This window comes from Mycobacterium sp. 1245111.1, from assembly GCF_001673405.1.
Taxonomy (GTDB): domain Bacteria; phylum Actinomycetota; class Actinomycetes; order Mycobacteriales; family Mycobacteriaceae; genus Mycobacterium.
In genome coordinates, this window is sequence record NZ_LZLV01000022.1 from 1 (window position 1) to 45,765 (window position 45,765).

Genomic DNA, 45,765 nt, shown 5'->3' on the forward strand with positions numbered 1-45,765 from the left:
CGCTGACGGCACAGGAGGGGCAGATCGCTCGGCTGGCCGCGGAAGGACTGACCAACCAGGAGATCGGGGCGCAGCTGTTCATCAGCACGCACACCGTGGAATGGCACCTCAGGAAGGTCTTCGTCAAGCTCGGCATCACGTCGCGTCGCCAGCTGCGCCCCGATCTCCTGGTTGGTCAGTCCTTCCGCGGCCAGCCGAGCGATCTGCCCCTCCTGTGCCGTCAGCGCATCACCGGAGCTGACCGGTTGCTTGCGCACCTTCTCGCCGATAGTCGCCAGTTCTCGCCGCGCCCGCTCCGCGAACGCGTTCGCACCGATGCGGGTGAACACCTCGTGCGCCTCAGTGAGGTGCCGGCGCGCATCGAGGCGCCGGTTGAGCCGTCGTAGCCATTCCCCGTAGCGCAGATGAGCGCGTGCCAAATGCACGACGACGTTGGTGCGTTCCAAGCGCTCGATGGCATCGGTAAATAGGCCTTCAGCGCTGTCATCATCGGCCACTAGGGCTTTGGAGCTTGCCAAAATGCCGAGGCCCCAGTCGGTTCCACTGGCGCCGGCGCGTTCTTCGAGCTGAGCTATGGCCGCCGCGGCCGCAGTGTGTTCGCCCGTGTGTACTGCAGCTTCGATCAGTTCGATGAGACACCAGCCGTAGAAGCCGAGATCCTCGTGTTCACATGCCGTGCGGGCGGCGGCGAATGCCTCTTCGTAACGGCTAAGTCCGTTGTAAAGTAGCGCGGCGACAAACCCGGCCAGGCCGAGCAGCCGCCCCTCGCCTCTGGCGTTTCCTTCCGCGGTCGCCGACTCAATCAGCCTGAGCGCGTCGGCCGAATTCCCGCGCCAGGCAGCCAAATACACCGCATCGTAGGTGGGCGGCGCGGAGCCTGTGGCCGCATTGATCGACGTCGACTCCTCCATTATCGTTGCGGCCATGGCGAATTCGCCTGCCATCACGTGAGCCCGCGCCTGATACGCGAGCGCTCGCGGAATGATGGCCAGCGCGCCGGCGTCACGAGCGTGCCGGACGATGTCGGTGGCGAGTTGACGGTAGATCGCATCGTCCCAGATCTCAGCAGCCAGGGTTTCCTGCACGATCGGGAAGGCCAGCGACATCCCGCGCAACACCTGGCTATTCGTCTCGGCGCAGATCAGTTCGAGCGTCGACCGCAGCCCTGTGTACCCGTCGCCTGCAACGCCTGCGATTCGGTGTGCCATCCCGCTCAACAACAAGTCCATCGGCTGATGCAGCTCGGATTCCGGACCGATGGCCGCGCGGACGGCCTCGGCCGCCTTCGAGAGCGCGCCGGGTTCACCGAGCCGACCCGCATACATGGTTGCGGCCAGTGCCTCGAAGTAGGCCTCCCGGGACAGATCACGGTCGTGCGCCTCCAAATGCATTGCAGCGTCAAGCATTTGGGACGCAGGCTGACGTAGTGGCGGTGCGCTCGGGTCGCCTCCGCGGTTGCGGGCGAAGTCGAGCTGGGCGCGCAACCGAGCGACTCGAGCGCGCTGAGGGTCGGACAGCGTGCCCATCTCGGCAATGGCGAGTAGGTCGTAGGCGGCGTCGGGTGCGGCCGCATCGCCCTTGGCCTGTGCGGCCGCGATCGCCCGGGAGACGCGTCGAGCCGGGTCGACCGTTAAAGCGGTCGCGCGCTCCAAGAATGCGGCTGCCGCCGCGATGCCGCCCCTGACCTGGGCACGTACGGCCGAGGTTTCCAGTTCCGCGGCTACCGCGTCGTCGGGTCCCACGGCGGCGTTGGCCGCGTGCCATGCGCGACGGTCGGGGTCGGCGTCTGGATCCGTCGCCTCGGCCAATGCCCGATGAATGTCCCTGCGATCGGCCAGATCTGCAGCGCGGTAGGCGGCCGAACGAATCAGCGGGTGATGAAAACGCATCCGCGGACCAAACTCGATCACTCCGGCGGCTTCGGCCGGGGCCAGCGCGTCGACCGGGATGCCCAGATGGCCCGCTGCGCGCAAGAACAACGCCGCGTCGCCGACCGGCTCGGCAGCGGCAACAAGCAACAGGCGTTGAGTATCGGCGGGCAGCGACTTGATGCGCTGAACGAAGCGTTCTTCCAGCTGGCCCGCCGACCGGCCCGCCTCCAGATTTCCGAAGCCCCCGGCGAGCTCCACCGCAGAGTGGTTGCGCGGCACCTCGAGCAGTGCCAGCGGTATGCCGCGCGTCTCAGCCACAATGCGGTCTCGCACTCGCTGGTCGATCCGCCCGGGGACGACGGAGGTCAACAGCTCGCGGGCCTCGGCGTCGGAAAGCCCGCGGATCGGGAGTTCCGGTAGTCCCGCTAAGGCCTCGGCGCCGCACTCGCGTGCGGCGAAGACCATCGCGACTGGCTCGGCCAACAGGCGCCGCGCGACGAACGAAAGTGTCTGCACCGAAACCTGATCCAGCCATTGCGCGTCATCGACGACGCAGAGCAGGGGCTGCTCGTTGCTCGCGGCTGCCACCAGGCTCAGTACGGCGAGCCCGACCAGGAAGCGGTCGGGTGTGGGTCCGGCACCGCGGCCAAAGGCGACGTTCAACGCTTCGCGTTGCGGCGGCGGCAGGTCGTCGAATCGGTCCATCAGCGGTGCGCACAGCTGCTGCAGGCCGGCGAATGCCAGCTCCATGTCGGACTGCACGCCCGCGACCTGAATGCAGCGGAACCCGGTCGCCAGCTCCACCGCGTATTCCAACAGGGCGGTTTTACCGATACCCGCTTCACCGCGAAGAACCACAACCTGGTGGCTGCCCTCTCGGACGGTCGAAACCAGCCCGCGCAGCGTCTTGCATTCGGCAGCGCGACCGCGCAGACGTTCGCCCCCGCCTTGGCTCGACATGTGCACCACCGCGTCTGGTTCGGATAGACCGTGACGGCCGGTCCGGACCTGATGCTAATGAGCTGTCATCGGGAGGTCTAACCCTGGATGAAAGTGACGGTCTCCTCGAGCGGTGCCAGGGCTGATGCTTGGAGCCCCACGGGCGCCCATGCGGCAACCTCCAGCACCCGCTCAAGCACCTCTTTCGGGACGGGTTGGTCGGTGAAGCCGCGTACCGCTCGTCGGCTCGTCACCGACTCGTAGACGTCCATCGATGAATGCACTTGCCGCCGAACGGCTTCGGTTACGACTTTGCGGCGGATTCGAGAATCCAGTCCTCGAGTTTGGTGTCGGATAGATTCGCACCGTCGTCGGGAACGAGTGTGCGTTCCTCGATGGCGACACCCCAGTACTTCGCGGCGGGATCGGAGACGACGTCGCGAGGGTCGCCGTGGGCGGTCAACACTGTCCGGATGAGGTCGGGCAGTGGGTACGCCTTGGGTCCGCCCACCTCGATGATGCCGTTCACCGGGTCACCCAGTGCGGCGTTCGCCATGGCTTTGGAGACGTCGACGGCCGCCATGGGCTGGCAGAGCGCCGGTGGCAGGGTGACCGTGTTGCCCTCGGTCGCGGAGTCGGCGATGACGTTGAGGAACTCGAAGAACTGGGTCGCATGCACGATCGTGTAGGGAATCGAGCCTGCGCTGATGAGGTCCTCCTGCGCCTGTTTGGCCAGGAAGTAACCACTCTGCCGGGCGAGAAAATCGGTGCCCACGACCGACAGCGCAACATGGTGACCGACGCCGGCTTCGGTCTCGGCGGCCAGCAGGTTCGTGGTCGACTTGGTGAAGAATTCCATCGACGGGCCGTCGTCGAACGACGGCGAGTTCGACAGGTCGGCGACCACCGATGCGCCGGCGAGCACATCGGCTAAGCCCTCGCCGGTCACGGCGTTCACTCCGGTCGAGGGAGCCGCGGCGACGGCTTCATGACCTTGTTCAGTCAAGATCTGCACCGCTTTTGACCCGATCAGGCCAGTTCCTCCGATGACGACGATTTTCATGACGTGCCTTTCTTTGGGCGATGGGCTCCTGCCCACGAGAACGGATGGTTGGCCGCGGACTCATCCCGAAGGCTGAAACTTTCACGCGCGGTGTCACGGGCACGGCGGTGCGGGCGCTAGGGTTTCTAGGTCGTGCAGAGCACGGACGAAGGGGCGGTAGCTCAGTTGGTTAGAGCCGCGGACTCATAATCCGTTGGTCGCGGGTTCGAGCCCCGCCCGCCCTACTCAAGTGGCCAGCTCTTAGGCCGGGAAATTGTCGCAGCTACCGTCGCCGAACCCGGGAATTCCGTTGTACTCGCACTCATCGCGACTCCCGTCCGGGTAAACGCAGGTGATATGCCCGTGCACGATGCCCAACGTCTGGGGGAACGCCCCACCAGATTCGCTGCATCGGGCCGAGGCGTCGCTGACACAGGCGTAGTACACCCGCAGGTTGCCGGCCATCTGCTCGGAGCATTGTCCCGCCGCGTGGGCAGAAGCACCGGGCATCAGTGCGACAGCCGCGGTCGCGGCCAACCCCGCCACGACGGCGGCTGTCCTCTTCCTCATGCCTGGAGATGATTCGCTGTGAACATCCCGGCCGGCGAGATTTGAGCGACATTTCAAATGACATTCTTTTGTTAGAAACCCAAGGGGGTACCGATGCGGCGGTCCGTAGCGTCCAACCCGCTCGTTCGGCGACAGCGACACTCAGAAGATCTGGGACTTTCGCCGGCCTCGTTCACAACCAATATCCATTGCAACGCTACGGCCCGTAGTGGATCACCCGCTGAAGCCGGTGGAGCTAGACCTTGGTCAACTTGCTGATCGTTTGAATTTCGGTCTCCCGGTAAGGTCGGCCATCGGGTTGCAGCAGATCTGCAAACCAGGGCTTCGGTTCCGACGTGTAGGGGTGATCCCAGGAGTCCCACGGAATGTAGGTCTGCGTCTTTCCGGCAACCAGCCCCCAATTGATCGCACTCACGTTGTGCCGCTTCGCAATTGGCAGGATCCCGTCGACGGTGCTGCCCCGGGACCGAGCCAGGTACTCGGTGCAGAGGATCGGGCGTCCCAACGGGGAGAGTTCGGCGATCCGGGCCTCGAAGGCGGCTGGTTTGTCGTAGCAGTGAAACGTGATCACGTCGGAGTTGTCCAATTGGATGTCAACGATCTCGCTGCGCGCCAGGGGATCTCCCCACACGCCGTCCCACACGCCGCTGGTCAACGGTTGACTCGGTTCAACCGAACGTGCCCAGTCGAACGCCAGCTGCAGCAGGTCGGCGACACGCTCCAGCTTGTCTTTCCTCTCGACCTTGCGATACTCGCGGGCGGGGTTGTCGGGTTCATTCCAGATGTCCCATCCCAAAACGCGTTCATCCGTGCGGAATTGGGTCACCACGCCCATGACGTATTCGAGCAGAGTGTGACGGTAGTCGAGGTCATCGAGGTGTTCAGCGCCCGGGCTTTGCACCCAACCGGAGTTGTGGACTCCAGGCTTCGGTGCGCGCTGCCGGCCCAGGTTGGGGAACGGGTCCCAGCATGAGTCGAACAACACGAAGAGTGGTTTGATCCGGTGGCGGGCCGCGATGCCGACAAACTGCGCGAGACGCCTTTGAAATCCTCGATGGTCTTGGGCCCAGAGCTGATCGTGCAGGAAGACCCGCACGGTGTTGAACCCGTGTGACTGGGCCCAGCCGAGTTCGGTATCGATGCGGCGTGGGTCGAAGGTGTCGGCCTGAAACATCTCGAGCTGGTTGATGGCGTTCGAGGTGATGTAGTTGACGCCGACGCGCCAGCCCTGCGCCCGATACCAGCGATTGGCCCGATCGGGCGACCATGGGGTTTGCTCTGCGGCGGCGCGGGGGACCGGGGTCAGCGTAGCGCCCGCCGCCAGCAGTACCGGGAGTGTTAGGGCCGTTCGACGTCTCACGCAGTGACGATAGTTGTCCTAACGAGATAGGAGGTCGAAAACTTCGCAACCGGCATGACTGCGGACAGCAAGCCAATCTTCCTGTTAGACGCCTGAGCTCAGTCCAGGTCTGCGAGGGCCTTACGGGCGGCGTCTAATTCGGCTTCCAGGGCGGCGACCCGGGCGGCCTGCTGGGAGCGCGCCTCTTCGATGACTTCGTCGATCGGGTTGGACAGGTCTTCATGCAGTTCTTTTGCGGCCCGCGACACCGCGGCGGCCGCGACGGCGAGGTTGCGCGCCAGGTAGCTGGTGCCCTGTTTGAGCTCCGCGCGCCATTCGCCGTCGGCGGTGCCGGTCACGGTCAGAGTCAGCTCGAGGGTCTTGGTCTTCTTGCCCGCTGCCTTCTTGGCCGGGGCTTTCCGCGGCTTCTCGCCCGCTGTTGCTTTCGCGTCCGATCCCTCGGGGGCCGGCTGATTAGCAGGTGCGTTGCGCTCGGCGGAAGAATCCCACGCGTCGGGAATGTCGGTTTCGGCGTGTGAGGCTTCCGATGCCAAGGTGTTTACAGTCATCATTATGGCGTTCTCCTCCTGAAGATCGGCCGCGGTGAATGTGCTGACGGGCAGACCCTATTAGAACATATGTTCGATGACAGGGCCAACTTAGCGTCCGGATAGGGAATCCGCTCAGCGTGAAAGCGGTTGCGCCACAGTATATCTGGGCGGCATCCGCGCCGCGCTGATGCCAGCTCCTGTGAATTTCTTCCGGACCTGAGGGCCGGGAGCCGATGAGTTTGACCACCGCATCGCCTCTGTATAGCTGCACGGATTTATTTGGCTGACAAGGAGAAGCGATGACGCAGACGGGATCCACGCGTTTCCTGATCGTGGGCGCGGCGGGCAGTCACGGGGCCACCGGCAACCACGCGGCACGGCAGTTACTGGCGCGGGGCCTGGAAGTCCGGGCGTTCGTCCGCCAGGTTGACCATCGGGCGGAACAACTCAAAGAACTGGGCACCGAACTCGTCGTCGGCGATCTGCAGGAGTTTCGCGACGTGCGTGCGGCGCTAGAAGGAGTGCAGCGAGCCTACTTCACCTACCCGGTTGCCGATGGCCTCCTCAAGGCGACGACGATCTTCGCCGCTGCGGGAAAGCAGACCGGTTTGCAGTCCATCGTGAACATGTCCCAAATTACGGCGCGGTCGGATCATGCGAGTCCGGCCGCTCGCCAACATTGGTTGTCTGAGCGCGTTCTCGACTGGTCCGGCATCGGCGTCACGCATCTGCGCCCTCCGTTCTTCCTGGAAAATCTGTTCAACGTCGCCGCGCCAACCGTTGGCGCCGACAGCAAGCTCTATCTCCCGTACGGCCAAGGACGGCATGCCCCCGTCGCGGGCGAAGACATCGCCCGGGTCGTCGTCGGTATCTTGACCGATCCTGCTGCACACCAAGGAAAGACGTACGTGCCCACCGGGCCCGCGTCATTGTCGATGACGGACCAGGCGAGCATTTTCAGTCAGGTACTAGGCCGCCCGGTGGAGTATGTGGATATCCCCGTCGAGGACTGGCGGCACGCTCTGTCTCACATCGACGTGATGTCTCCGTATCTGATCGAGCATCTGTCGCGGGTGGCCGTGAGCCATCAAGACGGCGAATTCGATGCGGTGACCGACGTCGTCGAAACGATTGGGGGACAACCGCCTCAGTCGCTCGAGGCGTTCATTCGCCAAAACCAAACGGTGTTCACAGGGCTGCAAGAGGCTCAACGACGTGGCTAGTGAGCTATCGATGCACAGAGCTGCGTTGGTGCAGTACCAGACGGTCGCCGACTCCGCCGAGCAGAACCGCACCTTGATTCAGGACGTGGTCATCGAGCTGGGACTGCGCGATCCGGGTGGACTGGATTACCAGGTGTTCCAACTCGAGAACGGTGTCGGTTTCGTGCACATCGCCGTTTTCGACGGCACCAGCGAGCCGTTCGCGGATTGTGATGCCTACCAGATGTTCCACCGCGACCTTCAGCAGCGGCTGGCGGGACCGCCGACGATTAGCCGTGCCGTGCTGGTCGGCTCCTATTTCGCGACCAAGCGATGAGTTCGGGTGCGCCGGCTCCTCTATATCAGGTGAAAGGACGGGACATCAGATGACGATTTCGCACATCGCAACGCGACAGGATGACATCGACGAGTGGCCGAGGCATGGCATGTACGGGACGTCAGAGCATCATGCGCACAAGCACTGACGATCGCCAGGATTTTGGGCGGCTGGCTGAGCCGTTCCGGCGTGAGCTGATCGCGTACGGCTACCGCATGCTCGGCTCGCTCGACGACGCCGAAGAGATCGTGCAGGACGTGTACTTGGAGGCGTGGCGAGCGTATGACCGTTTCGAGGGACGCTCGTCGCTGCGAACGTGGTTGTATCGCATCGCAACTCGCGCTTTCATCAAAGGTGTCGAGCGTCGCAACCGTCGCCCGCTGCCGTCTGATCTCAGCGGGCCGGCAGTCGACGCTTCGGCGCCGATCCGAAGCGCTGCGGAGGTCGCGTGGCTGCAGCCTGTCCCCGATTCGGTGCTGACCGGGACCGTCGGGGATCCCGCCGAAATCATGGCCCGGCGACACACGATTCGGCTGGCATTCATCGCGGCGCTGCAGGGGCTTGCGCCGCGCCAACGGGCGGTGTTGATTTCGCGTGATGTGCTGGGCATGAGCGCAGCCGAAGTCGGTGCGCTGCTGGATGTCAGTGTGGCAGCGGTGAATAGCGCCCTCCAGCGGGCGCGCTCCCGACTGCCGGCCGAGCACGACGCGATCGTCGAACCGTCGGAGGCCCGGCAACGTGAGCTGCTCGACCGCTATGTTGCGGCATTCGAGAACGCAGACGTCTCCGCGTTGATGGCGGTGCTCAGCGAGGACGGCTCATTTGAGATGCCGCCATTCCTCACCTGGTTTCGCGGCAGGGATGCCATCGGCCGCTTCTTGGCCGGCCGGATGCGGGAGTTGGGAACCATGTCGGTTATTCGAACGTCGGCAAACGGACAGCCCGCGATCGCTCTCTACGCCGGTCGTCATCGAGGGGAGCGCCAGCTGCACTCGCTGCACGTACTAACCATTGCGGCGCAAGGGATCTCGCGGGTGGTGGCATTTCAGGACATCACCGCAGTCCGGCACTTCGATCTGCCGGCCAGTAGCCGCTAACAAAGGAGAACGACGATGAGCGCAACCCCAACCCCCAACCGGGAAACGTTCCGAGGCCGCAGCGCGTTTCAGGTCTTCCTGCGCGTCTACGGCGTGCTGACCCTGGCCATCTTTGTGTCGCTGTTCGTCGGGTTCCTTGCGCAGTCGCCACTGCTGGCCGAACACGGCGGAGTGTTGAACTGGACGATCTGGAACGACGTGCGCTGCGGCGCCGAGCATCTACATGTGCCGCCGATGCTGCTGCTGATCTACATCGTGTGGGGCGTCTTTCTGCTGCTTGCCGCTAGAGACCCGCACGGCTACGAGTCATTTCTGAGTTTCACCATGTGGGCCAATCTTGCGCACGGGCTACTAATGGCAGTGCAAGCGTCAACAGAAATGCATCACTACTGGAGCAAGTTTCTCACCGACATACCGTTCGTGTGGATACTCGCGTTGGGCATATACCTGTGGCGCCGTTCGGACAAACCGCACCTAGACAGCGGTTTGCTCAGCCCTCACTAAATGGGTTTGCCGCGCGCCGTCGTATCGCTGCGATTCGCCGGAGCGGCGAAATATTCAGCCAGTTCACAGCTGATCAAGGGGCAGAGCCTGAGGTTCCGGTTTAGCGTTAAGCAACCGTTTCAGCATCAGGAGGCTCACCGTGAGCAGCTACCTAGTGACTATCGAGTTCGATGACGGTGCGCGTGCGATTACGGAGTATTCGTCACCGGCCGAGGTGCGAACCAAGCTGGCCGAGGTTGTCCGCGACTTGACGGACGAAAACGGCATCGAGCACTTCCGAAGTGTGACTGTCACGCAGAGCATTGCGGTCAAACGAGCTGCCTAGCGGTGCTTCGAAGCGAAGAACTGCCAGATGGTGTCGGTGGCGTTGATCGCGGTCGACGGGGGTGGGATGTTGCCGAGTCGCTGGGCGATCGGGCTCGGGTCGCCGCCGGGCCACTGGTGGCCCGCTCCCTGTACTGAAATCAGCTCGACGGTGCGTCCGTCGGCACACTCAGCGGTCTGAGTCGTCACGTCGCCGCCCGTCGTCCAATTGGGTGGTCCGCATCCATCGATCCCACGCCACGTGGCGTTGACCGACTCCACCGAAGGACCGTCAACGCGCGCCTTACCGTCGGCCCCGAATGCCTTGCCCGGTCCGCCGTTGTAGGGGACTCGCTCATCGGCTGTGCCGTGGATCTGGAGTACCGACGTCGGCCGCGCTCCCGAACAGTCGGTGAGCAAGGTGCCGGCCACTGGGGCGATTGCCGCGAATGTATCTGTCTGACAACCTAACCGAAGCGCCATCATGGCTCCGTTCGACATCCCAGTGGCATAGACGCGCGCCCGATCGATCGGCATCGCCTGCTCGATGGCGCCGACCATGGCGGTGATGAACGCTACGTCGTCGGTGTTGGAGTGCTGCGGCTCGCCGCAGCAGCTTCCGGCGTTCCATGCTCGCATCAGCCCGTCGGGGTAAGCCACCAGGAAATGTCCGGCATCAGCTTCGCTGTCCCAATGGTAGGACCGTTCGGCCTGCGCGCCGTTCCCGAAGCCGCCGTGCATCATCACCACCAGCGGTGCGCCGTCGTTCAGCCCTGCCGGGCGGTATAGGTGAAAGGTTCGGCTGACCCCGCCGACGTCGATCGTGTGCGTCGACTGCCCCTCGCGAATCGGTTGTGCGCCCGGCGTTCCGAGCGCATCACCGCCGCCGAGGCAGCCACCGAGTGCGATGACCAACACTGCGAGGAGGCCCACGACAACTGACCGAAAGTATCGAGATCGCATGCGGCCATCGTGGCAGCGATATCGATTTTTGACAAGTAGCTTGTCAATATTGGGTCGGGTGGCACACTATTTGGTCATGGGATCTGGTGCAGACGCCAAGTTCGAGCCCACGGTGCCGGCCTTGCTGAATCTGGTCGCCGCGTCGGGGGTGCCCGGCTTACGGGCGGCGTTCGCTGACGCCGGGCTCGACGGGATCCGGCCCGCGCAAGCGGTCGCACTGGTGCCGTTGGTGGCCGGGGGCTTGCACGCATCGGATCTAGCCGACCGGCTCAGGGTCAGCCGGCAGGCCGTTGCCCAGGCGGTGGCCGCGTTGGAGCGGCACGACTATGTCGTTCGCGGTCCGCATCCCTCGGATGCCCGGGCGCGGATCATCGAGCTCACGCCGCGGGGCCGCGAAGCATTGCGCGTGATGCGTTCCAATGCCCTCGATGTCGAGAAACGTTGGCGGAAAACCCTGGGGGAGAAGCGGTTTAGAGATTTTCGTGAGGCATTGGTGGAGTTGCTCTCCTCGGGGGCCTAGTCAGCGTCGGTGATCGCGACGATGGGCTTGCCGCGTTTGCGAATCGTGGGGTCGAATGCCGAGGGCGCCTCGGCCAGTGAACATATCCTTCCGACGATCGGGTGTAGCCGGCCATCGCGCAGCCTGCGTTCCAGTGCGACTAGGCCCGCTCGGTCCGGTTCGACGACGAAGAAGACCGCTCGCCCGTCCTCTGGTTGAACTTCCGGTGGTTCGGCGATCGTGACCAGCACGCCGCCGGGCCGCACTAATTGTGCTGAGCGGCTGAGGGTTTCACCGCCAAGCACGTCGAACACCACGTCGACGTGACCGACTTCCTCGAGCCGATCCCGTTGCAGATCCAGGAACGCGTCGGCGCCGAGACCCAGCACGGTGTCTTTGTGTTCGGTACGGCCGCTACCGATCACGCGGGCGTCGGCTTCGCGAGCAAGTTGCACCGCTATGGAACCAACGGCGCCGGCGGCGCCATGAATCAGAACGCTCTGCCCGGCGACAAGCTGCGCGTGGGTGAACAACCCCTGCCACGCGGTTAGTCCAGAGATGGGCAACGCGGCAGCCACGGTGTGGTCGATGTTCGCCGATAGCGGTGCAAGGTTGCGCGCCTCCACCGCGACGTATTCCGCGAGGGTGCCGTTGCGGGCCCAGTCCGTGATCCCGAAAACCCGCTGACCGACCGTTAACCCGGTTGTCCCGTAACCTAAATCGACGACGACACCAGATGCCTCGTGACCTGGGACCGTGGGGGTTCGATCGCGTCCTGAACGGTCGGTCCATGTCGTCGGCCAGTCGAGTTCGCCCGGAGTGAATCCGGCGGCACGGACTTCGACGATGACGTCGTTTTCCGCGGCGTGCGGGTAGGGCAGCTCGGCCAACGAAAGCCCACGGACACCTGCCTCGCGGTCACGCGCGACGATTGCTTGCACCGCGGTCATCACCTCTGTCGCAGTCGTTTCCGGTTCGACTGAGCTCGTCGAAGCGGGCGAGCGCTGCGTCGAGGTCTGTTTCGTCGAACATTTCGAGGCGGTTGATCCGGTTGCCTTCGACGGTGAAGATGTTCGTCATCCGCCACTCGCCGTCGAAACCGTCGTGTGAGGTACCGCTCGCCACGAGGGTAGCGACTGCTCCACGATCACTCAGCCGATGCACGGCCTCGATATAGATGGAATAGTCGCCATCGTTTATCGCCGTATGGACGTATGCCATCAGGTCACCAGACCCAACCGTGGCAACCGACCGATGGTCGATGTCGATAAAGTCTTCAGTTGTGGCAAAAAGTTCGCGCCGGTTGGTCGCTGCACACACCTGCATCATGACCGACCACATGTCCGGGTGGGCGGCCGCTTCGCCGGCGATGTAGCGAGCGTCGAGTTCTGCCATGGCGGAATCGAAGTCTTCGAGGCTGAACACGACGCGCGCCACAATTCGTCCGTCGGTGTCGATCTCGTTGAGCCCGAGCACCTCGGCGGCAAATGCCTCGGACCGCTCGTCGCCGATGTAGAAGCGTTCACGACCCAGGACAAGGCGCTCCCCACGGGTCGCGACGACCGTTGTCGTGTTCGTCGAGAGCCCGAGCGCGGCTGTCGCTCGCATGCTTTCGAGCGTGGCATCTCGACCGAGTCGCACCCCCGCGTTTACCACTCGACGACGATCGTCGTTGAAAATGTCGTCGCCCACCATCTGCGTTACGGCGTCCCAGTCGCGTGCGGCGAAGGACCTTCGGAAGCGTTCGTACACTTGGCTTGCCGCGTTTTCCAATCGCGGTGTCTGCGGGTGCAGTTCGTCGAAGCGAGCGATCGCCTCGTCTAGGTCTGTTTCATCGAAGACTTCGGCGCGGCTGAGTAGGTCACCCTCGACCGTCTGTACTTCGACCACCCGCCACTCAGCTTCAACGCCATCGTGCGAGGTGCCGTGGTGCACTTGCGTGTAGACGGCCCCGAGGTCGTCTAGCCGATGAACTGCCTCGACGTAAACGCGGTAGGCCGAATGGATCTCAAAGATTGCGCGAACTGATGCGGCCAGATCAGCACCCTCGACCGCGACGAGCGGGCGATGATCGACGTAACCCGGATTCGGAGTCATGGCGGGAAGTTCAAGCCGGTTGACCGCTGCTTGGATTTCTGCGATGACCGACCAGGTATGCGCGTGGGCCGCCGCTTCGCCGGCGATGTAGCGAGAGTCGAGCTCGGCGAATGCCGCATCGATGTCTTCGGGATCGAAGCTCACGCTGTAGCCGAGAAAGCCGTCGGTGTCGACCTCGACGATTTGCATCATCTCGACGGTGATTGGTCGCTCGTCGTAATCGGTGTCGCGGTAACAGACGTGCATGAGCGCCAGGCGAGACCCCCTCACGGCAATCGGCTCGGACGTCATCTGCACGCTGCGCGGGACCGCCTCAAACACTGCGAGCACGGCGTTCCGCTGTGCTGTCAGACCCTGGAATTCATCACGCAGGCCGCGTCGTCGGTCTTCATAGCGTACGTTCGAATTGCTAAGGGCCAGATATTCTTCCAAATCGCGGCGGTTGCCGGCCTCAGCCAAGCGTGCCCAAGTCCGCGTCGCAGCGTTGTCGAGCGGTGTCGACTGAGTGAGCTCGTCGAATCTTGCGAGCGCGGCATCGAGGTCGGCCTCGTCGAAGAATTCTCCGCGGCTGACCATGTCCCCCTTGAACGTCATGAGGTGGAGGTATCGCCACTCGCCGTCGAATCCGTCTAACGACGCGCCCCGGCCGACGGCGGTGATGAGCGATCCGACGTCGGTCACCCGATGTACAGCTTCGATGCAGACTTCGACATTCGGGGTGACATTCCATGCAGCCTGGATGTAGGGGATCATTTCGCCAGGTGCAAAGCCTATCCCGCGGCGGTGGTCGATGTTGACCCAGTCTGACGTCAGTGGCGATATCTCGCGCCGGTTGTATGCCGCATACGCCTCTTCGGTGAGTGACCAGGTATGCGCGTGGGCGGCCGCTTCGCCGGCGATGTAGCGAGAGTCGAGTTCGGCCATGGCAGCGCCGAAGTCGTCGAGATCAAACTGGATCGTCGCCGCGAACCGGTTGTCGGCATCGAGCTCGACGACGTTGAGCATCTCGACGCTGAACGCCTCTGGGCGTTGGTCGCCGCCCGATCCGCGGGTACGAATGAGCGCAAGGCGTTCCCCCCGGGTCGCGACGACGACTGACTCGAGGTTCTTGACCCCGACATTAACGATGGCCCGCAAATTCGCAATCTGGGCATCCCGGCCGCGTTGGATACCGTTGCCCACTAGCCGACGACGATCGTCACTGTAAAGGTCGTCGGCGAGCAAGTCCGCAATGGCGTCCATGTCGCGAGCCGCAAGGTAGGTGTTGGAGCGGTCGTACAGCCGGCTTGCCGCGTTTTGGAGCCGTGGCGTCTGCGGGTGCAGCTCGTCAAAGCGGGCGAGCGCTTTGTCGACGTCGGCTTCATCGAAGACTTCGGCGCGGCTGATAAGGTCGCCTTCGACTGTGGCCATTTCAATGATCCGCAATTCGGTTTCCACGCCCTCGTGCGTGGTCGCGTTCACCACCTGGGTGACGACGGCCCCGAGTTCATCCAGCCGGTTCACTGCTTCGATGTAGACGCTGAAGGCCGAAGTGAGGTCGAACATGGCGCGAAGCGATGCGGCGAGATCAACACCCTCGATCGACACGAGCGGTCGATGATCGATGTACACCGAATCAGTAGTCGTCGCGGGAATTTCGCGCCGATTGACCGCGGCGTGGGCACGTGTAACCACCGACCACGTCTGTGCGTAAGGTGCCGCTTCATCCGCGAGGTACCGAGCGTCGAGTTCGGCGATGGCTGCATCGAAGTCCTCGGCGTCGAACCCTACGCGGGCCACTATCCGATTTTCTGCGTTGATCTCGACGACGCTTAATGCGCGGGTACCACCCCAGCCGTCAGAGACGAGATAACTACCGAGCGCTAGCCGATCCCCACGGACCGCAACAACCGTTGGGGTCATGCTCGCGACCCCGACGTCGGCGATCGCTTTGAGGGCTGCGATTTCACGCTGGCGACCCCGACTGACGCCGGAGTTGACGGTGTGGCGCCGATCATCCATGGCAAAGTCGTCAGCAATAAATTCCGCGATGGCGTCCCAGTCACGCGCGGCGAAAGAGTTCATGAAGCGTTGCTCCACTTGGCTTGCCGCGTTAGTCGGACCAACGGCTTTCGGTGGGTGCAGTTCGTTGAAGCGTGCTAGCGCCGCGTCGAAATCTTCCTCATCGAACAGTTCGACACCACTCATCTGATCACCGGCCGACGTCAACACGACCAGCTCGCGCCACTCGGCACGGAAGCCTTCGGGCGTCGTCCCGCGGACCACCTGGGTGACGACAGCTCCAGCGGCGCTCAGCCGGTGCACGGTATCGACGTACATCGACGCATCGGGCATGAGGTCCCATGAGGCGCCGAGCCACACAGCAAGGTGGCCGGGCGCAAAGCCTCGGGCTCGTCGGTGATCGACGTTGCGCGCGTTCGATGTCAACGGCGGCATCTCGTGCCGGTTGAGTGCAGCGTAGCCGCGCGAAAGTGTTGACCACACAGTCGAATACGGCGCCGCTTCGCCGGCAAGGTACCGGGCGTCGAGTTCAGTGATTGCGGCGTCGACGTCGTCAGCGTCGAACGCAACGCGTGCCACAATCCGCTCGTCGGCGTCTATCTCTACGACCGCAATGAACTCCATGCGGAATGCTCTGTCTTGGTACTGGATACAAGTACGACAGAGCTCAAGGCGCTCACCGCGGGTCGCAATGACGCTCAATGAAATGCTCGAAAGTCCCACCTCGGCGGCGCTGCGCATGTCCGCGACAGCGGCCTCTCGACCATATTGAATGCCGGAGTTCACGACCCGACGGCGATCGTCGATTGCAACGTCGTCGGCGAAGAAATCGCTTACCGCGTCCCAGTCACGGGCCACAACGCGCGCCTTGAGGAGCTCGTGTACTCGGCTCGCCGCGTTTTCGAGCTGCCGCGCTTGCGGTTGTAGTTCGTCAAAGCGAGCGAGCGCGGCGTCGAGGTCTTCTTCATCGAAAATCTCGTAGCGACTGACTTTGTCACCGTCGACGATGAAGAAGCTAGTTATGCGCCATTCGGCGTCAAACCCGTCCTGCGTCGTTTCCTTCGCCACATGGGTGGTGACTGCACCCAACTTTGTCAGCCGATGAACGGTCTCGACGTAAATGCCGGCATGCGTCGCATCTTGAGGCTGGGCACCCAGGTATGCCATAAAGTCGCCAGACCCGATCGCGGCGAGCCGACGATGGTCGACATCGGTGAAGTCGGCGCTCGGCGTTGGGAGTTCGCCGCGATTGAGGGCCGAGTACACCTCCGCGATCGCCGACCAGGTCCGCGCGTACGGCGCCGCTTCGCCGGCACTATAGCGCTCATCGAGCTCCGCTATGGCGGCGTCGAAGTCTTCGAGGTCGAACACGACCGCCGCCGAAATCCGCCCGCCAGAGTCGATCTCAGCGAGGTTATAGGCATCGTTCTGAACCACATCGGGATCGTTCCCCGAGGCGCGGACACGGACGAGGGCGAGACGAGAGCCCCGGGTCGCTGTGACGTCCACCATTGTCAGTTCAAAGCCGACGTCAGCCATCACCCGCATATCTGCAAGTGCGGCATCCCGACCGTGTCGGATTCCGGCGTTCACCACCCGCCGGCGGTCTTCGATTCGAAAGTTGTCCGCCGCGATCTCACCCAAGGCGTCCCAGTCGCGGGCCGCGAACCAAGCGTAGATGTGCTCCCACACTTGGCTTGCGGCGTTTTCCAAGCGCCGCGGCGCAGGTCGGCTGAGCTGATCGAACCTCGCGAGGGCGGCATCGAGGTCTGCTTCGTCGAATACCTCCAATCGATTGATCCGATGGTCGTCGAACATCAGAACGTCGATCTCGCGCCATTCGGCTTCGAAGCCGTGTTGCGAGGTGCCGTTAACCGCCCGGCTGACGATTGCTCCCGTGTCGCTCAGTCGGTGCACGGCCTCGATGTAAATGGTGCCAGGTATGGACACCAGTGCGTCCCGGACGTATGCGGCCAGATGACCCGCCTCGACCGACGCGAGTCGTCGTTGGTCGAGGTTGATCCAGTCCGGCGTCGTGGGGGGCAGCTTTTGTTGGTTGAGTGTGGTGTAGGCCTTCGCAACGTCTGACCACGTACTCGCGTAGGGGGCCGCTTCGCCGGCGAGGTAGCGGGCGTCGAGTTCCTCGAGAGCGGCGTCGAGGTCGTCAGGCTCGAATATGAGGGCGGCTGTGATCCGTTCGTCGGCGTCGATCTCGAAGAGGTTGAGGCCAACCATTTGAACCGCACCGGGGTCGGGGCCGGCGGCAGTCGCACGAATGAGGGCGAGCCGCCCACCGCGAGTCGCGATGACCCCCAACGTCGTTAACGTGAAGCCGAGGTCGGCGAACGTCCGCAGATCTTCGATCCCGGCATCTCGACCGCGGTAGGTCCCGGCGTTCACCACCCGCCGGCGATCTTCGAAAGAATAATCCTCGGCAAAGCCCTGCGCCATGGCGTCCCAATCGCGCGCTGCGAACCACGCATAGATGCGCGCAGCCGTTTGGCTTGCCGCGTTGTCCAGTCGCCGCGTTGTGGGACAACACACTTCGTCGAATCGCGCGAGCGCGGAATCGAGATCCGTGTCGTCAAAGACCTCCATGCGACTACACCTGCTGCCTTCGATTCCTGTCAGGGAAACGCCCCGCCATTCGGCGTCGAAGCCCTCATGCGAGCTTCCGTAACCCGCCCATGTGTAGACCGCGCCGAGGTCATTCACCCGGTGCACAGCCTCGATGTAGAGATTGAGGTTCTGTCCGATTTCCCAGCCGGCACGGAGGTAATCGATGAATTCACCGGGTGCAAAAGCGGCCGCTCGGCGGTGATCGATACTGACCATATCTGGTGTCGGCGGGGCGATTTCACGTCGATTGTGCGCGACTACCAGGCTGCTGACTACCGACCACGTATGCGAATAGGCGGCTGCCTCGCCGGCGGCGTAACGCGCATCGAGTTCGGCGATGGCGGAGTCGAAGTCCTCGGCGTCGAACACCACGACCGAGTCGATCCGCTCATCGGCGTTGATCTCCAGCACGATGAGCGCGTCGGTGAGAAAGGCTCCGGCTCCTTCGTCGCGACCGGAGAAGGTGGTTCGCGCGAGGGCAAGGCTCTTCCCGCGGGTCGCTATGACCGTCCGGGTTATGTTCGTTGACCAGAGCTCGGCGATTGCCCGTGTGTTGGCCATGTAGGCGTCTCGGCCTTCCAAGACACCCGAGCTCACTAGACATCGGCGATCGTCAGTGCACATATCGTCGGCCACGAGCTCGGTTACGGCGTCCCAATCGCCCGCCGCGAGGTGGGCCCGGAAGCTGTCGGCCACTTGGCTTGCCGCATTTTCCAGCCGTGGCGTCGGCCGATTGAGTTCGTCAAACCGGCGAAGAGCCTTGTCGAGATCCGCCTCGTCGAAGAATTCGCAGCGATTGAGCATGTCCCCGTCGACCGTTGTGACGTCGACCCCTTGCCACTCGGCGACGAAGCCCTGATCCGAAACACCTTGCGCGGCATAGCTGCACACCGCTCCGAGATCGGTCAGCCGGTGCACCGCCGCGACGTAAGGCCGGATGTGTTCGCCGAGGTCAAACACGGCGTGGATATAGGTCGTTAGGTCCATCGACCCGAACGCTGCTGATCGGCGGTGGTCGACAAACATTGCGTTTGGGCTGAGCGCCGGAACCTCCTGCCGACGAAGCGCGGCGAAGGACTCCGCGACCATCGACCAGGTGTGCGCGTGCGCGGCCGCCTCGCCGGCGAGGTAGCGGCAGTCGAGTTCCGCGATGGCAGAGTCGAAGTCGTCGAGGTCGAACACCGCGATCGATATGATGCGCTCATCGGCATCTATCTCGACGATATTCAGGGCATCCTCTTGTATTGCATCTGTATCGCGGCCCGAGCCTCGCACGCGGGTTAGCGCGAGACGCTCGCCGCGGAGTGCTGTGACACCCACCATCTGCAACGTGAAACCGATGTCGCCAGACACTCGCAGGCTTTCGATGACTAGATCGCGGCCGTGTTGGTTTCCGCCATTCACGACTCGGCGGTGATCGATGCCGGAAAACCCTTCGGCCACAAGCTCGGCCACGCTACCCCATTCGCGGGCTGCGGAACACGACCAGAACCGCGTGAAGATGCGCGTAGCCGCGTTCTCGAGCCTTCGTTCCTGACGGTGTGCCTCCTCGAACTTGGCATGGACGCTATCGAGCTCTGCCATTGCAGCGTCCATGTTGTCGAGGTCGAACCATACTGTTAGCAAGATTCGACCGTCCGAGTCGATACCGTCTAGGGAGAGAAACTCGTCGCGCGGCGCTCCAGGGCTCTCGTCGGTGCTGCCTACCACCAATCGAGCGAGAGACAGGCGTTCGCCCCGCACCGCGATAACGACTCGGTTGAATCGCATGGCGCCCGCCTCGACAGCGCGCCTGATTTGGGGTACCCAGTCGGCGGCCGGGATCTGCGTGAATCCGACGATTTTCCGGCGACTCTCGGTGATGCCGTCGGATGCATAAAGCTCCTCGACCACGTCCCAGGCGCCACTATGAATAGCGGCTATCAGGCGTTGGCACGTGCGCACGCATGCATTCTCGGACTCGGCGGCGGGCGGTTCGTCGGAAGCCGGGACAACGGCCTGGGCCTGCGCGCCGAGAACACCGCGAGCCCTCTCGGCAAGCCCCACAGCGCCTTTGCGCTCGTACAAGTCGGCTGCCTGTTCTGCAGCGGCGCGTGCCCGCACTGCATCGCCGGCAGCGCCCAACACGATTGCCAGCGACAAACACGCATCACCGTGATCCACCAAGGCGTCGGTACGCTCGGCGAGCTCGACCGCGGCCTCGGCGACCAGCCGAGCCTCGTCGTGGTTTTCACTACGCGACAGCAGGTGTGCCCGAAGCACACGCCAGGCGATCGACGGCTTCAGCGCGTTCCCCGCGAGTCGCTGACTCTCCGAACATAATTCGTCTGCCTCGCCAACTCGGTCTAGGACTAGGCATGCCCGGCCCAGCAGCGCGGCGGTCTCGGCGGTGTCGGCGTCGAGACGCATCCGGCGGAAACCGTTGTAGGCCTTGCGTAGATGCGGTTCGGCCGCGCCCGGATCGTCGGCGATCAACTCGACGATGCCGGCGAACTGCTCGACTTCCATGAGGGCATGGCGCAGACCGAGTTCGGTGACGGTACGGCGAGCCGAGTCGATCATCCGCCGGGCCGCGGCGGCCCTACCGCGGAAGGCTTCCAACACCGCCTGGCATCGCGTCGACGTCGCCTCGACCGCAGGCGAATCCGTCGTGATCCTCAGCAGCCGAACCACGTCGAGGCATCTGCCGCCGGCCCGCGGAACGGGATTGGGGCCCCACAGCGCGGCGAGCGGTGCACCCGCGAGCACGGCGTTGACGCGGCGATGTTCCCGTGCCCGCCGCGCGGCGGTCAGAGCTTCGTCCAGTGCGATTTCGCAGTCACCGATCCGCCCGAGCCTCGCGAGGCAACCGGCTCGCACGGTGTGCGCCGTGGCTTCCCCCGCGGCATCATCTAAACCGGCCAGCTCTTCCGCGGCCGCGCCCAACTCGGATTCGACCTCGTCCAATCGCTCGGGGTGGATCAGCATCGACAGCTGACCGTCGAAACATGTCGCCCATGCGGCCAGACGAGCTGAATCGACTGTCGCGGTTCGTAATTGCGAGACTGCGTCGGGCGCTGATGTCACATCACCCGCGGCGAGCAGAGCCTCGCAACGGGCCACAAGCAGCTCGGCGGTCTGATCCTCGCGATCGGGCAGCTCGTCGTCGAGTTCCTCCATAGCATGCAGAGCGCGGTCGTAGAGCTCGGCGGCACCCTCGTAGGCGAGTCGCGCCATCGCCTGGTCTGCGGCGCGCCGGCAATACTCAACAGCCTTGGCCGCGTTACCCGCCCACGCGCACTCGAAATAGTGGTGAGCCAACTCACCAAGTAGTTCGTCGTCCTCGGCTCCGGACTGCGCCTCCAGCGTCGTCGCGATGCGCTGGTGCAACCGCATGCGACGGACAGAGGCCAGCTCGGCAAGCAGTGACTGCCGGACGATCGCGTGGTTGAACCGGTATCGGCCACCGGGTTCTTCGATGATGATGCCGGCCTTGCACGCCTCGTCAAACGCGTCAACCAGATCGTCTTCGACAACTTGCTCCACGAAGTCGACCGCGAATCGGCTGCCAACGACCGCGGCAGCGGCGAGGGCCTTGTTGGTTTCCGCCGGCAGCCGAGACAACCGGCGGCTCACCGCTTCTCGTACGCCCTGCGGCAGCGTGCTCTGATCCCAGGTGCCGCCGCTTTCCTCTACGTGACGCAAAGCCTCGATGAGGAAGAACGGATTACCACCCGTTACCGAGGCCAATGCATTGGCGAGATCCTCGTCGTCGTAGCCGGATTCGGCGACGTACGCCGTCACGTCTCGCCCGTCGAGCCCGCTGAGGTTGATGCGTTCGGCGGTACCGTCGCGGTGCAGGTCGGCGAGCATCGCAGCCAGTGGATGGGAACGGTCCAAATCGGTGCTGCGGTACGTCCCGACGACCTGCACCCGGGCGTGATCACCGAACCGCAGCAGATGCCGCAACAACAACAGCGTGGGCTTGGCCGCCCAGTGCAGGTCGTCGAGGATCAGCACGACGGGCGCACTCACGGAAGCGGCTTCAAACACCGCGACGACGGCGTCGAAAAGTGCGTAACGTTCGGTGTCTGGGTCCGCGCGAGTCGGCGCCGCGAGGTCAGGGAGCACCTCGGTCAGCGCGGGAACCAGCGAGAGTAGCGCTTCGACACCGCGCAACGCGCGCAGCCGTTTGGCGCCGATGCACGGCACCAGCGAACGCAGTGCCTCTGCGAACGGCTGATACGGCGCACCGAGATCCTCATCGCAGCGGCCGTAGAGCACGACCGCGCCTTGCTCATAGGCCTGCTGCGACCATTCGCCGGCCAAGCGTGTCTTGCCCACCCCGGGTTCACCGGCGATCAGCACTGCGCGGGTGCCGCCCGCGAGCGCGGACTGCCAACCGGATAGCAGCCGCTCCAACTCCGCGACACGTCCGACGAAAGGTCCCGGGCCGGTCAACACCGCTGGCAGAGCTGGTCTTTCAAAGCCGCCAGCATCAGCTTCCGTCGGCGGGGCAGCCTCGGTGACGTCCAGCCTAAGCTCAAAGACATGCTCTGGGCGCGCAAGGTTTTTGAGGTTCCGCATCCCCAGGTCGGCGAGTACGACGTCCTCGGGCAATGAGTCGATGACGAGTTCGGCGGTTGCGCCCGAACACAGGATCTGGGCACCCTCTGCCAGCGACCGCAGACGGGCGGCACGGTTGACCGCCCGACCGAAGTAGTCGCCGTCGCGAAGCTCGGCTTCGCCGGTATGCAACGCCATGCGAACACGCAGAGGCATGCGTAATGCCCATGGTTCATGCAGGATTGCATCTTGAAGCTCCAGGGCGGCTGCGGCCGCGCCCGACGGCCGGTCGAACACCGAAAACGTGGCGTCGCCTTCACCGCGTGTCTTGATCAACCGTCCACCACGCGATGTCACCACTTGTTCGACAAGCTCGTCGTGGCGCGCGAGCGCGACCGCCATCGCATCGGAATCGGCTTCCCAGGCGGCGGTCGATCCCTCGATGTCGGTGAGCAGGAAGGTAACCGCGCGCGTTACCGCCGAAACGTGTTGCAGTACAGGGGTATCCAACGCGGCATCTTGCGCGACAATCGCGGCTTCGAGGCGCCGCAGCTCTGTCCCAGGGTCGACGCCAAGTTCGTCGGCAAGCAGCGACCGTGCCCGCCGGAAAGCGGCAAGGGCCTCGCCTTGTCGTCCGGCCCGGTAAAGGGCGAGCATCAGCTGGCCCCAACGTCTCTCGCGCAGCGGGGCGTCGGCTACCGCGGCCTCGAGTTCGCCGATGATTTCCGCGGCCCGACCCGTGGCAAGCAACGCATCGGCCCGATCTTCGACCAGCGCGGCGTGGCTTTCGATCCAGCGAGTCTTTTCAGAGATTCCCCGTCGGTTGTCGGGGAGCTCCGGGGTTCCGCGCCAGAGGCTGAGCGCTTCCTCGAAGCGGGCCACGGCCTCTGCGGTGTCACCGGCGGACGCGGCATCGCGGCCCATTCTGGTGACTTGTTTGAAGCGGGATGCATCGGTCTCGGGCGGGTTGAGGATCCAGCCGGTTCCCTCGGTGAGGACGTAGCCGTCACCGAGCACGCGGCGCAACGAGGAAATGTGGGTTTGAAGGGCCTTGGCGGCGGTGCGCGGCGGCTCGTCACCCCAGAGCAGTTCGAGCAACATGTCGGCCGACACCACAGAACCGGCGTGTAGGCCGAGCATGATGAGGACCGCACGAGGTTTCGCGCCCGGTATCAAAACCGGTGCGCCGCCTCTCCGGACCTGAAGCGGCCCCAAAACCCGCAGCTCCACCGCTTGAAGCGTACTCACGCATTAATCGTCGGGGACGAAATTCAACGCACGGTCAAGGTCGGGTAAAGGCGCCCCGAGGCGGACGCTTCTCAAGCCCGGCGAGCAAACTACCGACCTTTGTAGGGCTCGCAGGCGTAGCCGTCGCCGTCGCGGTCCAATGCGGACCGGTATGCCGGGTCGTCCGACGGGATGTTGTATCGGCCGTCGGCGTGCGCTTCTGTGCAGTTGCGGTACGGCGGGTCGGCCAGTGCGGCCGGCGCGCCGAAAAGTCCGGCGGCGACGATGAGGGGCGCGACGGCAAATACGGTGCGCGGCATGAGGACTCCTATCGTTGATCGGGATGACGTCCGGCGGAGTCTAGGTACGCGAACGACGCGCGCGGCGCCGTAATGGGTGGAACCCATGTCGGATTCACACGGCCAAAACCAGGGAGCCGCATCCACCGATCGGCCGATCTTTCTAACTTAACGGCGGTATTCAGGGCAAATTTGTCGCTGCGGCCTTGGCGATGAATTACCGTGCCCTTGACCTCGATGCCGAGGTCGGGAGATCGCTGCTGCACGGCAAATCAATGCGACGCGTGTCTACCCGGATCGCCAACGCAGCGCTTTATCGGCAAGGCACTGCGCGACCGCGAAACGAGCGTCCCGCGCACGAGGGGACACACATAAGTTCATACGGCGCGATCTTGCGTCCGCCCGCCCGGAGAACAACTTCATGCCCAGAATCGCCGTCAGCACCCTTCTTGCGGCCCCGTCAATCCTCGCAACGTCAATCTTTCTCACTCCAACCCACACCGTTCGGCACCTCGACTACAAATTGGTTGACGAAGCGCTGGTCATCATCCCGGTCGACAATCCCGCGTATGCGGATGCCGCCGCGGATCTGTACCTCAAAGCGGCGGGTATGAACGTCGATTCCGACTACGCCAACGTCGGTACGTTGAACATGCCGGAGGTTGTGCAGGGCGTCGGGCTGAACGGAGCCGTCGACGACGGCGTCAAACAACTCGTTAGCGCAATCGAGGATAAGTACGACGCAAGCGAACTCAGCGCCGACAATCCGCTGTACATCTTCGGATACTCGCAAAGTTCCGTCGTTGCCGGTATGGCTGAGCAGCAGCTCTACAACTACGGAATTCCCTCAGAAGATCTGCACTTCGTCCTGGTGGGCGACAGCGCGTCCGCCGAAGGCGGATTTCTGAACACCTTCCTCGATTCGTTCCCGACATCCTGGCAGCCGTACATCATCGACTGGTTCAAAGCTTTTGGCGCCGACGAGGTGTTGGGGCAGACGACCCCGACGGGTCTTTACGCCACAGACGTGTATTCGCTTTCCGGTGATGGCTGGTCGATCTATGACAATGGCATGAACAACGCCGGGCTGTTCGCTGACCATCTCGAATATCTCGGTCTGACGTCGCAGGAAATCGCTAGTGCGGGTGCGCCCGTCATCGACGGTGTGGGTCCCTTTGCGACCGAGTACTTCACCATCCAGGACTCCATGGTCAACAGCCTCGAAGCGCTTTGGACTCAACTCCAGATCGCCGACAGCATCCTTTTCTAGACGGCCCTGTCGATAGGCTGCCTCGCGAGGTGACACTGACGTCACCCGTTCGAGGAGTACGAGCTCGCGGTGTGGCAGCGCATCCTCGAGGGCACAAGGACTTCGCGGCGGTCGACACCGAGCAGCAGCCCGACTGGGTCACTTAGTTCGCGACTGCTCCAAATAGGTTGCCAGCGCATTGGTTAACCCCTGGCGCGCCTCGTCGAGGTCGGCATACGAGCCGAGTTGACGTTCGGACACCAGGCCACGCATCGCGCCGGGAATCAGGGCCGCCACCTCGCGGACGCGCTGCGGGTCGACTCCCAGACCCGCGAATGCGCTTTGGCAGGTTTCCTGCCAGCTCTTACCCCACGAGAACAGCTCGGCTGCGGTACGCGGAAAGAGCCGTTCCAACTCGTCGGGCTCACGGGGGAGGGTCGCTCGCAGATTTTCGATCGCCCGCGAATCTTGCGACGCCAGACCGTGATACAGGGTGTCGATGATTGCAGCGACCCGATCGCGCAGGGGAGCGTCGGGTTCGGCGCTGGTGAACGACGATATCGTCGCGTCGCGTCGCTCGGCGGTGCGATGCAACACCGCGGCCCAGAACCCGTCGACATCGCCGAACTGATATTGCACCGCGCCCCACGTGGCGCCGCTTTCCTTCGCGATGCGGCTGGCCGACACGGCGCCCGGATCGCCAGTGGCCAGCGAGCGCACCGCCGCGTCCAGCATCGCCTCGCGGGTGGCCAGCCCGCGTTTGTTGCTGCGTCGCTGCTGCACGTCCGCCGATGCCATGTCCCGGATCGTAGCCCTGTCTGGTGCTGTTTCGACGACTCGCAACTCGGGCACCCGAGCGCCTGAAGCGATGTGTTACGACGCGTGCCGTGGAGGCGATGTGCCCGAATTGAACGAAGACCCATTGGGTCGCTCGCAAAAGCTCGAACGCCTCGTCGACGGGCTTGACGAGAAGGTGGCCAACGAACACGAGGCAGAGGGCGTGCCCGGCAACGCCGCCGAGCGGGAAAATGTCGTCCCTACCGAGACCGAGGCGGAAGGCGTCGAGCCGCCCGATTGATGTCCAAAGTTTCATAGCGCCCACTATGAAAAAATCCGAAAGCTCGTTACTATCCGTGGCATGGCTAAGCCGCCACTGTCGATGAAGCCGACCGGTTGGTTCCAGGTCGCCTGGTCCGACGAGATCGGGGTGGGCGACGTCCACACGATGACGTACTTCGGCCAGGAGATGGTCGCCTGGCGCGCGGAGTCCGGCGAACTCACGGTGATGAACGCGTACTGCGAGCACCTCGGCGCGCATCTGGGCTTCGGCGGCAGGGTCGTGGGCGAAGTCCTGCAGTGCCCGTTCCACGGATGGCAGTGGAGCCGCGAGGGTCGCAACGTCTGCATCCCGTATCAGGACCGCCCCAACCGCGGCCGGCGGATCAAGACCTATCCGGTCGTGGAACGCAACGAGTCGGTGTACATCTGGCACGACGTGCAGGGCCGTGAACCGTTCTTCGATGCCCCGGATATCTTCGCCGGCTTCAACGACGGCAGCAGTGCCGCCGACTACTACCCGCAGCAGCGGTTGTTCCGTCAGCGCTTGGAGATGCATCCGCAGTATGTGCTCGAAAACGGCGTCGATTTCGCCCATTTCAAGTATGTGCACAACACGCCGATCGTGCCGGTGTTCACCCGGCACGACTTCGCCGCGCCGGTCTCGTTCGTCGACTTCACCATCACGTTCGAAGGTGACGACAACCAGAAGATCGAGGACATCGACAGCCGCGTCGAGGCGATCAACGGTGGTCTGGGCATCGCGGTGACCAAGAGCTACGGCATGATCGACAATCGCACCATCTCCGCGGTCACCCCGGTCGACGAGTCCACCTCCGATGTCCGATTCATGGTCCACATCGGCCGCACCCCGGGCAAGGACTCCGAGCGCGCCGAAACCCGGGCCCGCGAATTCGGGGACGAAGTCATCCGCCAGTTCCAGCAGGACATCGAAATATGGCGACACCAACGGTATTCGGACCCGCCCGCACTGGCGACCGCAGAACACGAGGGCTTCACCGCGATCCGCACATGGGCCAAACAGTTCTATCCCGATGGCATTGGCGGCAGCGCCGCCGAAGTCTATGCCGCCTCCCAGAAAGGCTCGACCGCATGAAGGCACCGCTACGCGTATTCCAAGTGGCCACCGGCAATGTCGGTTCCGAGATGATCAAACGCATCGCGTTGCGACCCGACCTGGAATTGATTGGCGTGCACTGCTATTCGCCCGACAAGGTCGGCAAGGACTCCGGCGAGCTGGCCGGTACGGCGCCGAACGGAGTCAAGGCGACCGGCAGCATCGACGAGATCATCGCGGCCAACCCGGACGTGCTGACGTTCCACGGCGTGTTTCCCGACGAGGACCTCTACGTGAAAGTGCTCGAGGCGGGAATCAATATCGTCACGACCGCCGACTGGATCACCGGGTGGCACCGCGACACCAACCACCCGCATCCCTCCGGCAAGCCGGTGAGTCAACTGCTGGCCGAGGCCTGCGAGAAAGGCGGCGCGACGTTCTACGGCACCGGAATGAACCCGGGGCTGAATCAGATTCTGGGCGTGGTGTGTTCGGCCGACGTCGCCGAGATCGAGAACGTCACCACGATCGAATCGGTCGACGTGTCCTGCCACCACTCGAAGGACACCTGGATCGAGGTGGGCTACGGACTGCCCGTCGACGACCCGGAGATCCCGGCCAAGCTCGAGAAGTACACCCGCGTGTTCGCCGATTCGGTGTTGATGATGGCCGACTGCTTCGACCTGACTCTGGACGAGGTGAAATTCAGCTACGAGTTGGGCGCCTGCACCAAAGATGTGGATTTGGGTTGGTACATGTTGCCCAAGGGATCGCTGGGCGGCAACTACATCAAGTACCAAGGCATGGTAGACGGCGTCCCGCGGGTGGAGACGCACCTGGAATGGCAGATGACGCCGCACACCGACCCCAGCTGGCACATCAAGGGGTGTTACATCACCCAGATCATGGGTGACCCGTGTGTTTACAACAAACACATGATCTTCCCCAAGCAAGGAGTGGATCTGTCCGATCCGGCGAACTTCGCGTCCATCGGGATGACGGTCACCGGCATGCCAGCGCTGGCGGCCATCGCCGGTGTCGTCGCCGCGCCTCCGGGATTGATGACGAGCGCCGACCTGCCGTTACGCGGATTCGCCGGGCGCTTCAAGCGATAGGCACCGCTCCTCGAACGGCATATTTACGCCGCAAACGCAGAGTGTGACAGCGACGTAACATTCCCGGAACCGATCGTCCCTAATGTCAGCCCACGACAGCTGACCAACTAAGGCGATGGGGACTCAATTGAGCGGCAATGCTGTGCGCCTGCAGGCAATTAACAATGTCGAGGCGTATGTGCCTCCCGCGATCAGTTTTGACCCGGGCGAACAGCCGGGCGAGGTATTCGGGTCGAACGTGTTCACGAAAGCGGAGATGCAGGCCCGGCTGCCGAAGGCGACGTACAAGTCCGTCGTGGCCACGATCGACAAGGGCGCCAAGCTCGATCCGGCTGTCGCCGACGCCGTCGCGGTGGCGATGAAGGACTGGGCACTGGAGAAGGGCGCCACCCACTACGCGCATGTCTTCTACCCGATGACCGGGCTGACCGCCGAAAAGCACGACAGCTTCCTCGAACCGGTCTCCGACGGCCAGACCCTCGCCGAGTTCGCCGGCAAGACCCTGATCCAAGGTGAGCCCGACGCATCCAGCTTTCCGTCCGGCGGTCTGCGCAGCACCTTCGAAGCCCGTGGTTACACCGGCTGGGACGTGACCAGCCCGGCCTACATTCTCGACAACCCGAATGGCAAGACCCTTTGCATCCCAACCGTTTTCGTCTCGATGACGGGTGAGGCGCTGGACTACAAGACGCCGCTGCTGCGCAGCCAACAGGCGATGGGCGCACAGGCCGAACGCATCTTGAAGTTGTTCGGGCACAAGGATCTCAACCACGTGGTTTCGTTCTGCGGCCCCGAGCAGGAGTACTTCCTGGTCGACCGGCACTTCTTCCTCTCGCGTCCCGACCTGATCAACGCCGGCCGCACCCTGTTCGGCGCGAAGCCGCCCAAGGGTCAGGAGTTCGACGACCACTACTTCGGTGCGGTCCCGGAGCGAGTGCTCGGCTTCATGATGGACACCGAACGGGAGCTGTTCAAACTCGGCATCCCGGCGAAGACTCGGCACAACGAGGTGGCACCCGGCCAGTTCGAGATCGCGCCGATGTTCGAGCGCGCCAACATCGCCTCCGACCACCAGCAGTTGTTGATGACGGTGTTCAAGACGATCGCCAAAAAGCACGGTATGGAATGCCTATTCCACGAGAAGCCGTTCGCCGGCGTGAACGGGTCGGGTAAGCACGTCAACTTCTCGATGGGCAACGCCGAGTTGGGATCGCTGCTGGTTCCCGGCGACACCCCGCACGAGAACGCCCAGTTCCTGGTGTTCTGCGCCGCGGTGATCCGCGCCGTGCACAAGTTCGGCGGGCTGCTGCGCGTGTCGGTTGCCTCGGCGACCAACGACCACCGGCTCGGCGCCAACGAGGCGCCCCCGGCGATCATTTCGATCTTCCTCGGTGAGCAGCTCGCCGACGTGTTCGAGCAGATCGCCAAGGGCTCGGCGACGTCCTCAAAGGGCAAGGGCACCATGATCATTGGTGTCGACACGCTGCCGCATCTGCCCACGGACGCCGGTGACCGCAACCGGACCAGCCCGTTCGCGTTCACCGGCAACCGGTTCGAATTCCGGGCACCCGGATCCGGCCAGACCGTCGCCGTCCCGATGATCGTCTTGAACACGATCATGGCCGACTCTTTCGACTACATGGCCACGATCCTGGAGCAGGCTGTCGCCGACGGCGAAGACTTCGATGCGGCCGTGCAGAAACTGCTCACCGAGGTGATCACCGAACACGGCGCGGTGGTGTTCAACGGCGACGGGTACTCGGACAACTGGCAGATCGAGGCCGCCGAACGTGGGCTACCGAACCTCAAGACGACATTGGACGCGATACCCGAGCTGATCAAGCCAGATGCGATCGAACTGTTCGAAAAATACGGCGTCTTCAACGAGCGCGAGCTGCACAGCCGCTACGAAGTCCGCCTGGAGCAGTACGCGCTGACCATCGGTGTCGAGGCCAAGCTGGCGCTGGAGATCGGCGCCACGATCATCCTGCCCGCCGCGATCCGCTACCAGACCGAGCTCGCGCAGAATGTCCTGGCGCTCAAGGCCGCCGGCATGACCGCCAGCACGACTGCGTTGGAAGCGGTTTCGGCTCAGATCGCAGACCTGGAGTCCGGACTGCAGGAGCTCAAGGCGGCACTGGGCGACCACTCGGCGGAGACGGCGCTGGACGAGGCCAAGCACGCGCAGGAAGAATTGCTGCCCGCAATGGCCGCCATCCGAGTCGCCGCCGATGCGCTGGAAGCTGTTGTGGCCGACGACCTGTGGCCGCTGCCCACCTATCAGGAGATGCTGTTCATCCTCTGATGCTTGACTCGGATCGCCCTATAGGCTGGACTCGAAGTCCGTGCCCTGGTTGAGCCCACAGCCGATCGGGTAGTGCTAGATATACCCTGGGAAGGGCGGTACAACCATGCCCTTCGGGCACGATATCGACGGCAGTGAGGCGACAGCGACCACGCTGGCCAATCGCGAAGTCGGCGCGCAGATCGACGTCGACGTCACCGCTCCCACCACCCTGGAGTTTCAAGTTGCTGTCGCACGCGAGCCCGGCCTCGACGTTCGCGAATCGCTGGCGATCACGTTCAATGGCAAGCTAGTTCAGCCTCGCGAGATCATCGGGCCGCACAACACTCGGATCCACTCGATCGAGGTCGGCGAAGGAGCGGTGAGCCTGTCGTATCAGGCGACCGTGTCCGGTGAAGCGGAGCCGGCGCCAATCCGCGACATCGACCTGATCACCTATCTGCGTCCGAGCCGTTACGCCGAGTCGGACAAGTTCTTCGGGTTCGCCGCGACCGAGTTCGGGCAATTCGCCGATTCCGTGACGCTGCTCGAGAAAGTCTCGTCCTGGGTAGGCACGCGGCTCGATTACGTTCCGGGATCCAGTGATCCGATCGACGGCGCCGCGGACACACTACTGGCGGGCGCCGGTGTGTGCCGCGACTACGCGCATCTGGTGATCGCGCTGCTGCGGGCACTGCACATGCCGGCCCGCCTGGCGGCGGTGTACGCGCCGGGTTGCGACCCGATGGATTTTCACGCCGTCGCCGAGGCGTACGTGGACGGGGAGTGGCGCGTCGTCGACGCGACCTGTCTGGCCCCACGGCAGTCGATGGTGCGGATCGCCACCGGCCGCGACGCCGCAGACACCGCGTTCCTGGACAACCACGCCGGCTCAATCACGTTGACGGGCATGACCGTAACCGCTTACGTCGACGGCGAGCTGCCGTTCGACTCGATCGATAATCTAGTCAGCCTGCGCTAGCGCATGTGCAGCCGCTCCCGCAGCGCGTCGGCGAGAAAACGTGTGGTGGACACCGGCCGGAAGTTGCGGGCCGCATCGGTCAGGGCCGCGTGGGACTCCGCGCTGAGCTCGATATCGGCTGCGGCAACGTTGAATTCGAGTTGCTCGACGCTGGATGCCCCGGGGATGGCGACCACCCCGGGGAGGTTGATCAGCCAGGCCAATGCCACTTGTGCCGGTTTGGCGTCGACGTCCTTGGCGACCTCGCGCAGCGTCTGCAACAGCGGTTCGATGCGCCGCAGGTTCTCGGTGCCGAATAACGAGTTGATCGCGCGCACACCACCGGGCCGGTTGTCCACGCCGTACTTGCCACCAAGTAGCCCCTGCGCCAGCGGGCTGTAGGCGATTACCACCCGGTTCTCCCGGTCGGCAAACGGAACCAGATCCTTGAGTGCTTGCGGATGAGCTAGCGAGAAGTGGACCTGGTTGCTGATCACCGGTCGCCCGAGCGCCGCGTCGGCCTGCTTCCACCGCGAGAGCGAGTAGTTCGAAACCCCGGCCGCGCCGATGGCACCGCTGTCGAGCAGGTCACGCATGCCGGGCATGATCACCGAGTCGGGGACCACCGGGTTGGGCTGGTGGATCTGGTACAGCGGAATCCGGTCCAGCTGCAGCCGCCGCGCGCTGGCGCGCTCGCGTTGTTTCACCACCGCCGGAAACGGCGCGACCGGGAAGATCTTGCTGGCCACCGCGACCTGGTCGCGCTCGTCGCCGAGCGCGTCGCCGAGGATTCGCTCGCTCTTCCCGAGCCCGTATACCTCCGCGGTGTCGAAGAAGGTAACGCCCAAAGCGCGTGCGCGACGGACGATGTCGCGTGCCGGGCCAGAGGCGTAACTGTCGCCGTAGCCCCATTCACGGGATCCGAACTGCCAAGTGCCGAGCCCGATCCGGCTGACTCTGCCGATACCGTCGACGTCCAGATACTTCATCTAGCTCACGGTACTGACCGCGGCGGCACGGCGCTCAAGCGACGGCGTGGTGCTTCTCGAGCACCTCGAGGACGTCACTGCTGTGAACAACGTCCTCGTGCTGGCAAAGCTCACGCAGCTCGTCGACGACGGTTTGCAAGGTGTCGAGCCGCTCCGACGCCTCGGTCAGCGTCGTCAGCCAATTGTCGTAGTCACGCTCGTCGTACCCAATCTCCGCTGCCGGGAAATAGGCCAAGCTCATGACGGTCACGCTCCTGTGTCCAGGGTGCCCCTTGCGCGCACCGGATCGCTGTAATGCGCAGCGATTAGCCGGTTGTCAACGTGTCTAAACTCACGATTTCGCACCCCGCCAACTATCCGGAGCCCTCGTCTAAGGCCTCGGAAATCGACCGCGACTACGGAAGCCCGAATGGCTGCGATTACGCTAAGCCTGCGGCGATAGCGTTACAAGAAAGGGCAAAAATGTCACGGACAGTGGTGGTCGGGGCGTCGAGTGGCCTCGGGCGTTGTATCGCGATCGGACTTGCGCAACGAGGCGGACAGATCGCACTGCTGGCGCGTCGTCGCGCCCGGATCGAGGCCGCCGCCGAGGAAGCAGGTCCCGGTGCGACCGCCATCGAATGCGACGTCACCGACGAACAGTCGTGCCGTTCGGCGTTCGACCAAGCCGCCGAGTCGATGGGCGGCATTGACAACCTCATCTACACGCCCGCGATCAGCCCGCTGGTGCGGATGGTCGACACCGGAGCCGACACGTGGCGGCGCATCTTCGACACCAACGTCATCGGCGCCTCCCTGGCGACCGCTGCTGCGATCCCGCACCTGACCGCCTCGGCGGGCAAGGCCGTCTACCTCTCCTCGGACGCCGGCAGCTTCGGACCGCCCTGGCCCGGCCTCGGCGCCTACGGCGTCAGCAAAGCCGCGCTGGAACGACTCGTCGAAGCCTGGCGGGCCGAACACCCCGACGTCGGCTTCACCTCGCTGATCGTCGGCGAATGCGCCGGGGGAGAAGGCGATGCGGCAACCGGGATGAACGCCGGCTGGGATATGGACTTGGCGATGAAGGCCTACCCGCTGTGGGTGTCCGGCGGCTGCATGCCTGGCAAGCTGATGCCCGTCGAAGACCTCATCGAGGTGGTGCAGACCATCCTGCAGACCAATTCCTCGACGTCGATGCCGGTGGTAGTGGCCCGGGGCGCGCCGGCGGCCCAGGTCGCGTTTCCGGACACCAATTAGCCCAAGCCGCAAAGCCAATCGGCACTGCCGCCATCGCGCGTCCTCTACAGTTGCGCTGACAGTCACGAGCGAAGGAGACGCGGATGGCGTGGTTCATGGCCCTGCAAGGCCCACACCACACACCCCACCAGTCGATGGTCTACGAACTCCAAGAGGGGGTGGACGTGGACAAGATCGCCCAGGAAATGCTCAGTTCGGCAACCCTGGACCGGGTTGTGGCTGTTCCAGCGGTGCTGTCGGCGAACAAGCGCCGGCATCAGAAGGTGACGATCTACGTCCGGCCCTCCGCGTGGGGACTGTGGTCGTTCTACGAGTTGTCCGAAGAAGACCGCCGCGAAATGGCCAAGAACAACCCGGTGATCAACGCGCTCGCGGCGGCACAGCAGCGGGCGGCGGCGGCGCAGGGCAAGCAGGTGGCCAGCGGACCGATGACCGTTCAGGTCAACCCGCTGACCGGCCAGGTCGGACCGGCCAACTCCGCCTAGGCGGTGTGCTGACTGTCGCCGGGGTCGTCGTCGAGTGAAACGGCGCCGAGGGTGGTCAGCATGCCCACGGCGGCCCGCTGCCACGTGAACATCTCGGCGCGTTGCCGGGCGCAGGCGCGGCGATGTTCTTCGGGACGGCTGACCACGTTGGCGACCGCTTCGGCGATGGCCTCCGGGTTGTTGTCGGCCAACGCACCGCTGTCGGCGGTGATGATCTCGCCCAGCGCCGACGTGCGCGACACCACGGCCGGCGTGCCACAGGCCAGTGCTTCCAGCGCGGCCAGCCCGAAGGTTTCGTGGGGCCCGGGCGCGAGCGCGACGTCGGCGGAGGCCAGCAACTCGGCGACACTGTGCCGGTCGGAGATGAAGCCGGTGAAATCTATCGGCAGTCGGGCGGCCTGGCGCTGCAGTCTGGCCCGCAGTGGACCGTCGCCCACTACGACCAGCCGCGCCTCGACGCCGGCGTCGCACAAGGCGGCCACCGCGTCGATGCTGCGGTCGGCCCGTTTCTCCACCGACAACCGGCCGCAGTGCACCAGCAGTATCTGGCCGGGTTTGGCCCAGCGCTGACGCACCTGCAGGGAACGGCGCGACGGGTGGAACGTCTCCAAGTCAACGCCGAGCGGAATCGTGACGGTGTTGGTCGCGCCGATGCGATCGAATTCCTCGCGCGCAAACCCCGTAGTGCACACCACGGTGTCGTAGTCGGCCGCGGTGCGACGGTTGGCGAAGTCGGCGAATCGGCGTGCGACGCGACGCGGAAGTACTTGGCCGGCAAGGCGATCGAGACGCTCATGGGAGATCATGACGGTCGTCGAACCGTGGTCGCGACCCCAGCGGCCGAGCGACCTCAACGTCAGCCGGTCGGACACCTCGAGAGTGTCGGGTCGCAAGGACGTCAGCAGCGTCCGCACCGGCCCGGGCAGCACCGCGCGGTATCCACCGGTGAACGGAATCAGTCTGGCGGGCACGGTGATTCGCTCGACGCCGGTCGACAGATGCGCGTGTTCGGCATGGCGCCCCGGCACGATCAGGAAGACTTCGTGACCCGCTGCGCAGTACTCCGCGCCCAACCGATCGACGGCCGTACGCAGGCCACCGGAACGAGGCCCGTAGAAGTTGGCAACCTGAACAACACGCATACTGCCCAGCTCAGCTGGCGCTCGTGTGCGGTCAACGATCTCACACTGACGATCGGCTGAACACGGCGTGAACACCGAAGATCGTGCCTCGAAGCAGGCGGCGTCACAACCGTTTTCCGCAAACACCGGTGTGCCGCTCCATATTCGCTCAACGGATGCGATATTGGTCCGCTGTCCTGGGGTTTGCGGCCGCGGCACCCGGTAGGGTTGGACGTGCGGGTTCTGACCGGCAACGCCGAGGGGTGGCAGCGCGACCGGTCCGAACGACGACGGGGATAGGGAAGAGGAGATGCGCCATTTCGCGACCAGGTCTGTCGCGGCCGGTGTGGGGGTACTCGTCGCGGGTTGCGGCGCCGGCACTCAGCCCAACCACGCGGCGACCACGACCATCACCTCGTTGATCCCGCGGCCGGTGGTCGAACGCGAACTCGAGTCGTTGTTGCTCACGCCAGCGCAGATCAACCCTCTAATGGGCGCGACGGGGATGGCGGTGGTTCGCCGCCGCAACGCCATGTCCGACGACAGCGCCACGATGACGCCGCCGGAATGCCTGGCCATCGACGGTTCGGCGCAGGCCAAGGTCTACGCCGACAGTGGCTTCACCGGCGTGCGCGATCAGGAACTCAACGACGGCGATGCCTTCACTCACTACGCCGAGCAGGCGGTGGTGCTGTTTCCGACCGTCAAGCAGGCCCACGTCTTCTTCGTCGCGTCGGGTCTGCGCTGGCCGCAATGCCATCACTACATGCACACGCAGAGCCGGACGCAGTGGGACGTCGGGCCGATATCAACCGACAACGACGACCTGAGCGCCGTCTCGACGCAGGAAGACGCGAAAGCCGGCGGGTGGGCCTGCGGTCGCGCGCTGGCCGTCAAAAACAACGTCGTCGTCGACGTCAACACGTGCAGCGCCAACCCCGCAAGCTCCGCGGTCGACATCGCCAATCAGATCGTCGCGAAAGTTGTTTCGCGGTAACCGATCCCGCTAGTCCGGCGACGAGGGCCCCAGCAGCCTCGCTTCTTCGAGATCCATCGAGGCCTGTAGTTCGAGTAGGACGATGTCGTCGATGCGACGTTGGTCGCGCAGCTCGGTGATGGCGCGGCGCTTGTGTTCGAGGACGCCGAGGCGCACTTGCCGGATCAGATCGCTTTTCGCCTCGGCCTCGCTGCGGGTCGAGCCGTCGTCGCTGGCTCTGACGAGCGCCGCGTGCTGTTTGAACTCGGCGTGCAGCCGATCTTGCAGCGCGTCGCTGACTCCGAGCTCCGCGGCCACCACCGGCAGCGCATCGAGCGCGGCCTGCGCGCTGGCGCAGCGAGCCAATCGCAACTCGTCGGCATGGGCCTCGTCTTCGGGGATTTTGGCCCAACGCACAACGCTGGGCAGCGTGCTGCCCTGGACGATCACCGTCGTCAAGATCACGAACGAGACCACGAAGATGATCAGGTTGCGATCCGGAAACGGCGCGCCGCTACGGGTGGTCAGCGGGACCGCGATCGCGGCGGCAAGCGATACCGCTCCGCGGAAACCGGCCCAGCCGGAGACCATGCGTTGGCGCCAATCGATGCGGCGCGCACGCTGCGCTTCGCGACGATCGACGGCGCGGATCAGCCACGTGGTGGTCTCGGTCCAGACCAGCCGCAGTCCCACGACGACGATGGTGATGGCGACGGCCATCACGACCGCGTGGTGGATGCCGCCGTCCACCCGTGCGACGCCGCGCACCGCGCCGGGCAGCTGCACGCCGACGAACACCCACAGCGAGCCGTTGATGAGAAACGTTGCGATGTCCCAAAATGCGAACGACACCAGCCGGGAGCGGGCCCGAATGACCCGCGGCGAGGCGTAGGCGAGCATCAGGGCGCTCACCAGGACGGCGACCACGCCGCTGCAGTCGAATTCGTTGGCAAGCAGGAACGCGGCGAATGGCGTAAGCAGACTGAGCGCCGCTTCTTCCTGCGGTGCATCGAGTCTCGTTCGGGCGACCGTCACGACGCCGCCGACCATCAGGCCCGCGGCGATCCCGCCGAGGTAGGACTCGACGAATCGGATGGTCAGGTCGAGCGGGCCGACTTGTGCGCCGCCCATGGCGACCGAAACCGCGACACCGAACAACACGAGCGCCGTGCCGTCGTTGATGATGCTCTCCGCCTTGAGCACGGTCAGCGTGCGGCGCGGAAGCCGCTTCGCCAGACCGGCGACAGCGGAGGCGTCGGTCGGGGAGAGCACGGCGCCCAGCACCGCCGCGGCATGGGACTCCATCCCGAAAGCCCGTGCCGTCCACGACACCGCGATCGCGTTGGCGATCACCAAGCCGACGCTGAGCAGCAGGATGACGCGTGCGTTTGCGCGGATTTCGCGAAAGCTGGTGTTCAGACTCTCCCAGTAGAGAATCGCGGGCAGGAACAGCAGCAGCACAATTTCGCCGTCGAGCCGGACGTGACCGAACCGCGGGATCAAGCCGAGCAGCGCACCGAGGCCGATCAGCAGCACCGGGGGGCCCACCCGGTAGCGCCGGCCGACCACCGTCCCCACGATGACGACGGCGGTCAGCACAACGATGACGACGAGCCCGAACATCAGCACATCATGCTGTACGCGACGGACGAGTGTCGTCAGCGCACCGGAATCAGCGCGGCGGCGTCCACGAGATCGGCAGGGTCTTGATGCCGTGGATGAACGGCGACAACAACCGCGACGGCTCGTCCGTGGCGACGATGTCGGGTATCTCGCGATGCAATTCCTGGAACATCACCCGGATTTCGCGACGGGCCAGGTTGGCGCCGAGGCAGAAGTGCGCGCCGCCGCCGCCGAAGCCGACATGCGGATTCGGGTCGCGGGTCACGTCGAACTTCCACGGGTCGGCGAACTTAGCCTCGTCGCGGTTGGCCGAGCAGTACCACAGGGTGGCCTTGTCGCCGGCGGCCATCTGGATCCCGTGCATCTCGAAATCACGGGTGAGCGTGCGCCGCATGTAGACCACCGGCGAGGCCCACCGCACCACCTCTTCGACGGCCGTGTGCGACACCGCGTCGAAGTCGGACCACCACGCCTCGCGCTGCTCCGGGTAGCGGGTCAACGCGACCAGTCCATGGCTGATCGCGTTGCGTGTCGTCTCGTTGCCGGCCACCGCGAGCAGGATGAAAAACGACGCCACCTCGGCTGAGGTCAGCCGCTCGCCGTCGACCTCGGCCTGCACCAGGCTGGTCGTCAGATCGTCGTGGTGGTTGACGCGACGGTCCTCGGCCAACGCGCTGGCATAAGCACCGATGTCCGCCGACACCTTCAGGAAGTCGTCGAAGTCGGTGGTCAGATCGGGGTCGCCGAAGCCGAGAATGACGTTGGTCCAATGGAATATCTGCTGATGGTCTTCCTCGGGGATGCCCATCATGTCGCAGATGACTTGCAGCGGCAGCGGACCGGCCAGCTCCGCGACGGCCTCGCCGTTGCCGTCGGGATGCTTGGCGACCATGTCGGCGACCAGGCGCCGGGCCCGCTCGCGCACCGATGTCTCTATGCGCGCCACCACTTTCGGCGTGAACGCCCGGCTGACGATCGAGCGCAGCCGTTGGTGCCGTGGGTCGTCGAGCACGATCATCGAGCCGAAATACTCCGACACCTCCGGCGTCTGCTCGTTGATCGTGATGTTGGGGCTGGAGCTGAAGATGTCGGGGTGACGGCTGGCGAAGTAGACGTCGTCGAGCCCGGTGATGGCCCAGTGCCCGTCGCCCTGCTCGAAGCCTTCCTGCACGGGTTCGGACCAGAACGAGATCGGCGCCTCGCGTCGAAGCGTGGCGAACGCACCGTCACGCTGATCGTCGTCGAGCCCCCAGAACTTCCATTCGCCGAGATCGATGTCGCCGAGCGGGATCTCCGGCGGCGCCGTGCCGTTCACTCGGGTCGCAAGACTCATGCGGCCGTCCGGTTACGTCGAGCAGACGGTACGGGCCGGCGCGCCATTCGCCGTCGCCTGATTGACGACCTTGCCGTCGACCAGGATCGTGCACGTGATCGACCCCGGGCTCTGGGCGCTGATCACGAACACCCTGCTGGCGATGACGGTGAAGTCTGTCTTCCACGGCAGCGTCACGTGCGCCTCTTGCCGCTGGCCGCTCTCCACCTGGTAGGAGACGTAGTCGGCGACCGGGGCGCTGCCACTCAACTGGTAGGTCACCTTGGTGGGCGGGTCCGCCTGCGCCGTTCCGCCCAGGCCAACCGTGGCCGCGAACACGGTCAGGGTCGCCACGAAGATCGACTTGCTGGTCATGGTCATACATCGTGTCCCGCAGGCCGGCCGCGTGGGTCGGTTTTCCGGGTTCTTTCCCAAATGCCGAGTTGCGGCGTGCCGCCACCGAACCGATGCCCAACAATTGTCGTGACATCGAAGAGAACGCCGCGGCGAAGGAGATGATCGATGACGGAACCGACCGGGCCACCGGGGACCGCGCGTCCCGGGCGACGCGAGATTCTGCGGGGCGCCGCGGCGGTGAGTGCTTTCCTCGCGGTCGATGCCGCCGCGTTGCTGACGGCATTCAACTGGATCGGCCCGAAGCGGTTGACGCCGCACGCCTTCCTCGACGTGTTCAACAATGCGTTCGGCCGCCATCACGGATACCGCACCAACCACGCCAAAGGTGTGTCCGTCACGGGCTGGTTCGACAGCAACGGCAACGGCGCGGAGTTGACGACGGCAGCGGTGTTTGCGCCCGTCCGCACCCCGGTGATCGGTCGATTCTCCGCGGCCGGCGGCAACCCGCACACCGCAGATGCGGCCGCAGCGGGGCGCGGACTGGGCCTGGCCTTCGGCTTTCCGGGCACCCAGCAGTGGCGCACGGCGATGCTGAATCTTCCTGTCTTTCCAGACCCTTCGCCGCAAAGCATGTATGACCGGCTGGTGGCCTCGGCGATCGTGCCGGCCACCGGCAAGCCCGACCCGACCGCGATGACGCGGTTCTACGCAGCTCACCCGCCGGCCCAGCGGGCCATGTCGATCCTCAAGGAGCACAAGCCCACACCTGGCTTCGCCGACAGCACCTTCAGCAGCCTGAGCGCTTTCTACTTCGTCAACGCATCGGGTCAGCGGATACCGGTGCGGTGGTCGCTGACGCCGCTGCAGCAGGCGCTGCCACCGTCGACGGGTCCCGACGCACTGTTCGGTCCGCTCGTCGCGCAACTGCGGGCCGAACCCCTGCGCTGGCGGTTGATGCTGACGGTCGGCAAACCGTCGGATCCCACCAACGACGCCACGCTGCCGTGGCCGGACGACCGCCGCAGCATCGACGCGGGGGTGCTCACCCTTGACTCGGTCGCCAACGACGCGAAGGGCAACGCGCGGGACATCAACTTCGATCCGCTGGTGCTGCCGCCGGGCATCGAGCCGTCCGACGATCCGCTGTTGAGTGCGCGGTCCGCCGTCTACGCCGCGTCCTACCGTCGCCGAACAGGGGAGAACCTATGACCGAGCCGGCTAAGTTCACGGGGTTGAGCAGGCTTTTGCATTGGCTGACGGCCGCTTTGGTGTTCAGTGCGCTATTCGTCGGGTTCGTGATGGTCAATTCGGTGGGCTCCTATGCCCAGCTGATCGTTGTGCACAAGGCGCTGGGTGCGCTCATCCTGCTGGTGATGGTGGTGCGGATTGTCAATCGCTGGACTCACCACCCGCCGGCCTGGCCGCCGACGATCGGTGCGCTGGAGGGCCGCCTCGTGGGGCTGTCCGAAAAGCTGTTGTATACGCTGCTGCTGCTGCAGCCACTGGTCGGTTGGGCGATGCTGTCCGCGGCCGGCGGCCCGATTGTCGTTTTCGGCATCGTTCACCTACCCCGGATCGCGCCTTTCGACGCGCAGCTGTATTGGGTTCTGCGCCAAGCTCATTCGGTGATTGCATACACACTGATGGCCGTGATCGCCGCACACATCTCGGCGGTGCTGCTGCACACGCTGACGCTGCGCGACCGACTGATCGAACGGATGACTTTCCGATTTCGGACAAAGGTCGACCGCAGCCGCGCCTAGGGTGATCGAGGGTCCTCGATTCAGAAGGTGGCGCATGGCGCATGGCTAAACGGGTTGTGGTGTGGGGTACCGGCTTCGTCGGCAAGATGGTGATCGCCGAAATCGTCAAGCATCCGGAGTTCGAGCTCGTCGGCGTCGGGGTCAGCAATCCGCAGAAGGTCGGCCAGGACGTCGGTGAAATCTGCGGGCTCGGTGCACCGGTCGGCGTGACCGCCACCGACGACGTCGATGCGCTGATCGCGCTGCAACCCGACGCGTTGGTGCACTACGGGCCGACCGCCGCGCACGCCGACGCCAACATCGCGCTGATGACGCGTTTTCTACGCGCGGGCGTCGACGTCTGCTCGACGGCAATGACGCCGTGGGTATGGCCGACGATGCACCTCAACCCGCCGAACTGGATTCAGCCGATCACCGAGGCGTGCGAGCTGGGTCAGTCGTCGTGCTTCACCACCGGCATCGACCCCGGGTTCGCAAACGACCTGTTTCCGATGACGCTGATGGGGCTGTGTTCGGAGGTACGCACGGTTCGCGCCTCCGAACTGCTGGACTACACCAACTACGAGGGCGACTACGAGATCGAGATGGGCATCGGCCGCGAGCCCGAATTCCGGCCGATGCTGGAAAACCGGGACGTGCTGATCTTCGCGTGGGGCGCCACCGTCCCGATGATCGCCCACGCCGCCGGCATCATGCTCGACGAGATCACCACAACGTGGGACAAGTGGATCACGCCCAACGAACGCAAGACCGCCAAGGGCGTCATCCCGGCCGGACACGTCGCCGCGGTCCGCTTCACCATCAACGGTATTTACAAGGGCGAGACCAGGATTCAGCTCGAACACGTCAACCGCATCGGGCTGGACGCGGCGCCGGACTGGCCGGCCGGTACCAAGGACGACGTCTACCGCGTCGACATCGAAGGCACACCGAGCATCTCGCAGGAGACCGCCTTCCGGTTCACCGACGGATCCGGACGAGACGCGGCCGCCGCGGGTTGCTTGTCGACCGGACTGCGCGCGCTGAACGCGGTTCCGGCCGTCAACGACCTGCCACCCGGCTGGGTCACCGCCCTGGACCTACCTCTGATTGCCGGGGTCGGCACGATCCGCTAGACGACGTGGCTGCCAGGCCGAACCAGGGCAGCCGATAGGTTGGTGTCTGATGCGCGCGATGAGACAACATGGCTGACGGCGAACGGCCGGCGTTAGGCCTTTCAATTGGAGCCACCAACCTGGCGGCGGTTACCGCCGACCGGGCGGTGACCCGCAAGCCGGTGCTCACGCTGTACCGGCAGCGGCCGCCCGAGGTCGGCGTACCGTCGGAAAATCCCAAGCTCACCGAGCCCGGCCTGGTGATCACCGATTTCGTTGACCGGGTGGGCGATCCGGGCGGCATCACCGCCGCCGACAACACCACGCATCGTGCCGAGACGCTGATCGCCGACGCCTTGCGGGCGCTGGCTTACACCGCGACCGACGGGCGCGCCCTGCCGGACGCGGTCGCCGTCACCCATCCGGCGCACTGGGACGCGGCCGTGGTGAACTCCGTGCGGCTAGCGCTGGGGCGCGTGCCGGAATGGTCGCGCGGACCGCTGGTCCTGCTGCCGGACTCGGCGGCGGCGTTGTTCGCGTTGTACGCCAACCCCGGCGTGCCGAGCACCGGAATTATCGCCGTGTGCGACTTCGGGGGGTCCGGCACGACTGTCAGCCTGGTGGACGCCGCAAATGGCTATCAAGCCATCACTCAACCTGCCCGCCACACCGAATTCTCCGGCAGCCGGATCGATCAGGCGCTGCTGACCCACGTGATCGGGAATCTCTCGACGGAGGGTTCATTCGACACGTCGGCAACATCGGCGATCGGGTCGCTCACCCAGTTGCGGACCGCGTGCCGTGACGCCAAGGAACGGCTTTCATCGGCGACCGAAACCCAGCTCACCGCCGAGGTGCCGGGCTACCACGGCGAAATCCAGGTCACCCGAAGCGATCTCGACGACGCTATCCGTCAACCGTTGGACGGTTTCATTGGCTTCTTCCACGACGTGTTGCGGCGCAACGGAATTCAGCCCAGCGACTTGGCTGCGGTGGCGTCGATCGGCGGTGGTGCCAGCATCCCGTTGCTGACCAGGACGCTGTCGCAGGAGTCCGGTGCCCTCGTCATCTCCGCGCCCCGGCCGCACCTGACCGCTGCCGTCGGCGCGGCCCTGCGCGCGGCGCGCGGGCCGGACGACGGCGCAACGGGGCTGGCGCCGACGGCGCTCGGACCGGTGAGCGAAGCGACGGCGCTGGCACCGACGGCGCTCGGACCGGTGAACGAAGCGACGACTATGTCCGCGATGCCGGTCGAGCCCGCGGCCGCTCCGGCCCTGGCGTGGTCGGAAGCCGACGACGACTCCGGCATCTTGCCGCTACGACCTGGCGAGTACGACGAACCTCGCACCGGCGGCCGTGCGGTGCCCGTGCCTCGGGCGCGGGAAGAATTCGCCGAACCGGACGTGGTCGGGGCTACCGGCGATCCCTGGTATCGCCGTCCGCTGGTGGTGGCGGTCGGCACGGCGCTGGCACTGCTCGTGATCGCCGGGGGTCTTTTCCTCACGCTGCGGCACACATCGGGCAGCGCCCCGAGCACGCCGTCACCCAGCGTGATCACGACGCCCGCGCCGTCGATGCCGACATCGAGCGAAACCACCGCGAGCCAGGAGCCGACCACAAACCCGCCATCGTCCAGCGAGCCCACCACGAGCCCGCCCGCCTCGACGACCAGCGAAACACCAACGCCGACAACGACAACGACGACCGAGGCTCCGACGACAACGACGACGACCTCGCAGGCGCCGACGACGACCGCGCCCTCGCAGGCGACGACGACGGATCGACCGTTATTCCCGCGGCGTCCCGGCGGTCGGCTTTTCCCCCAACCGGGCGGACGCTAGCTCGCGTCTTCCTTCTGGGCGTCAGCCTTGTGCTGCTCGTCGTCCTTTTTCTTCTGCTCTTCCTTGCCGAACTTCGGATTACCGTCGTCGTCAAGCCACTCGTTGACCGCGACTCCGGTGATCGTGTTGTCGGTGCCGGGCAGGATCGCCGTCTCCCGGTTGTCGTCGTAGGCCCGAGTCATCTGCTCGACCTTTTCTCTACCTTCGTCACTCAGGTCCTCCGGACCGGGTTTGTGCTGCTCCTCGCCGGTGGATTCCTGGTCTTTGTCGCCCTCGTCGCTTAGCTCAGGCGTGTCCTCCTGGCCCTTTTCTTCCGCTTCTTCCGCGCTCATGGCTCTCCGTCCTCGTTGCGACCATTTCTTGGCGCTTAGCCAGGGCTACCCGATGCCGTGAGGTCCAAACGGCGCGACCGTGCCCGGTGTCTGCCACACTTCGGAGCATGCGCAGCGGGCGGATCGCAGGAATTGTCCGGATGGCCGCGATCCTGCTGATGGTCGGATCGGCAATCGGTTTCATCGTGAGCCTGGTGCTCGGCGCCTTCGTGCTCGACAAATACAACGCTTACGGCGAAGTGCCGATCCCGGGCACGGCAAAGCTGCATCTGCCCGCCGGCCGGGTAACGGTCAACTTCCACACGGTGACCGTCGGAAACTCGTCCGGCGGCGGCCTGCCCGTGCCACACCTCGTGCTGGACATCGATCCGCCCGCGGGTGTGGCCAACCCGAAGGTCACCGAAAGCGTCGGCGGCTCAACCTCGGTCAACAACGACATCCACCGTCGGGTCTGGGTGGCGCAGATCCCGGTCGACGGTGACTACATCATCACGACCAGCGGCGAGGTCAATGGGTTCATCAGTCCCCGAATGGCTTTCGGTCGTGACAGCGGCTCGAACCATGCGTGGCCGGGCATCTGCGCCGGCGTTTTCGTCATCGGACTGGCCGGCACGGTCTTTACGTCGGTCTGGCGGTCCCGCGCCAAGCCCGCGGCGTCCGATTCCCCGCCGTGGCAGGCAACCCCACCGGCCGTCGACCACCCTGTGGTGATCCCCTTCGACGAGGCGGTGAAGATCGAGCAGCTGAAAACCCTTGCAGCACTGCGGGATTCCGGGGCACTGACCGAGAAGGAATTCCAGGCCGAAAAGCGCAGGGTGCTCGACGGCGGTTAGTGGCCGCGGGCGACCCATTCGTCGTAGTGCACGATTTCGTCGCCGATTCGGGTGG

At 64.6% G+C, this 45,765-nt stretch carries 36 protein-coding genes, 1 tRNA gene and 3 pseudogenes; 22 read left to right on the plus strand and 18 right to left on the minus strand.

The window, feature by feature from the left end:
• Positions 1 to 158 (plus strand): annotated as a pseudogene (locus A5658_RS29245) (helix-turn-helix transcriptional regulator); the annotation flags it as partial.
• On the opposite strand, the pseudogene A5658_RS04525 reads toward A5658_RS29245, so the two are convergent.
• From A5658_RS04525 to A5658_RS04530, 3 genes and pseudogenes are all read right to left on the minus strand, one after another.
• A pseudogene (locus A5658_RS04525) lies at positions 150 to 2,831 on the minus strand (AAA family ATPase); the annotation flags it as partial. The pseudogenes A5658_RS29245 and A5658_RS04525 overlap by 9 nt on opposite strands.
• Positions 2,832 to 2,943: 112 nt before the next feature.
• Positions 2,944 to 3,082, minus strand: a pseudogene (locus tag A5658_RS27345) (nitroreductase family protein); the annotation flags it as partial.
• 32 nt (positions 3,083 to 3,114) lie between these two features.
• Positions 3,115 to 3,873 carry an SDR family oxidoreductase gene (locus A5658_RS04530; protein WP_067331650.1) on the minus strand — a complete coding sequence of 253 codons (759 nt, stop codon included), beginning with the start codon at positions 3,871 to 3,873 and terminating at the stop codon, positions 3,115 to 3,117.
• A 150-nt stretch (positions 3,874 to 4,023) separates the two neighbouring features.
• Here A5658_RS04530 and A5658_RS04535 point away from each other — a divergent pair.
• Positions 4,024 to 4,097: transfer RNA gene (locus A5658_RS04535), tRNA-Ile, on the plus strand.
• A gap of 16 nt (positions 4,098 to 4,113) precedes the next feature.
• Here the strand turns inward: A5658_RS04535 and A5658_RS04540 are convergent.
• The 3 genes from A5658_RS04540 to A5658_RS04550 all read right to left on the minus strand — a co-directional run bounded on the left by A5658_RS04540 (position 4,114) and on the right by A5658_RS04550 (position 6,282).
• Entirely contained in the window at positions 4,114 to 4,422 is a 309-nt protein-coding gene (locus tag A5658_RS04540) for a hypothetical protein (RefSeq protein ID WP_067331652.1), read from the minus strand.
• Between the two features lie 235 nt (positions 4,423 to 4,657).
• Positions 4,658 to 5,782 (minus strand): 1,4-beta-xylanase, encoded by a 1,125-nt coding sequence (locus A5658_RS04545; protein WP_067331653.1) that lies wholly within the window; start codon positions 5,780 to 5,782, stop codon positions 4,658 to 4,660.
• Between the two features lie 98 nt (positions 5,783 to 5,880).
• Positions 5,881 to 6,282 (minus strand): DUF6319 family protein, encoded by a 402-nt coding sequence (locus A5658_RS04550; RefSeq protein WP_369830481.1) that lies wholly within the window; start codon positions 6,280 to 6,282, stop codon positions 5,881 to 5,883.
• A 329-nt stretch (positions 6,283 to 6,611) separates the two neighbouring features.
• On the opposite strand from A5658_RS04550, the gene A5658_RS04555 reads away from it, so the two are divergent.
• From A5658_RS04555 to A5658_RS27910, 5 genes are all read left to right on the plus strand, one after another.
• Positions 6,612 to 7,535, plus strand: a complete 924-nt coding sequence (locus tag A5658_RS04555; protein ID WP_067331658.1) for an NmrA family NAD(P)-binding protein — start codon at positions 6,612 to 6,614, stop codon at positions 7,533 to 7,535.
• Positions 7,536 to 7,545: 10 nt separating this feature from the next.
• Positions 7,546 to 7,851 carry a hypothetical protein gene (locus tag A5658_RS04560; RefSeq protein ID WP_156751258.1) on the plus strand — a complete coding sequence of 102 codons (306 nt, stop codon included), beginning with the start codon at positions 7,546 to 7,548 and terminating at the stop codon, positions 7,849 to 7,851.
• A gap of 131 nt (positions 7,852 to 7,982) precedes the next feature.
• On the plus strand, positions 7,983 to 8,948 hold the full coding sequence (locus tag A5658_RS04565; RefSeq protein WP_067331710.1) for a sigma-70 family RNA polymerase sigma factor: 966 nt from the start codon (positions 7,983 to 7,985) through the stop codon (positions 8,946 to 8,948).
• Positions 8,949 to 8,963: 15 nt separating this feature from the next.
• Positions 8,964 to 9,452 carry a DUF6632 domain-containing protein gene (locus A5658_RS04570; RefSeq protein WP_067331662.1) on the plus strand — a complete coding sequence of 163 codons (489 nt, stop codon included), beginning with the start codon at positions 8,964 to 8,966 and terminating at the stop codon, positions 9,450 to 9,452.
• Between the two features lie 139 nt (positions 9,453 to 9,591).
• Entirely contained in the window at positions 9,592 to 9,777 is a 186-nt protein-coding gene (locus A5658_RS27910) for a hypothetical protein (RefSeq protein WP_156751259.1), read from the plus strand.
• On the opposite strand, the gene A5658_RS04575 is transcribed toward A5658_RS27910, so the two are convergent.
• On the minus strand, positions 9,774 to 10,718 hold the full coding sequence (locus tag A5658_RS04575; RefSeq protein ID WP_067331664.1) for a PHB depolymerase family esterase: 945 nt from the start codon (positions 10,716 to 10,718) through the stop codon (positions 9,774 to 9,776). The two genes, A5658_RS27910 and A5658_RS04575, sit on opposite strands and share 4 nt — an antisense overlap.
• A 76-nt stretch (positions 10,719 to 10,794) precedes the next feature.
• On the opposite strand from A5658_RS04575, the gene A5658_RS04580 reads away from it, so the two are divergent.
• Positions 10,795 to 11,238, plus strand: coding sequence for a MarR family winged helix-turn-helix transcriptional regulator (locus tag A5658_RS04580; RefSeq protein WP_067331714.1), 444 nt, complete (start codon positions 10,795 to 10,797; stop codon positions 11,236 to 11,238).
• Here A5658_RS04580 and A5658_RS04585 read toward each other — a convergent pair.
• The 3 genes from A5658_RS04585 to A5658_RS04595 all read right to left on the minus strand — a co-directional run bounded on the left by A5658_RS04585 (position 11,235) and on the right by A5658_RS04595 (position 24,026).
• Positions 11,235 to 12,158 (minus strand): NADP-dependent oxidoreductase, encoded by a 924-nt coding sequence (locus tag A5658_RS04585; protein WP_067331712.1) that lies wholly within the window; start codon positions 12,156 to 12,158, stop codon positions 11,235 to 11,237. The genes A5658_RS04580 and A5658_RS04585 overlap by 4 nt on opposite strands.
• Positions 12,136 to 23,709 carry a BTAD domain-containing putative transcriptional regulator gene (locus tag A5658_RS04590; RefSeq protein WP_082992945.1) on the minus strand — a complete coding sequence of 3,858 codons (11,574 nt, stop codon included), beginning with the start codon at positions 23,707 to 23,709 and terminating at the stop codon, positions 12,136 to 12,138. Before A5658_RS04590 ends, A5658_RS04585 begins: the two co-directional genes overlap by 23 nt.
• 107 nt (positions 23,710 to 23,816) lie before the next feature.
• Positions 23,817 to 24,026 (minus strand): excalibur calcium-binding domain-containing protein, encoded by a 210-nt coding sequence (locus A5658_RS04595; protein WP_067331668.1) that lies wholly within the window; start codon positions 24,024 to 24,026, stop codon positions 23,817 to 23,819.
• A 400-nt stretch (positions 24,027 to 24,426) separates the two neighbouring features.
• Between A5658_RS04595 and A5658_RS04600 the strand changes: the two genes are divergently transcribed.
• Positions 24,427 to 25,275 (plus strand): PE-PPE domain-containing protein, encoded by an 849-nt coding sequence (locus A5658_RS04600; protein ID WP_067331671.1) that lies wholly within the window; start codon positions 24,427 to 24,429, stop codon positions 25,273 to 25,275.
• 138 nt (positions 25,276 to 25,413) lie between these two features.
• Here A5658_RS04600 and A5658_RS04605 read toward each other — a convergent pair whose 3' ends face one another.
• Positions 25,414 to 26,052, minus strand: coding sequence for a TetR/AcrR family transcriptional regulator (locus tag A5658_RS04605; protein ID WP_197503046.1), 639 nt, complete (start codon positions 26,050 to 26,052; stop codon positions 25,414 to 25,416).
• 100 nt (positions 26,053 to 26,152) lie between these two features.
• On the opposite strand from A5658_RS04605, the gene A5658_RS04610 reads away from it, so the two are divergent.
• From A5658_RS04610 to A5658_RS04630, 5 genes are all read left to right on the plus strand, one after another.
• Positions 26,153 to 26,332 carry a hypothetical protein gene (locus tag A5658_RS04610; protein WP_369830480.1) on the plus strand — a complete coding sequence of 60 codons (180 nt, stop codon included), beginning with the start codon at positions 26,153 to 26,155 and terminating at the stop codon, positions 26,330 to 26,332.
• Between the two features lie 60 nt (positions 26,333 to 26,392).
• Complete coding sequence (locus A5658_RS04615) at positions 26,393 to 27,427, plus strand: Rieske 2Fe-2S domain-containing protein (RefSeq protein ID WP_067331676.1); 1,035 nt, start codon at positions 26,393 to 26,395, stop codon at positions 27,425 to 27,427.
• Entirely contained in the window at positions 27,424 to 28,503 is a 1,080-nt protein-coding gene (locus tag A5658_RS04620; protein WP_067331678.1) for a dihydrodipicolinate reductase, read from the plus strand. Before A5658_RS04615 ends, A5658_RS04620 begins: the two co-directional genes overlap by 4 nt.
• Positions 28,504 to 28,630: 127 nt before the next feature.
• Positions 28,631 to 30,808, plus strand: a complete 2,178-nt coding sequence (locus A5658_RS04625) for a glutamine synthetase III (RefSeq protein WP_067331719.1) — start codon at positions 28,631 to 28,633, stop codon at positions 30,806 to 30,808.
• Between the two features lie 106 nt (positions 30,809 to 30,914).
• Positions 30,915 to 31,769 (plus strand): transglutaminase family protein, encoded by an 855-nt coding sequence (locus tag A5658_RS04630; protein ID WP_067331680.1) that lies wholly within the window; start codon positions 30,915 to 30,917, stop codon positions 31,767 to 31,769.
• Here the strand turns inward: A5658_RS04630 and A5658_RS04635 are convergent.
• Together A5658_RS04635 and A5658_RS04640 are read right to left on the minus strand one after the other, a co-directional pair.
• Positions 31,766 to 32,737 carry an aldo/keto reductase gene (locus A5658_RS04635; protein WP_067331682.1) on the minus strand — a complete coding sequence of 324 codons (972 nt, stop codon included), beginning with the start codon at positions 32,735 to 32,737 and terminating at the stop codon, positions 31,766 to 31,768. The genes A5658_RS04630 and A5658_RS04635 overlap by 4 nt on opposite strands.
• Before the next feature lie 34 nt (positions 32,738 to 32,771).
• Positions 32,772 to 32,978: a hypothetical protein gene (locus A5658_RS04640; RefSeq protein WP_156751260.1), complete on the minus strand. Its 207-nt coding sequence runs from the start codon at positions 32,976 to 32,978 to the stop codon at positions 32,772 to 32,774.
• Positions 32,979 to 33,211: 233 nt separating this feature from the next.
• Between A5658_RS04640 and A5658_RS04645 the strand changes: the two genes are divergently transcribed.
• Both A5658_RS04645 and A5658_RS04650 read left to right on the plus strand, forming a co-directional pair.
• Entirely contained in the window at positions 33,212 to 33,973 is a 762-nt protein-coding gene (locus tag A5658_RS04645) for an SDR family oxidoreductase (RefSeq protein WP_082992946.1), read from the plus strand.
• Positions 33,974 to 34,056: 83 nt separating this feature from the next.
• Positions 34,057 to 34,458, plus strand: coding sequence for a hypothetical protein (locus tag A5658_RS04650; RefSeq protein ID WP_067331688.1), 402 nt, complete (start codon positions 34,057 to 34,059; stop codon positions 34,456 to 34,458).
• Here A5658_RS04650 and A5658_RS04655 read toward each other — a convergent pair.
• A complete protein-coding gene (locus A5658_RS04655) occupies positions 34,455 to 35,600 on the minus strand; it encodes a glycosyltransferase (protein WP_067331690.1) in 1,146 nt (381 codons plus the stop codon). The two genes, A5658_RS04650 and A5658_RS04655, sit on opposite strands and share 4 nt — an antisense overlap.
• A gap of 289 nt (positions 35,601 to 35,889) precedes the next feature.
• On the opposite strand from A5658_RS04655, the gene A5658_RS04660 reads away from it, so the two are divergent.
• Positions 35,890 to 36,576: a sensor domain-containing protein gene (locus A5658_RS04660; RefSeq protein ID WP_067331692.1), complete on the plus strand. Its 687-nt coding sequence runs from the start codon at positions 35,890 to 35,892 to the stop codon at positions 36,574 to 36,576.
• Positions 36,577 to 36,585: 9 nt separating this feature from the next.
• Here the strand turns inward: A5658_RS04660 and A5658_RS04665 are convergent, their stop codons facing one another.
• From A5658_RS04665 to A5658_RS04675, 3 genes are read right to left on the minus strand one after another with little or no spacing between them, the layout of a single operon-like run.
• Positions 36,586 to 38,178, minus strand: coding sequence for a Na+/H+ antiporter (locus A5658_RS04665; protein WP_067331722.1), 1,593 nt, complete (start codon positions 38,176 to 38,178; stop codon positions 36,586 to 36,588).
• Positions 38,179 to 38,227: 49 nt separating this feature from the next.
• Complete coding sequence (locus A5658_RS04670) at positions 38,228 to 39,511, minus strand: cytochrome P450 (protein ID WP_067331694.1); 1,284 nt, start codon at positions 39,509 to 39,511, stop codon at positions 38,228 to 38,230.
• A 12-nt stretch (positions 39,512 to 39,523) separates the two neighbouring features.
• Positions 39,524 to 39,865, minus strand: coding sequence for an MmpS family transport accessory protein (locus A5658_RS04675; protein WP_067331724.1), 342 nt, complete (start codon positions 39,863 to 39,865; stop codon positions 39,524 to 39,526).
• Positions 39,866 to 40,012: 147 nt separating this feature from the next.
• On the opposite strand from A5658_RS04675, the gene A5658_RS04680 reads away from it, so the two are divergent.
• The 4 genes from A5658_RS04680 (at position 40,013) to A5658_RS04695 (ending at position 44,545) form a co-directional block, all read left to right on the plus strand.
• Entirely contained in the window at positions 40,013 to 41,056 is a 1,044-nt protein-coding gene (locus A5658_RS04680) for a catalase family peroxidase (protein ID WP_067331696.1), read from the plus strand.
• Positions 41,053 to 41,610: a cytochrome b gene (locus tag A5658_RS04685; protein WP_067331699.1), complete on the plus strand. Its 558-nt coding sequence runs from the start codon at positions 41,053 to 41,055 to the stop codon at positions 41,608 to 41,610. Before A5658_RS04680 ends, A5658_RS04685 begins: the two co-directional genes overlap by 4 nt.
• Before the next feature lie 41 nt (positions 41,611 to 41,651).
• Positions 41,652 to 42,725 carry a dihydrodipicolinate reductase gene (locus A5658_RS04690; protein ID WP_067331702.1) on the plus strand — a complete coding sequence of 358 codons (1,074 nt, stop codon included), beginning with the start codon at positions 41,652 to 41,654 and terminating at the stop codon, positions 42,723 to 42,725.
• A 68-nt stretch (positions 42,726 to 42,793) separates the two neighbouring features.
• A complete protein-coding gene (locus A5658_RS04695; RefSeq protein WP_067331704.1) occupies positions 42,794 to 44,545 on the plus strand; it encodes an Hsp70 family protein in 1,752 nt (583 codons plus the stop codon).
• Here the strand turns inward: A5658_RS04695 and A5658_RS27350 are convergent.
• Positions 44,542 to 44,877, minus strand: a complete 336-nt coding sequence (locus A5658_RS27350; protein WP_082992948.1) for a hypothetical protein — start codon at positions 44,875 to 44,877, stop codon at positions 44,542 to 44,544. The genes A5658_RS04695 and A5658_RS27350 overlap by 4 nt on opposite strands.
• Before the next feature lie 107 nt (positions 44,878 to 44,984).
• Here A5658_RS27350 and A5658_RS04705 point away from each other — a divergent pair, with 107 nt between their 5' ends.
• Entirely contained in the window at positions 44,985 to 45,710 is a 726-nt protein-coding gene (locus tag A5658_RS04705) for an SHOCT domain-containing protein (RefSeq protein WP_067331706.1), read from the plus strand.
• Positions 45,711 to 45,765 lie beyond the last annotated feature (55 nt).

What these genes read in the sequence shown, in the direction of transcription:
- A5658_RS04620 (WP_067331678.1), top strand. Translation starts at nt 27,424, where the DNA reads ATGAAGGCACCGCTACGCGTATTCCAAGTGGCCACCGGCAATGTCGGT.
- A5658_RS04565 (WP_067331710.1), top strand. Translation starts at nt 7,983, where the DNA reads ATGCGCACAAGCACTGACGATCGCCAGGATTTTGGGCGGCTGGCTGAG.
- A5658_RS04655 (WP_067331690.1), bottom strand. Translation starts at nt 35,600, where the DNA reads ATGCGTGTTGTTCAGGTTGCCAACTTCTACGGGCCTCGTTCCGGTGGC.
- A5658_RS04600 (WP_067331671.1), top strand. Translation starts at nt 24,427, where the DNA reads ATGCCCAGAATCGCCGTCAGCACCCTTCTTGCGGCCCCGTCAATCCTC.
- A5658_RS04530 (WP_067331650.1), bottom strand. Translation starts at nt 3,873, where the DNA reads ATGAAAATCGTCGTCATCGGAGGAACTGGCCTGATCGGGTCAAAAGCG.
- A5658_RS04570 (WP_067331662.1), top strand. Translation starts at nt 8,964, where the DNA reads ATGAGCGCAACCCCAACCCCCAACCGGGAAACGTTCCGAGGCCGCAGC.
- A5658_RS04675 (WP_067331724.1), bottom strand. Translation starts at nt 39,865, where the DNA reads ATGACCAGCAAGTCGATCTTCGTGGCGACCCTGACCGTGTTCGCGGCC.
- A5658_RS04540 (WP_067331652.1), bottom strand. Translation starts at nt 4,422, where the DNA reads ATGAGGAAGAGGACAGCCGCCGTCGTGGCGGGGTTGGCCGCGACCGCG.
- A5658_RS04575 (WP_067331664.1), bottom strand. Translation starts at nt 10,718, where the DNA reads ATGCGATCTCGATACTTTCGGTCAGTTGTCGTGGGCCTCCTCGCAGTG.
- A5658_RS04650 (WP_067331688.1), top strand. Translation starts at nt 34,057, where the DNA reads ATGGCGTGGTTCATGGCCCTGCAAGGCCCACACCACACACCCCACCAG.
- A5658_RS04680 (WP_067331696.1), top strand. Translation starts at nt 40,013, where the DNA reads ATGACGGAACCGACCGGGCCACCGGGGACCGCGCGTCCCGGGCGACGC.
- A5658_RS04670 (WP_067331694.1), bottom strand. Translation starts at nt 39,511, where the DNA reads ATGAGTCTTGCGACCCGAGTGAACGGCACGGCGCCGCCGGAGATCCCG.
- A5658_RS04705 (WP_067331706.1), top strand. Translation starts at nt 44,985, where the DNA reads ATGCGCAGCGGGCGGATCGCAGGAATTGTCCGGATGGCCGCGATCCTG.
- A5658_RS04660 (WP_067331692.1), top strand. Translation starts at nt 35,890, where the DNA reads ATGCGCCATTTCGCGACCAGGTCTGTCGCGGCCGGTGTGGGGGTACTC.
- A5658_RS04685 (WP_067331699.1), top strand. Translation starts at nt 41,053, where the DNA reads ATGACCGAGCCGGCTAAGTTCACGGGGTTGAGCAGGCTTTTGCATTGG.
- A5658_RS04635 (WP_067331682.1), bottom strand. Translation starts at nt 32,737, where the DNA reads ATGAAGTATCTGGACGTCGACGGTATCGGCAGAGTCAGCCGGATCGGG.
- A5658_RS04595 (WP_067331668.1), bottom strand. Translation starts at nt 24,026, where the DNA reads ATGCCGCGCACCGTATTTGCCGTCGCGCCCCTCATCGTCGCCGCCGGA.
- A5658_RS04580 (WP_067331714.1), top strand. Translation starts at nt 10,795, where the DNA reads ATGGGATCTGGTGCAGACGCCAAGTTCGAGCCCACGGTGCCGGCCTTG.
- A5658_RS04630 (WP_067331680.1), top strand. Translation starts at nt 30,915, where the DNA reads ATGCCCTTCGGGCACGATATCGACGGCAGTGAGGCGACAGCGACCACG.
- A5658_RS04605 (WP_197503046.1), bottom strand. Translation starts at nt 26,052, where the DNA reads ATGGCATCGGCGGACGTGCAGCAGCGACGCAGCAACAAACGCGGGCTG.
- A5658_RS04615 (WP_067331676.1), top strand. Translation starts at nt 26,393, where the DNA reads ATGGCTAAGCCGCCACTGTCGATGAAGCCGACCGGTTGGTTCCAGGTC.
- A5658_RS04695 (WP_067331704.1), top strand. Translation starts at nt 42,794, where the DNA reads ATGGCTGACGGCGAACGGCCGGCGTTAGGCCTTTCAATTGGAGCCACC.
- A5658_RS04560 (WP_156751258.1), top strand. Translation starts at nt 7,546, where the DNA reads ATGCACAGAGCTGCGTTGGTGCAGTACCAGACGGTCGCCGACTCCGCC.
- A5658_RS27350 (WP_082992948.1), bottom strand. Translation starts at nt 44,877, where the DNA reads ATGAGCGCGGAAGAAGCGGAAGAAAAGGGCCAGGAGGACACGCCTGAG.
- A5658_RS04640 (WP_156751260.1), bottom strand. Translation starts at nt 32,978, where the DNA reads ATGAGCTTGGCCTATTTCCCGGCAGCGGAGATTGGGTACGACGAGCGT.
- A5658_RS04555 (WP_067331658.1), top strand. Translation starts at nt 6,612, where the DNA reads ATGACGCAGACGGGATCCACGCGTTTCCTGATCGTGGGCGCGGCGGGC.
- A5658_RS04665 (WP_067331722.1), bottom strand. Translation starts at nt 38,178, where the DNA reads ATGTTCGGGCTCGTCGTCATCGTTGTGCTGACCGCCGTCGTCATCGTG.
- A5658_RS04690 (WP_067331702.1), top strand. Translation starts at nt 41,652, where the DNA reads ATGGCTAAACGGGTTGTGGTGTGGGGTACCGGCTTCGTCGGCAAGATG.